This is a genomic window from Brachyspira suanatina, assembly GCF_001049755.1.
Classification (GTDB): Bacteria; Spirochaetota; Brachyspiria; order Brachyspirales; family Brachyspiraceae; genus Brachyspira; species Brachyspira suanatina.
This window is the reverse complement of record NZ_CVLB01000003.1, coordinates 230686-287256: the sequence shown is the minus strand read 5'-3', so window position 1 is coordinate 287256 and position 56571 is coordinate 230686. Positions and strand designations below refer to the sequence as shown.

Sequence of the window (56571 nt, the reverse complement as noted above, 5' to 3'; positions counted from 1 at the left end):
TCAGCGGAAAAAATATTTCTGATATACTTGATGAAGTAGAAGAAAATTTATCTGATACTTGGTGCTGGGGAGTAGATTTTAACGGATATTTTTATTTTAAAGAATTTTCTGATATACCTACTAAAAAATTGAATTGGCATAATAATGATTTTTCAGATAGTGAATATGAAGAGGATTCTGCAGATTTAGTTAGCCGTTATATTATTAAAATGAAAGATACTCTTACAGATGATGAAGGCAATGAAGAAGAAGTATACAGGACACTTCCAAAAATAGTTGGTGCCGATAAACTATATCCTCAAATACCATTAGAAAAAGAGATTGGAATAAAAACTGATATATTTGAAATAGAATATAAATTAGAAAATTATGATTTAGCTTATAAGTTCGCTTATCAATTTTTAACTAATCAGACTAAAAAAGAAATTGTTAAAATAAAAACTCTTAACAGCAAAAATTATGATTTAAATATTAATGAATGTATAGAATGCATATTAAAGCCAACTAACAATTTTTATCAGATTATAGATTTTAATGATTTCACAGAAACAGAAAGCAGATTAAATAAAGTTTATTCATCGGATATAATAGACATTGATGCAAGTATAGAATATAGAAAATATCCAAATTATAAACAGCAGCAGTCAGTTACGCTTACAGATATAGACAGATATTATAAACAGATTTGCAATCAAAGTTATAACATTACAAAGATAGTAATATTTTTTTCTGATGGTATTCAAGATGAAGAAAAAAATAAAAATGTTTCAGCAGTATTTCAAATTGAAGACAAAGAGCATTTTCAAAGAAAGTATTTTACTAATGGATTTGGTGTATTTGATGTTAGAGGTTATGATAAAAGAAATATTATAATAACTTCAGAAAGAGGCAATATTTTATATGATAAATTCATTTGCTTTTTTGATATAGGTTCAAGAGTTGTTGATATGAATGTGCGTACTATAGATTATAAATTTGAAAAGAATTCTCTTAATATAGATTTGGAACTTGCGAAGATGAATGTCAATCTTACTAATTATTTATATAATCAGGAAGAGCGAAGAAAAAATCTTGAGAGAATATTAAACAGCAGCGGTTTTTAATTATAGTTATTTACAGAAAGTTAATAAAAGAGGTTTATAAATATGAATAACAATCTAAACAAAAATATTTCCGATACCAATAAAGAATTGCAAAATATAGAAAATAGTATAAAAAAAATAAATTCATCATTTGAATCTTCTTTGTTTTTTAATGATTCAGCAAATAAATTTAATGACTTTACAATCTCAGCAGAAGAAGCAAATAAAGCAATAGATAATACATCATCATCTATAAACTATCTTGATGAAAGCATTAAAAGTATTAATATAAAAAATTTCACTGACGGCATAAAAGATTCTATTTCAAGCGTATCAAGTATATATAAAGATTTAAGTGCAAGTTTTTCTGACTTTTTTCATTATGATTTAAGTTCTTATGATAATGCAATCAAAGAAGCTAAAAATAAACTTCAAGAGTTCGATGATTATCAAAGAGAATTAAAAGAAAATAAAAAATCAGAAGATGATGAAGATTATGAGAACTATTTGGCAAGGCTCGATGAAGAATTAGAATTAGCAATTGAAAATAAAGATGCTATGAGTGCCGAAGCTATACGAATAAAAAAAGAAGAGTTAAAGAAAAAACAGGATAAAGAAAAAGAAGATTTACAAAAAGAAAAAGAAATACAAAATCAAAGAGAATTATTAGAAAAAAAATTAGCACAAGCAAAGTACAATAAATCCTATGCTGAGTGGGATAATAATGTAAAACTTGCAGAGATGGAAAAATCTAAAGCAATAGCGGATGCCGTTTTAATACCTTCTCTTGCCATAGCTCAATCAGCTTTGGGAGTTGCTGCTTCATTTGCACAAGGAGGTCCTGCAGGATTTGCAGCTGGGCTTATAATATCAGCAACTGCAATATCATCAGCAATTTCTGCCGCTTCAGGTATAGTATCATCAGCCAATGCATTAGATGCAATAAAATCTAATCCTCCTCAAGCCCCTCAATTTGCATTCGGTACAACAGGATACACTATTCCAGACGGAGGCTCTGCTATAGTTGGGGAAATGGGTGCTGAACTTGTAAGCAATAAATCAGGAAGAATCACCGTTCAAAGTAATGCTCAACTTCAGGAGCAAAATTTTTCTAAAGGCGATATTTGGAATGTTACTATCAATGTAGAACAGGCTTTGAATCCTGATGAGGTTTACAGGCTTATGAATAGCTACAAAGCAAGAAACAGTCAAATGTATTCAAGATAATTTTTTATATATTTTTATAATTAATTATCTGAGAGGGGCTTCTGATATGCTCACCTTTATATCATCCAATTTATTCATCTCTGTATTTTTTGAGTGAAGTACCTTTCTTATATATTCTGCAACTGCTTCATTATTTTCTACTTTAGAGCCTATTATTATTTCTTTTATATAATTATTATTTTCATCAAAAAGTTTTATATAATCAATATAAAGTTTTTTATTATCATTATCAATTGATATCTCATCTGATTTATAATCATTTGTTACAAGCATTCTAAGTTCCTGTTCTTCAAAGAATGCTTCATGTTTTATTATGTATTTTATATTTTCAAATAAATAGCTGTATAATTGATTTTTAATATTTTTATAAATTTCACTTCCTTCTATCTGTTTTTTAATCTCTTTTGTATAATGAAATATTTTTGCAAATGCATATTTAATCATATCTTCTTTTTTATCATCTTCTTTTAACTCTGCTTTATAATTAGGACTATTCAAATCATTTAAATCAATAATATTGCTTGCATATTTAGATTTTTCTTTATTATAAATAAGCTGATTTTCTTTCTCATTATAATAAAGCACCCAATATAAATTTCTTTTTTGTATAAATACTATTTCTTCATTATCAATATCATTAATAGTTTTATTTTCATCAACTTTTATGCTGCTTCTTAATTCTTTAATAATTTCATAATTTATTTTTGATTCATATTCATAAGAATAAGGAGAAGTATATGAATTATTAAAATATTTGTTATCTAAAACTAAACATATCCCTGTAGCTTCTTTATTTTCTTTTTTACCATAAAGTCTAAACATTGTAAGAGAATCTTTATTTCTTGAATATGATGTTTGTAATGTTAAAGCTTTTTCATCATTTCCTATTTTTATATTTATATTATTTTTATTTAAAATTCTTTCTAAAACTTTTCCTTCTTTAGGGTCATTAGCAGTTGTTATATTATTTATTCTTATATTTCCGCTTTCTTTTGTATTTCCTTTAACATTTAATAATAATGGCAGAATATCTAAAGAAGTGTAATGTGATATTTCTATATTATCTTCTTCTTCAGTATCAAAAGTTAAAATTTTAAGTAAAAAATATTCGTATAATAAAAGATATTTTATATTTTCTTTAAGCTTATCATCAAATTTTTTACTCTCATCAAATCGAGAAATTAAATTTGTTATTGGTTCATTTTCCCATAAATTATTATTATTAATATCAGTTAATAATATAAATAATTTATCTACATTATAATATTTTTCTAATGCTTGAAATATTAATATTATACATGGTATTTTTAAATGTCTTTTATCTAATTGTATAAAATTATTTATAGCATTTATAGCTTCATTATATTCATATAAATTTATTTTAGATAGAAATCTTAAATAGTACCAATATCTATTATTATTTAATTCTATGGCTTTATCAATATAATTTATTGATTCTATATATTTTTTCAAATTAATTTGAGCAAAAACTATTAATAAATAAGCATATTCATTTTTATTATTTAATTCTATAACTTGATCAAAATCATTTATAGCTTTTTCATACATTTTTAAATTTAATTTAGAAAGTCCTCTGTTAAAATATCCTTTTTCATCTTTATGATTTAGCTCTATAACTTTATTGAAATCTTTTATGGACTCTTCATATAATTTTAGATTTGATTTTAATACTCCTATATTAAGATATGCACTTTGTTCTTCTGGATTTAATTCTATAACTTTATTAAAATCTTTTATGGCTTCTTCATACATTTTTAAATTTAATTTTGAAAACCCTCTGCTAATGAAGGCTATTTCATTATTTGAATTTAATTCTATAGATTTATTATAATCTTCTATAGATTCTTCATACATTTTTAAATTTGATTTTATAAAACCTCTGCTAATGTATCCATTTTCATTATTTGGATTTAGTTCTATAGATTTACTATAGTTCTCAATAGATTTTTCATATTTTTTCAAAATAGAATAAAAAAAGCCTTTACTAAAATAAGCATTTCCATTATTAGGGTTTAAATCTGTTACCTTATTCAAATTTTCTATTGCAATATCATAATCTTCTAATTCAAAATAACAATTTGATTTTAGAAAGTATGCATACTCATCTTTATCATCTTTTTCAATGGCTTCATCGCATAGTTTTATTGCTTCTTCAAAATGTTTTTCTTCTATTAGGTTTTGTATTTTTGTTTTTAATTCTTTAGTCATAAAATAATCCAAAATATTTTTTTACATTAAAATATACTTAATTATAAAGCATTATAAAAATATTAAAACAATATATAGTTTATTGGTGTTTTAAAATTGAACTCTTGTATAATGTTACTAATAGGTATTGTATAATAAAAATGAAATTATAGAGTTCTATAATAAAATGGTATTGATTATAAAAAATGATTTAGAATTCTATACATATTCTATAATAATTAATTTTAATATAGAAAATTGCAGTCTTTTTGCTTCTTTGTGACAACAAAAGAAGTGGGGGTGTGGGGGATAGTCCCCACAAATAATAAAAATTAAAAAACTTAAAAATTGTTGTATATCATATATAAAATAATCAATTAATAATAACATCTTGTAAATACCATTATGATAAATGATTGTTTCATACTATAAAATTATCAACATAGCATTATTATGAATAGAAATTTCTAATCAAATTCGCTTGAAATTCTTAAAAAATATTAATATAATAGCCCTTGTGTGTTTTATAGAAATTTTTTATTTTTACAAAAATTTTCATAAAATATCTATTTTTTAATAATAGAATAAGGAGTTAAAAATGGCTTCAGTAATTATTGTAGGCACTCAATGGGGTGATGAAGGTAAGGGAAAAATAGTTGATTATCTTGCTGAAAATTGCGAATATGTTGTTCGTTCTCAAGGAGGCAGCAATGCCGGTCATACCGTTGTTGTGGATAATGTTAAATATAAATTAAGACTTTTACCTTCCGGTATACTTCATAAAAATAAAGTTTGTGTAATTGGTAATGGTGTGGTTATAGAGCCCAAAGTTTTTCTAAGTGAAATAGATTCATTAATAGAAAAAAAAGTTGATATATCAAATCTTAAAATATCAGACAGAGCCCATGTTCTTATGCCTTATCATAAAATTTTAGATGAGCTTCAGGAAGAAGACCTTGGAGAAAATAAACTAGGCACTACTAAAAACGGTATAGGTCCTTGCTATATGGATAAATCAAGCCGTTTGGGTATAAGAATAGTTGATCTTATGAATAAAGAGACATTCGCTAAAAAATTAAAGTTTAATGTTGAGCTAAAAAATAAATTACTCAAAAAACTTTATAATCATGAAGGCGTTAATTATGATGAATTACTAAAAGAGTATTTAGAATATGCTGATAGATTAAGACCTTATGTTGCTGACACTACTACTATATTAAATAAAGCTATAAAAGAAAAGAAAAATATATTATTTGAAGGTGCTCAGGCTACTATGCTTGATTTGGATCATGGTACTTATCCTTTTGTAACTTCATCTTATCCTGCTGCCGGCGGAGCTTGTACAGGTTCAGGAGTTGGCCCTAGAAAAATTGATAATGTTATTGGTGTAGTTAAGGCTTATGCTACAAGGGTTGGAGAAGGTCCTTTCCCTTCAGAGCTTTTTGATGATGTGGGTCAGTTCATAAGAGATAAAGGCGGTGAATATGGTACTGTTACAGGAAGAGCAAGAAGATGCGGATGGCTTGATGCTTGCGTTGTTAAATATGCTTCTTATGTTAATGGGCTTGATTCTATTGCCATAACTAGACTTGATATATTAGATGAATTGGATAAATTAAAAATATGTGTTGCCTATAAATATAATGGTGAAATATTGGAAGGATATCCTGCAGATTTAGATATACTTTCAAAAGTTGAGCCTGTTTATGAAGAGTTTGAAGGCTGGAAAACTAGTACAAGATACATAAGAGAATATGATAAACTTCCGGAAAATGCTAAAAAATATCTTAAGAGATTGAGCGAAGTTATTGAAACAGATATATCTATTGTTTCAGTAGGTGCTGGAAGAGATGAAACTATAATAGTTAAGAAGATTTTTTAATTTATATTTATAATATAAGAATTACTAAGCCTGTGTTTGTGTGAATCAAATGCAGGCTTTTTAATTTATTCTAATTACCAATACTTTTTTCTTTAATATTTTACTATAAAAGTTTAATTCATTTTATCTTTCTGCCTACTTAGAAATTACAGTACTCATCGTGCGTACTTCCAGAATGGTATTGCCTTTCTTTATTCAAAGTACAATGTACGTTCGGCAGATTGCATTTTATTATACAAATAATCTAGGTTCAGCAATAAATTTAAAAAAGATCTTGGGGGGATGTCATAACAGCAGTAAAGGCTAAACAGAAGCGTAATACAGAAATAACTATACGCATTTTAAACCTAAAGGGCGGGAAATGTAATGGAGTTTAAAACTTTAATAAAGTTATTTAATAAATAATAAAAAATGCGGTAAAGTATACACTCTGCCGCATTTATTTCTAATATTTATAATATACTATTAAATTATAATTTTTCTAAAACTTTTTTAGCGAATACAGCTCCAAAACCTATAACAGCTACAACAACTGCTAATTGGAAAATACCTTCTATAATATCATCTAAATTATATAGCATATAATGCATTCCAAAGAACCTTGAAGAGAATATGAATAATGCTATCAATGCTAATACAGCAATTACAGCCATAGATATGATTAGACCTTTAGCAGATTTATTATTTTTTTCTTTAACAACTATAAGATCTTTTTTTTCATTATTGTTAGATTCAGCTTCATTTGCTTTTGATTCTTTATTATCTTTTGAATCTATTTTTCTAAATAAAACAATAGCAAACATTACCATTACAGCGAAAACTGCTATCTTTAATAATGCCTCTAAGAACTCATCAAAATCATGCATCAAATAAAACATATAATACTGCAAACCTAAAAATCTTATTGCCGCTATAAATAATGCAGCTGCAGCTATTGAAGCAGAAATAATTATAAACTTTCTTGATTTTACAACAGACATTATATTATTTTTCATGATTCCTCCTTTATAATAAATAAATTATCTTATTCTTTTTTTATCATCTTTTAATTTATACTCAGGTTTTAATTCATAAACTTTTTCGTATCTTGGATCATTTTCTCTGCTGTCTATATTGCTTTTTATATTATTTGGAAGTCTTCTCTCTCTTCTGTCATAATCTCTCATATCATATTCATATTGTATATCATCTTCTTTTATTCTTTCTCTTCTGTTAGTTCTTTCATTTCTATAATCATCTTCATAATCATCATAATGCCTATCATTTCTTACTCTGCTATCATAATCATCATCATAGTCATCATAATAATCATCTCTTCTTCTGACTTTTCTTCTTCTGCTTGGTCTTCTGTAATCATCATCCCTATCACTCTTTCTTATCTTTCCTGAAGTATTATCATCTTTCAAAACTTTTTTTATAAAGTATATCACGGCTAGTATTACAACAACCATGAGTATAAGCTTTATTATATCTTCAATAAAATCATCTACATCATCTATTAAATCGAAACAGTATAGATTTGCAGCCATAATCAAATTGAAAATAAAAGCTTTTAATCCTAATTTTTTCATTACTTACTTTCTCCCATTATTTTTTATTATCTGTCATCAGAATTATTATCTTTTTTAACATATTTTTTGAATACATATACTCCCGCTGCTATTATTACTACAATACCAATTATTTTTGCTAAATCATCAAAAATAAAGTCAAAAGTATCTTCTATTAAATCAAAAGAGTATAAATTGGCAGTCATAATAAAGGCAGATACTAAAGCCATTAAACTTAACTTTTTCATATTATTACCTCCTTATTAATCCCTTATAATTAAAGTATAGCACATTAAATAAGTTTTGTAAAGGTAAATTTAAATAAATTTTACAAAAAATATAGTATTGTAAATTAATTGTAAATTAACATATAATACAAATCATACATTTTTGAAGAAATTTAAAATAATTTCTTATATATAAAGTATAAAATTTATGAGTAGATTAATTATTTTAGATAAATATGTTTAAATGTAAAAAAAATCATTGATTAATAGTTAATATAAAATATAATACTTTTAAATAAAAAATATATAGGATAACAGCTATGAAAAAGATTCTAATTATGATTTTATCTGTAAGCATGATGCTATTATTTATATCATGCGGCGGAAAGAAAAATGAAGAAGGAGCTATATATATTAATGTGGGACCTGAGCCTAAAACTATAGATCCTGCTTTAAATTCTACTGTAGATGCTAATATCTATATTCAGCATGTTTTTGAGGGACTTGCTACAAGAGATAAGGATAATAAAATAGTACCAGGCGTTGCTGAAAGCTGGGATATAAGTGAAGACGGACTTACTTATACATTCCATATAAGAGATAATGCTAAATGGTCTGACGGTGAAAAGATTACAGCAGAGGATTTTGTTTATGCTTGGCAGAGGGTGGTTGATCCTGTTACTGCAAGCGAATATGCTTATCAGTTTGAACCTGTATTAAATGCTATGGACATTAATTCTGGCAAGAAGCCAGTTTCTGAATTAGGTATTAAAGCTATAGATGAAAAAACTTTGGAAGTAAAATTGAATGCCCCTACGGCTTATTTTTTAGAGCTAGTTGCTTTTTATACATTCTATCCTGTTAGAAAAGATATGATAGAAGAAAATGGAGATAATTGGACACTCTCTCCTGATACTTATATAGGAAACGGACCTTTTATAATGACAGAAAGAAGAACAGATGACAGAATAGTAGTTGTAAAAAATACTAATTATTGGAATGTTAATAATATAGTTCCTGAAAAATTGGTATTTATACTTATGCAAAATGGTACTGCTGCTGTTGCTGGTATAAAAGAAGGTTCTTTGCATTTTGCTAATAATCCTCCGCTTCAGGATATTGAAAATTTAAAAAGCGAAGGTTTAATGCATATTTCTCCTTACTTGGGTACATATTATTATTGTTTGAATATCACTAATGAAATATTAAAAGATGCTAGAGTTCGTAAGGCTTTAACTTTAGCTATAGATAGAAATTATCTAGTAGAACAAGTAACAAGAGCCGGACAGCTTCCTGCAAGTGCCTGGGTTCCTAGCGGAGTAAATGATGTTGAAGGAGCTGATGGAGATTTTAGAAAGGTAGGCGGTGATTATTACAGTATAAAACCTGAAGATCATCAAAAGAATTTAGAAGAGGCAAAACAACTTCTAGCAGATGCCGGTTATCCTAATGGTGAAAATTTCCCTGTTATAGAGTTCAAATCAAATTCAGGAGAGCATATACAAATATTTGAAGCAGTTCAGCAGATGTGGAAAGAGGGTCTTGGTATAGACTCTACTATAGCTCAGGAAGAATGGGCTACTTTCCAAACTACAAGACAAGAAAAAAACTATGTTATAGCACGTCATGGCTGGATAGCTGATTATAATGATCCTATGAGTTTTTTAGGCGTATTCTTAAGCTATAGCATACAAAATAATGGAGGCTACTCTAATAAAGCTTATGATGATAAATTGAAGCTTGCCATGTCAACAATAGATCAGGATATAAGAATGAAAGCTATGCATGAGGCAGAAGATATACTTATGGAAGATATGGGATTGATACCTCTTTATTTCTACACTGACCCTATTATGATTAGTAAAAAGTTATCTGATGTTATTTTTGATCCTCTTGGAGCCCATAAATTCTATTATGCGAAATTAGCTGAATAATAAAATTAATTGATTTTATAATATTAAAGGCGGATTTTCTAATATTTTAGAAAAATCCGTCTTTATTTATGTAATTTACAATATTAGACACTTTTTTAAATTTGTCTTTTTTCATAAAAAATGTTATTATATTTATATAAAAATTATTCGGGGATTATATTATGTTATTAAAAGATAGAAAAGGCCTTTACAGAGGCAATGCAACAATAAAAAATTTTCTTAGTTTCGATATAGATATAGAAGCTTTAATAGACGAAAAAGGCGAAATAAAAGTAAGCACTATAGCACCTATAGTTGGTAAAATAAGTCATAGTATATCTTTGGGTTCTGATTATGACAAAGATAATTATGATATGAAATTTGGAGAAGATATTTTTCATATAAAATTTAATTCTAATAATTCTATAGAAATAGAATTACCTGAAAAGATTAGCGGCAGTTTAATAGTTACAAGAAATGTAACTTTAAATAGAGCATAAAAAAATCAGTCACTTAAAATAATTAAGAAAACTGATTTTTTTATATTTATAATAGAAAAAAGTTTTATTTATAAAAAAAATCTTATTTGCTAAATAAGCCAGGTTAAAATAAAAGCCTGTAATGTGTAAATATGATAAATGATGTTTTTTAGGGTATTGGGCCAGCAGGGACTTGAACCCCGGACCCGATGATTATGAGTCATCTGCTCTAACCGACTGAGCTACTGGCCCCTAAATCTCAAGAAAATTATTCTTTAGATTTAATTATTATATAATAATTAAAAAAAAAGTCAATACTTAAATGAATATTTTTTTATTTTATATGTAAATATGATATTAAATACTTTTTTATCTATTTGCTATTGACTTACTCAAATAAATTTACATAATAAATTATTATATAGTAAAAAATACATGAAGGGAGTATGTTTATTATGAAAGTTGACAAAGTTTATTCAATATATTATAGTGCCACAGGTACTACTCAAAAGATAGTTTCTTATATAGGCGAAAATATAGCTAAGAAACTTAATGTTGAATTTGAAAAGTATAATTTTACTTTACCAAAGAAAAGAGAAGGTATATTGGAGTTCAAAGAAAATGATTTGGTAATATGCGGAACTCCTACTTATGCCGGAAGAATACCTAATGTAATGCTTCCATACTACAAGAATAATATCAAGGCTAATGGAGCTTTAGCTATTCCGGTTGTATTATATGGAAACAGAAATTTCGATGATTCTTTAATTGAGCTTAGAAATACTATGCAGGAAAATGGTTTTTATACTATAGCAGGTGCTGGATTTATAGGAGAACATGCTTTCTCTTATGTGCTTGGTGCTGGAAGACCTGATGATAAAGATATGGCTATTGCCGCTGAATTCGTTGATAAAGTTGTTGAAAAAATCAAAAATATGACTGATATTCCTAAAGAACCTATTAAGGTTAGAGGAAATGACCCTATTCGTCCTTATTATATGCCTAAAGACAAGAATGAACATGCTATAGATATATTAAAGGTTAAACCTAAAGTAGATACTTCAAAATGTACTAATTGCAAAACTTGCGCTCATGTATGTCCTTTGGCTTCAATTGATTTCGAAGATATTACAAAATATGTAGGTAAATGTATAAAATGCGGTGCTTGTATTAAGAAATGTCCTGAGCATTGCAGATATTATGATGATGAAGGTTTCTTATACCATCAGCATGATTTGGAAGATGAGTTTAAAAGAAGAGCTGAGCCTGAATTATTCTATTAATATTTAATTTACTATAAAAAATAAGCCCTGAAATTATTTCAGGGCTTTTTATTATCTTATAACTTAAAAATTACAAAATTATTCCTCTTCTGAAGGATCTCCGTCATCTTCTTCTGTATTTCCAGAAGCTTCTCTTAGAACTTGTTTTATAGCATCAAATATTTCTCTTGCTTTTACTTTAGTTACATCTGATGTTTTAGTTTTTTTAGTAATAGATGCCTTCTTCAATATCATATCACCATATACATTACCTATTCCGCTCAATATTAATGGGTTTTTTATAAGTTTTTCTACTGTTGTATCATTATCCGCTAATAATTGACAAAATAAATTGTAATTGAATTGTTTAGTAAGAGGATCATACCCTATTTGAGGCATAGTAGTAGAATCTTTCCAAATAGGTATTATTTTAGTAATTTCATTCTTATCTTTACCATCATCTACAACGAAGAAATTACCATGATCTGTTTCTAATTTTAATATACTGTTTTCATAATCATCATCTTCAGTTAATACAAAAGAGCCGTTTGGCCCTAAATCTACAAGCATAGCATCTTGAGAAAACTGAAAATGCATATATCCTCCGTATCTGAGTACATCTATTATTTTCTGTCCTTCTATATCTTCCATTTCTTTGTATTGTTTATCTATGGCTACTATTTTATTTATATAAGAATAGCAAATTTCACTTTTGATTGAGTTTATTAATGTAATTAAATTTGGCAGTTCTTTCATAGCTTTTAATCTTCCTGTATATTATGTTTACTTTATATTTTAGCATGAAAGAAAAAAAAATCAAATTTTATGATATAACTATAGGGGTATATTATAAATCTAATGAAAGCTTGTGCGGGTGTTAATATTTATAAATAGATATTAGGTAAAGCAAAATTAAAATTTCATAGTAAAATACCAAAGAATAAAGGGCGGGGTATGTAAATTAAGTTTTAAAATTTAATTACATTTGCCCACCCTTTAGGTCTATTATTAAAATATAAAATTTTTACTTTTTATTATTTATTACGTAAATTAGATTTTTTTAATCCCACCCTAGCTGTATTTAAATTTATTATTTACACAACGCATAAAATATACGCCAATTAATAATTATAATTTAAATAGTATATGAAATTCTACTCACCGTGCGTTAGTAAGTTTAAAAATTAAAATAATACTTACCATTATCCATAGTATTATTTTAATATTAAATTTATATTTAGATAATATTATTTAATTAAAATTTTTAATAATCAAAAGCATCTTCATCTATATCCATATAATTTCCAGAATAATAATTAGCTTTTTCTTTTATCAGCATTAACTTTTTAGGTATTTCCATTAAGAATGAAGAAGGAATCTGCTCCATTATACCAGTGCTTACCCTTCGTTTTTTTGAGTATGTGAGATAAAGTTTTCTCCTTGCCCTTGTTATGCCTACATAGCAAAGCCTTCTCTCTTCATCAATACCATTTTCTTCTTCAAGCGAAAAATAATGAGGAAAAACTCCCTGCTCCATTCCAGTCATAAATACAACATCAAATTCCAAACCCTTAGCATTATGAATAGTCATCAATATTACATAATCTTCTTTATCATCATTAGTAGTTAAATCTCTGTACAAAGTATTTTCCTCTAAGAATGTTATGAGTGTAGCATTAGGCTCCATTGATTTATAATCATAAAAACCTCTGAAAAGTTCTTTAATATTCTCTTCTGCTGTTATTACTCTCTCATTACCATCGCCTTTAAATATTGAAAAATAATCTATATCTTTTAAAAACTCAAAGAATAATAATTCTATATGAATACCTTCTTCATTTATGATATCTTCTTTTATTTTCACAGCATATTCTTCTATAATATTTTTGTATGCCTTTATATTCAAAATAGCTTTTTTAGAAAGCCCTGATTCATCAATATAATCAATAGCATTATAAAGGGTTAATTTTCTGCTATTTGCAAAAGTTTCAAAATTGCTGAAGCTCTTCTCCCCTATTCCTCTAGGCGGAACATTTATAGTACGCCTTACACTGAAATTATCTCCGAAACCAGTCATAAGTCTTAAAAAAGAAATTGAATCTTTTATCTCAATACGTTCAAAGAATCCAACTCCTCCAACTATTTTATAATTTATAGAATGAAGCCTTAACTCCTTTTCATAAGCTCTAGACTGGCTGTTTGTCCTAAATAATACAACAATATCCCTTGCTTCAAATCCATTATCAAATAAAGATTCTATTTCATTAACTACACTTCTAGCCTCTTCTAAATCACTATAGCAAATCCAATTTTCTATTTTAAACTCATTAGGCTTATTAGAAAATACATTCTTTTCATGACGATTACTATTATTTTTTATAACACTCAAAGCAGCTTCTACAATATCCTTAGGACATCTGTAATTCTCTTCAAGACGAACTATCTTTGTATTAGGATAATCTTTTTCAAAATCAAGTATGTTCAAAACGTCCGCACCTCTGAATGCATATATACTCTGATCATCATCGCCTACAACCGTTAAATCATTATCTGCATCTTGAGTTAATAATTTTATTAATTTATACTGCTGAGGATTAGTGTCCTGAAACTCATCTACTAATATATATTTAAATCTGTTTCTATAATAATTCAAAACTTTATTTTCTTGTTCAAATAATTTTATAGTATTTAAAATTAAATCATCAAAATCCATTACATTTTCATTAAATTCATACTCTGTATATTTTTTATAAACATTTTCAAAAATATCTCTGTCGAAAACTATACCGTCATCCATTCCATTTTTTACATTAGATATAAATCTTGTTATAAGTTTCTGTCCTATACTTTTTGGCACTTCTTCTTCCTTCATTATTCTTTTAATGACAGAAGCCTTATCTCCTTCATCTAAAATTAGAAAATTAGATTTATATCCCAAAAAATGTGCATTCTCTTTCAATATTCTTAAACATGCAGAGTGAAAAGTTCTTATAAATAATCTGCTTGGCTTTATATCTGGAAGCAGACTGCATACTCTCTCTTTCATTTCATGTGCTGCTTTGTTGGTAAAAGTTACAGCCATTATATTTTCAGGAGCGACCTCAAGTTCATTAATAAGATAAGCTATTTTTCTGGTAATAACTAAAGTTTTACCGCTTCCTGCACCAGCTAAGAGAAGAAGCGGACTTCCGGTATGCAATATTCCTTCTCTTTGAACTTCGCTCACATTTTCAAGTATATCCATATATGCACCTTAATATAAAAATAGATACTAATTATATTTTATATTCTTTAATATTCAAGTTTTTATTATCGTTATATTGAAAAACATTTATAAATTTACTATAATGTATGAAACACTATTGATTAAAAAACTTTAAAAATTATCTCAATTTTTTATTAAAATGATAATCGTATAGAGAAGTTTAATATATCAATAAAAATATTTTTCGGAGTTATATAATGAAATTCATATCTTTTGTTGAATGGAATAATACGGAGTCTGTAGGTATATTAAGCAAGGATGGAAATAAAGTTATTGCTATAAGTGAAATAATATCTGATTTCAAATGCAATAATAACCCTATGATACAATTAATAAACATGATCAATGAAAACAGCGACATTTTAAATAAATTGAAATATGCTGAAGAAAATTTTGAGAGAGCATACTCTATAGAAAATGTTAAAATATTATCTCCTATAAGAAAGCCAATTCATGATATTATATGCGTAGGTGTGAATTATAGTGATCATTTAGGTGAAATAAAAAAGGATATGAAAGATTTTAAGGAAGTTAAAGCACCTGTATACTTTTCTAAAAGGGCCATAGAAATAATTGGTTTCGGCGATAAAATAAAAGCAAGATTCGATTTAGATGAATGCCTTGACTATGAGGTTGAATTAGCTGTAATTATAGGAAAAACTGCAAAAGATATAAAACCTGAAGAAGTTAATGATTATATATTTGGATACAGCATATTCAACGATATATCTTCTAGAAATATACAAAAAGAACATTCTCAGTGGTATAAAGGAAAAAGTTTGGATTCATACAGTGCTATGGGACCTTGCATAGTTCATAAAGATGATTTTAAATTACCTCTAGAACTAAATATAAAAAGTATTCTAAGTGATGAAGTAAGACAATCTTCAAATACTAAATATATGATTCATGATATAAATTATTTAGTGTCTGATATATCAAAAGGTATGACTTTAGAAGCAGGAGATATAATTGCCACAGGAACCCCTGGAGGTGTTGGAATGTCTTTTAATCCTCCTAAATACATGAAAAAAGGAGATAAGATAATTTGCTCTATAGAAAATATTGGCGAGCTTATAAATTTCGCCGAGTAATTTTTTATTATTTATTTTATCTTAAAAACGCACGGTAAGCAGGATTTATATATAATTTAGATTGCAATTATTAATAAGCATATATCTAAATTTTACCTCGCGTGCGGTGTGTAATATTCTAAATTTAAATAACGCTTGGGTGTGTGCTAATAAATTCTAATTTAGTAATAATAAAAAATAATAATTTTAACGAATTTCAAAAGAATATGGAAAGCGGTACAGGTTTCAAAATCTTCGTTCATAATAAAAATCGACACAATAAAAAATCTAGTATGCGTAAAAAACATACTAGATTTTAAACAAAATCAATTTTTAAAAATCTCGAAAATAAAAGCAAATAAAAAGTTTTTTTATAACTTTTTTAATATAAATATGAGCATATCTTTTAACTATCCATCAGTTAAAAAAATAACAAATCAATGCAATACAAATTTATTTAAATCATTTGAAAACAAATCAAAAAAATATTTATGCGGAGCAGTATAATGACTACAGAAACACCAGAAGTAAAAAGCGAATACTTAATATCAACGTATGGCGATGCTATGCTTGATAGAGGTTTTACCTCTATACCGAACACATTAATTTATTACAGAAAAAGACTAGGACTTACTGCAAGCGAGTTTGAGTTTATAATCGCTGTAATGAGTTTGAGCTGGAGAGAAGAAAAAGAAATCAGAGATAAAGAAATCAATCCGACGACTCAGCATTATTGCAGACAAAGACAGAGTTTATATGCAAAAGGCTATTTAACTTTTTCAAGTAGGAATATATATAAAAATAATATATTCAGGGGAAAAGGAACAGTATATAATTTCTCAGGATTAAAAAAAGCTATAGAGATGCTTGTTGAAGAAGACAGAGCAATACAAAATATGGATGCACCTGTAGAGCAGAAATACGATGAGCCTAGCTTGTTTAATGATGATGTAAACACAGAACCTTTACAGCCTCCGAAATTAATCAAAGAAGAAAAAGAAAAAAGCGAAGAAGAAAAAACTCCTGAGGAAAAAGAAGAGGATAAAAAGCAGGAAGAGTTTTTAGAAAAATATAATGAGCTTCATAAAGAATTAATAGGCGTTAAAATCAATCATAAATATCATAAAATATATACTAGCTTTTTAATTGATATATTCAAAAAACGTGTGCATGATAATTTTGATGAAGCATTATCTATAGTAAAGTTTAATTTCTTAAAATTACCACTAAATAAAAGATATTCATTAAAACTTCAAGACTTATTAAGAATGGCTTTATGTCAAAAAAATGAAAATCATCAAAATAATACCAATAAAGAAAATAAAACACAGGAAGATAACAAAAAATACTCAATACCTCGAGGGCTTGATAAATTAGATTTCTTATTAAATGAATTAGAAAAAGGAGGAAACATAAATGAAGCGTATGCTAAAATTGCAAATTGCGGATAGCAGTTATTGCCTTCTTAGCTATAAAAAACATTTGGAAGAATTGAAAAAAACGGCAAGAGAAGGCAAAGACCCTCACTGCACAAAATGCGATGAGTTTGGATTTGTTATAGGCAGCAATCCTGATACATCTTCTAAAAAAAATCTACTTCCTATTATATGTCATTGCGTGAGCGATGAAAAGAGTAAGCTGGAAAGGAAAATAGAAGAGCTGGAAACAACAATAAAAAAATACAATATGGCATTTAGTCAATTGGACAATGATATGACATTAAATATTTTTGCAGAAAGATTTAATCAAACGGATTTAATCAATTCTATAAAAAAATATTTAGACTTAGGAAGTATGAACTCTCTATATATTGAAGGAGAAAGCGGAACAGGTAAAACTACAATGCTTAAAATGTTATGGCAGATATATGCTATTAATGATATCAAGCCATTGTATATGAGAGCATCTATTTTTGAAGATATGCATAAAAATTTATTCAATAAAAATGCTCAGGACAGAGATTTGAAATCAAGTATAGATGCCAAAATAGATAATATAAAATTTGCAGATATTATTATGATAGATGATATTGACAGCGTAGGTTTTCATTATGCGGCTGAAGGCTATTATAAACTATTTGATAAAATCAGAGAATTAGAAAAAACAGTGATACTAACATCAAATAAAAGCTACAGCAACTTAATGAACAGTCTAAATATTAAAACAAGAAAAGATAATATTGATGAAATCAAAGGCAGGCTTACAAGCAGATTAAAGAACTTGAATATTATAGAACTTGAAATGCAAAAGTCTAAGGAGCTTATAACAGCATAGCAATAAATATAAGTGAGCCGAGTAGGTGCCTAACTGCAAGACTGTAAACAGGCTCGGGAATTAGAAAGCGACCGAGTAGGCACCCTTACGGGTGGGCGAACATAACAACAATAAAGCGAAAAAAAGCCCGCTGGCTTATTTATAAGCTAGCGGATTATAGGCTTTTTTGAGCATAGCAATAATTGTTTATAAGTTGTCAACAATGTTGATAACTTGTAAATAAGATGTTCAAAAGTAAAGAGTGTTTATAATGCGAAGTAATGAAAAAGCATATAAAAGATATAAAAGTAAAAAATGGCGTGCATTGAGAGAAAGTTTTTTAAATAAAAATCCGCTTTGTAAAAACTTTCCTGAATGCCATAACTTTGCTGAACATGTGGACCATATAAAAAGAATAGAAAGCGAAGATGATCCATTATTTTATGATGAGAGCAACTTGCAGGCTTTGTGCAAAAGATGCCATTCCAGAAAAACAGCAAAAGAAGATGGAGCTTTTGGAAATAAAAAGAAAGATTATTAATGAGGTGAGTTATGGAAACAGATGATAGAGAATATATACATTTGGAAAAAGATGCATCAGAAGAAAAGTTATTAATTGAAGTAAAAAATGTAAACGGGGAAGATATTTTATATTTATTATCTGAGTTTATATATTTTGTAAGTAAAAAAGAAAATATATCTCCAAATATATTCTTAATGATGATAGGTCAAGCAATAATTAAAAAAGAAGAATTAGAAAATAAAAGAGGAAATAAAGAATGAGAGAGCTAAACTTTATAGAAGATAACGGACTTTTTGGTATAACATTCAAATCTGATGATAAAGAAGAAGCCAATACAGTTATGAATGCTATACAGAGGTTTATATCAAAAGTTAGTAAAAAAGAAACAAAAGAAAATATTGATAATAACTGTGAATATCCTGAAAAAGACTATTCAAGATATCCTCTGGATGGACCTAGTAAAAATGTATATTTAAATTTATTCAGTGATAACAAATTAATTGAGTTGTATAATAGTGAAGAGTTAGAGCAAGGGTATAAAGATTATATAAAAAAAGAATTAAATAGAAGAGGTATTTTTGATTTAAGTATGACTAAATCAAAAAAGAAAAGTAGCAATAATAACAATACTAAAAATGCGGAAAAATCAAACACAATAATAGAAAATATAAAAGAGCATGAACTTAATAATAAAATAGAAAATATAAAAAATGGAAGAGATATGACACAGCTTTCTAATGAGGAATTAGAAGAAATATCTTTATTAGAAAGTGAAATAAAAAATATAGATAATAATTACAATGAAACGGCAAAACATATTTTACAAGGCAGGAAGTTTAATCATAGCCGTGAACTTGAAAATAAAATAACACAAGGAAGAAGGTTATCAGAACTTACTCTTGAAGAATTAGAAGAATTAAAAAAAGTAACAATGCTTGATAATTATAAAGAAGATATACAAGAAGAAATTAATAAAAGAAAAAATAAATCTTTTGAAGACACATTAAAAGAAAACAATGAGATAATATCTTTCGGAGAAGATGAAGATGATTCAAATTATAGAATAGATGAGGAGAATGAAGAAGATCCATTAAGTTCAGGTGTAGATGAAGATAATATAAACAGATGGGACTTTGATGCAGATGGTGATAAAGTGGATAGTGAAGGCAATAAAATGCTTTTTGCTGATTAGGGTTTATAAATGAAAGATACATTTATATTGTTTGATAATACAAAAGAAAATGAAACTATTGGAAAAATAAAAGGTAGTTATGATGATATATTAATAGGATATACAACTCTTATATATCAAACTGCTATAAAAAATAATAAAAAACCAGAAGATGTTGTTTTGGATATATTATATAAAGTTAAAGATAATAAAGAAACTTTATTTAAATACATAAAAAAGAATAAAAGGAATAAAAAATGATTTGCTGTATATGTGGATTAAGAAAAAAGGAAACTGATAATGCTTTAATTCCATGTAAAATTACAATGAAAGTTAAAGATAAAAAATGCAAAACTAGATATAGAAAAGTTTTAAAAAATATATGCAGAAAATGTCTAAGTAAAGCATTCTTCAGAGGTATTCCAATAATTATTGATTTAGAAGAGGAAGATAATGAAGAATAAAGAAAAAAGAATAATATCACAAATATTCACTAGATTATTTTTCACTTATAAAAAAGATATAGTTGTGATGGAGAATATAAAAGAACAGTCTGTATCTTTTTATTTCTCTATAAAAAACTTTTATGCCAATGGTAAAAGCAGAGATTTTTGTTTGATATATGAAAAGAAAACAAAAAGATTTATTTTATATAGCAAAAGCAGTAAAAAATTATATTCAAGTAATTATTTAAATGAAGTTTTACATTATATAAAGATGTTACAATTTCATAAATATATTAAAGAGATAAAAACTGATGATTAAAGCTATTATTAATTATAATGATGTAGATGATGAGTTTAGAAGAATGAATGACATTTTAGGAGTGTTAAAGCATCAATATGAAAATATTGATATAAGCTATAACAAAATAATACCAAGGGTATGCCGAAACGGAAATAAAAATGAATTATTTGTAACTATTAATAATGAAAAATTAGACTGTAATCATAGTTTAGGTTTTTATATGCAGGCAGTAGAAAAATATATTAAATAAGGTTTGAAAATGCTTAATAAAGAAATAATAATTTTAAGAGAAAAAGTAAAAAGTATATTAAAAAATATGCTTCCGTTTAATGAATTAGACTTTAAGATTCATTTTGATAAAGATTACAAACAATTAAAATATATAGATTTATATATGCATCATGAATATATAAGGATAAAAAAAGGAACTAAAGTTGAAAATATATCTGATATGAACAATAAAATAAGAAAATGTTTAAAAGATATATATAAAGAGTTTGAAGAAGAAATACAGAACTTATTTGATAAGGAATTATTATGACTTTAAAGAATAAAGCTAATAAATATAAAGCTATTTATAAAAGAATAAAAAGGCGTATTAGATATGTTTGGCATAATTGGTAAAAAATATCAATGCTTATTATTTAAGAGAGTTTCAAAACTTCCTAGAAAATTAGCACTATCATATAAAAATTATTATAGTCAGGTAGAGGTATATAAATGATGTGTTATTTATTTTTTTATGCTTGGCATATAGTTGGATTTATATGTATATTTTTTAGCATAACAAATAAAAATCCTATTGGCAAAGCATTTTATTTACTTTGTTTCTTTTTATCGGACATAATCGGTATGCTTTTTTTAATAGCAGAAAAATTGAGTTAAGGAGTTATTATGACAGATCATAATGGTGTAACATTAATAGGAAGATTGACTGCTGATCCTCAGAGAAAGTATAGCCAAGGCGGAAAAGAAATTTCCGAGTTCTCTATAGCAAATAATTATTATATAAGTACAAAAAATACTACAGAAGTAAATTATTTCGATATAGTGGCATTTGATAAACTTGCAGAAACGGCAAATAAATATCTTACAAAAGGAAAGCAGGTTTGTATAAGCGGAACACTAAGGCAGGAAAGGTGGCAGGATAAAAACACAAACACTACTAGATCTAAGGTGAGAATTATTATGCAGTCAATGCAGATGCTTGCTGATAAAAAAGATTCTAATAATACAGCAGAAAATAATAGTCAGGAAGATGATGAAGAGGTACCGTTTTAATGAATATAACTAAATTAATTGATAATGATGAATTAAAGAAAGATATTGAAGAGTTTACCAATAAATTAAAAAAACAAGGCTGTATTCATGTTATAGGAATAGTGCCAAAAAATAAAAAAGGTATATTTATTCAAAGTTATAAAACTTCAAGAGATACAGCTATGATATTAAATGCTATATTATTAAATATTGATGATAAAGTAGTAAGTGTAATAAAAGAACTTTATAATTACTTTAAAGGTGAAAAATGACATTACAAGAAAAAAAACAATATGATTTTAATATAATTAAAGAATGGAAAAAGATAACTAATGAAGAAGAAAGTATAATAATGCGAAATAAAATATTGATTAATTTGAAATTGTTAGTGTATAAAGTAGTTAATAGTTTATATTATATAAAATCTTTTGAAAAAGAAGAGTTAATTAACATTGGTTTTATGGGACTTATAAAAGGTTTGAATTATATAAAACATAGTACAAAACCTATTATAGCAGAAACTTATACAAAGATTTTATTTTATACTATAAAATATTTTATTTTTAGAGAATTAGACAGATTTTTACATGGCAGAAGAAAACATATAAATTATAGATTAGGTACTAAATCGCTTTATGAAAAAGTATGCGATTATAAATATAAAGATGATGATAAAAAAGAAAAATATTTAATTGATACAATATCAGACAATAAAAAGTATGAGCCTGAATATATATTTTTTCATTATAAATATTCTGATATAGTTTTATCTAATTGTTATAAATCAATAAATAATGATTTAGACAGAATTATATTTAATATGTATTACTATCAGCATTTAAGTATTTATTCAATAGCTAAAAAATTAAATATAAGTAAATCTAATGTACATAGACGAGTACAAAAATATGATAGTTATTTAAAAGATAATGAAGTATCTACTAATAGACTATGTACATCTGGAGTAATTAGAGTATTCAATAATAGACAATTATCAAAAATGAAGTAGGCATTTTTAATCTTATAATTGTAAAGGAGGGAATTCTCAAAGTCAGATTTTGAGGAAACTAATTCCAAGTTTTAACAGATTAACACTTATCTTCGTAACATCACTATGATACTGTAAAAATATCACCTACTAATATTTTTACGGTATTGATTGAAAATAATATAATATAAAAGTTTAAAAATAAATAATAGCTATGTATATTTAAAAAGTTATAAAAGTTTATATTCTTTTCATTAAATGAAGGCTTTTGTCTTTAATTTAATGAAAAGGTATAAACATGGCTTCTAAAAAATATAAAGAATTAATATTACAAAATAATAATATAATAAGCCAAGAGCAAGCAGAACTTCTTTACAAACAAGCTAACTACTTGAATATACTTGACTATATGAAAGAAGAGCAGCTTATTAAACAGATAGATTATGAAACAGAAAAAGAAAACTTTTTTAAGCAATGTTCAAAAACAAAAAGCAATCACACAAAAAGACAGTATAAAAACGGACTTAATAAACTAGAGGAATACTGCAAAATGAATAATAAAAATATTTTATTTATTAAAGCAAGAGAAGCTGATGATTTTATAACAGAAGTTAATTCTAGTGAGCTTTCTAATTTAAGTATACGTGCATTAGTTTCTTCCTGCTCTTCTTTCTTTTCATTTTTAGAAAGAAGATATCCATTTATGAAAAATCCTTTTCGAGGTACAAAAACTCGTCCGCCTGTAAAAAATAAGAAACGTTTGGAAGTGCCAACTAAAAAAGAAATTGAATTAATAATTAAAGATATATCTGATCCTCTCATAAAAGTGGCCATCATTTTTATAATGGAATGCGGTGTGCGTGTTGGTGCTTTACCTAAACTAGAAATAAGAAATAACAAATATTATTCATATTCAAAAGGCAAGGAAATAAGCTGGAAAGTTACTGACAAAGTTATTAAATTATTAAAACAGAATAATCTTTCTTTTAATAATCCTTTCAGAAATAAAAGCTCTGAAGTAATAAGAAACATTTTTTATAGAAGTTCAAAGCGTTTGTATAATCAAGGTAAAATAAAAGCCGCCTACTCTATACATGATATAAGGCATTATTTTGCTGTTACCCTATACAAACAAACCAAAGATATAGAACTTATTAGACAGGCATTAAATCATAGCAGTATAGCTATAACAGGCATATACTTAAAAAGTTTGGAGGTAGAATAATGAAAAAACAATTAATAGTTTGCAGATTCAAATCTAAAGAATATAAGCTATTAAAAAGATTAGCTAAAGAAAAGAACATGAGTGTACGTAAGTATATTAAAAAACTTATTTTAGAATATAGTAATTAATATTGTTGCGATAATTTATGTTATCGCAACTATAGTTCAATTTAATATGATATCTAATACAATTAATAATTCTTCAATATTATTATATTGCTTTATATGATGTTTCCCTGTCAATTCATCTGTCCAGCTACATCTAAGCTCATCATCTATTATTAGACATTTTAAAAGATTAGAATTAAATAATAAAACAATATCATTATATCTTACAATAATATTTTTTATATTATTACTTTCTTTATATCTATCTTTTATAATATTTTCTAATTCTTTTATTTTATATCTTTTTATATTCATATTATCTAGTTATTATTAATGTATTCTTTATGTATCATAGCTATATACTGACTAGCTGATAAATTAAGTTCGGCAGCCTTTTCTACTATACTGTTCCATATATCATCATGCATAGTTATATTATGTCTATTCATTTTACCTTTGTTAATATCTCTGACAGGTCTTCCAGCACCTTCTCTTTTACCGCCTCTATTTTCTATTACTTTTTTTTCCATAACTTATTCCTTGATTTATATTGACTTATTATTATATATATATATAATAATAGTTATATGGAAGCTACGGCTGGAGCTTGTCGGAGCCCCAACCGCTTTCTACTGCTTATTAATAGCTTATTTTCTTATGCTATTAACTAATGATATAATTGCGGCTAACAAGTATATCACTGCAGTTATGAAAGTTATAGCTTCCATATTTTTATATCCTCCTTTCGTTGAATATATACATATTATATACGCATTTAATCAAAAAGTCAATAGTAATTTAATAAAAAAATAATTTTTTTTTAACTTTTATTCATTAAATAAAATTATAACTGATTTATATTTGTTTGGTGGGGGTGGGTAAAATCTCTACAGGCTTTCAATCGGTGCAACGAGTGGGGAGTCTTTTATGCATGGCGATAACTTTTTTATTAGGGGGTATCAATGTCATTTTTCTAATTCTTTAATTTTATTTTCTAATTCATCAATTCTTTTTACAGTTTCTTCTAATTCTTCTACTCTTTTTTTTAATTTCTGCATTTCACTGCCTTTTTCTTCGTATTCTTTTTTAGCTTTTGCAACACAAGCCTGCACAAAACCTCCAAATGTGGCATTAGAATAATTGAAAGGATCTGCTTTATTATTTTTTACCATCTTAACAATCCATCTGTACAAATCCTAATTAAAATTAATTGATATACTATTTCTTGAATCCATAATATCTCCTCTAAATTATTATTATAATTATTGTATTTATAAATAATAAAAATTATCTTTACACACAATTTAATATTTTGGGTGTAAAAAATAGGACTTTTTCGCATAAAAGAACTTGCTATCTTTTGGAACAGAGTTATTGTCACACCATAATAAATAATTAAAGAAGAGGTAATTAAAAATGAATAAAGAAGTAATAAAAAATGTAGAGTTTATATTAAATCAATTATTTGATACAGATCATTTAACAATAGAAGTTCTTAGTAATCAAATAAAAATATTTGCATACGGAAAACATATTGCCGATTTTACATTCTGCTATGGAAAGTTTTATACGTTAAACTACCACATTCCAAGTCAAAATTGCATAGGTGATGTTGATATAACAGATAGAGATGTCTATGGAGATTTATTGTTGTTAATGTCTAAAATGGTAAGAACAAAAAATCATGGTAATATAATGAAAATATTAGAAACCATTATGATTAAATAAATGGAGGTTATATATGCAGGATAAAATAAGAACATTAGAAGATGCCAAAAAAAGATTAGGTAATAATTTATTAATATTAGAAAATAAAAACAGTATTATAGTATTTGATAGAGAAAAATATGCTTTACATAAAAAAAATGTGAACTGTATAGTTTTTACTAAAGAAGGGAAATTTAAATATTATTCAAGTATGACTAATGATTTAAGATTATATAAAAGATTATATAATCAACTGTCAAAGAAAAGATAAAGAAAAATAATTTTTTGTAGGGCTGCCAAAGACAGTCCTATTTTTTGCCTTAATTTTAATAAATAAGTGAGAAAAAAATAACTTTTTTGGGAAAAGAACTTGCTATCTTTTGTAACAGAGTTATTGTCATCACATAAATAATTAAAAATAAGAGGTAATTAAAAATGGTTAATTTTAGTTTGAATGATATAAAAGAAGGATTAAAAGAATACTACTCAGAAAAAGCAGCTGAATTATTAGCAGAACATTTCGTAATAAAAGAGCAAGGATCAAGTTTACCAATTTTAGCTTCATTAAATAAAAATAATGAATATGAAGTATCTATAGCCTATGATATTATAAGAGATAATTATAAAGAGTTTGATACAGAGGGTTTTATTAAATATTTAGAAGGAAAGAAAAAAGTATATGGAGATGAAATATTAACTAGTGATGATGATTTAATAATATGCTGTATGAAACAATAATATAATTATTATATTAAATGAGGGGCATTAAGCCCCTTATTTTTTTGCCTTAATTTTAATAAATAAGTGAGAAAAAATAACTTTTTTACGGAAAAGAACTTGCTATCTTTCGCAACAGAGTTATTGTCATCACATAAATAATTAAAAAAGAGGTAAATAAAATGACAACTTTTACATTAGATAGTATTACTAAAAAAATATTAGAAAACACTAATTTTTCTAAAACTTCATCTGAGGCTATAGCTAAATTTATAATAAAAGATGCTAGCTTTTCACTTGAAGGAGGTTTTTTTTCAAGGAGATATGATAAAGAAAAAAAAGAACTTATAATTGATCTTAATATAAAAGTAATAGTAAATCTATTTAAAGAGTTCACTACTAAGGAATTGGTAGATTTTATTAAAAATAAAAATTATCTATTTTTCAAAGAAAAAATAATGGCAAAAGGTCCTAATTATATATTGTATAGAATGTAATTTTATAAAAAATGAGGGGCATTAAAGCCCCTTATTTTTTGCCTTAATTTTTAATAAATAAGTGAGAAAAAATAACTTTTTTGCGGAAAAGAACTTGCTATCTTTTGGAACAGAGTTATTGTCACACCATAATAAATAATTAAAAAAGAGGTAATTAAAAATGATTAAATTAAGAATGTTTTTTATAATTTATGAAAAGGCTTTAGATTTAGTAGAAAAAAAAGAATATGATGGTGCTGCAGATCAATTTGAATATTTACTTGAAATGCTAGAAAATAATAAAAATGTTATAGAAGATTATGAAGAATTAAAAGAAAGCATTAATAATAATATAGCAGGATGTAAGCTATTTATGAAAGGACTTTAATAGTAAAAATAAGGGGAAAATTAAAAATGATTGACTTAAAAGAACTTTTTACTTTGTATAAAAAAGCATTTAAAGCATTTGAAGATAAGAATTATAATGAAGCTTCATTCCAATATAAAGTATTATTAACATTACTAGAAGATCATAAAGAATATATAAATAATTATGATGATTTAAAATTAACTATAGAAAACAATATAGATTTGTGCAATAAGCTAGAAAACTTTTTTTAATTAACAAAAAAAGAGGTGGTGCATACCACCTATTTTTTTACCTTAATTTTAATAAATAAGTGAGAAAAAATAACTTTTTTGCGGAAAAGAACTTGCTATCTTTTGGAACAGAGTTATTGTCACACCATAATAAATAATTAAAAAAGAGGTATTTAAAAATGATTAAATTAAGAATGTTTTTTATAATTTATGAAAAGGCTTTAGATTTAGTAGAAAAAAAAGAATATGATGGTGCTGCAGATCAATTTGAATATTTACTTGAAATGCTAGAAAATAATAAAAATGTTATAGAAGATTATGAAGAGTTAAAAGAAAGCATTAATAATAATATAGCAGGATGTAAGCTATTTATGAAAGGACTTTAATAGTAAAAATAAGGGGTATTAAAGCCCCTTATTTTTTGCCTTAATTTTAATAAATAAGTGAGAAAAAATAACTTTTTTGCGGAAAAGAACTTGCTATCTTTCGCAACAGAGTTATTGTCATCACATAAATAATTAAAAAAGAGGTAATTAAAAATGATTCAATTAGAGAGATATTTTAGAATATACGGTGAGGCAACTAAGGCATTAAGAGAATGCAGATATGAAAACGCTAGCTATTTATTTAATTTGTTATTATCTTTTTTTGAAGAAGATAAAGAATCTATAAAAGATTATGAACATTTAATAGAAGTATTAAAAAAGAATATAGAGGCATGTGACATATTAAATAATAATAATATTTAATTATGATATTGAAAAATAATGGGCTTAAAAGCCCATTATTTTTTGCCTTAATTTTAATAAATAAGTGAGAAAAAAATAACTTTTTTTGGGAAAAGAACTTGCTATCTTTCCAAACAGAGTTATTGTCATCACATAAATAATTAAAAAAGAGGTAATTAAAAATGAATAAACAATTAAAAAAAGAATTAGCAATAATAAAAAACAATAATAAAGAGGCTACAAAAGCAATAAGGGAATTATTAAGTAATGATAAATTAGATGTTGATTTGAATAGATATAATGCAGAAGTTAATTTTAATAATGAGGAGATAGTAAGAACTGATAAAGATAGAGATGGAAAAATAATATCTTCTTTCAGAGTATATAGCATGAGAGTAGATACTAATACAAGCGATGATATTATAAATAATTATGCAGATTTTTTAGAATTATCATCAAGAATGATGAGAAAAGAAATGCAAACAAAAATAAATGAATTATTAGGTTATTATATAACAAAAACAGAGGCAGAAATAAATAATTTAAATATTGCTTAAGATAACAATGAATATACAGCTTTATTATATATAAAGCTGTATATAAAAAATATAACTTTTTAGAGAAAATGACTTGCTATCTTTCGACAAAGAGTTATTGTCACACCATAAATCATTAATTAAAAAGAGGTAATTAAAAATGAATAAAAAATCAAAAAATCATAAGCAATTAGAAGCATTAGAAAAAAATAATAATAATGAAGCTACAATAGAAATAAGAAAATTATTAAATAATAATAATTTATTTGCAGACATACGAGAATATGATGCGGCAGTATATATAGAATATTATATAAATGGAAAAAGAAGATACGATGAAGTTATAGGAGCTCACATTAAAGATAATAAAACTGTATGCAATTATCCAGTTTACTCTACTTATATAAGTGATGAAACAAACAAAGAGTTTATGGCACATTATGCAGTATTATTAAAGTTATCATCTAAAATATTAGAAAAAGATACAATTAGAAATAAAATTAACAAAATATTAACTAGATATATGAATAAAATAAAATATGAAATAGACAATTTGAAAGTACTGTAAACCTTTTTTTAATTATTTAAATGGATACTTTATATATAATAATATATAAAGTATCCAGATTATAAGGTAAATACACCTTCGCTTTCATAAATACTTGTCGTATCTTCAAAATGATTTTTAATCACTCTATGAAGAGCCATAATAGAGGCTACAACACCATCTATTCTTTTATATGATCTTCTTCTGTCAGGTTTTACAGGAAGATAATTATCTCTACCATCTGTTTTTACTTCACAGCAGCTTATCATCCAATTAAGAACTGCATTATTACCATGTAAAAGTTTTCGTTCATCTATAGTTTTTTCAAATAAAGAAGTTCCTTCAGATAAACCTCCAACAGCAAAAGACTGCCTAACCTGTTCCATTTTGAAGCCTTCGCTTTCTAAGTGTGTTACTATTTCAATAGCTTTCCAAGGGTCATAAGCTATTTCTATAATTTCAAAATATGCAGCATCATTTAAGATTGAAGATTCTATAACATCAAAATCTATTATATCACCGCTTGTTAAAGTAATTAAACCTTGAGAAGCCCATAATTCATAAGGTACTCTGTCCTCTTTAGAACGCTGCCTGATATTTTCTTGAGGCATAAAGAATCGTGGCAGAAGTATATATGGACCATTATCAATAGAATCAAAACATAAAACATAAGCCGCTATATCTCTTGTCGTTGCCAAATCTAAACCAATACATGCCTTCCTGCCTTTTAATTCATTTATATTTATATTTTGATGTGAATAAGATTTAAGCCACCTGTCAGAAGAAATCCAAACCTCGCTTGCCTGTGTCCAAACATTCAAGTTCTTTGTAAGAATATCTGTTCTTTGAATAGGTTTATCTAGTCCTTCTAAAAGCCTAGATTTTAGGTAACTGTCTTTTACAGAAACATTTATATTAGGATTAGCTTGAAAAATAATTTTATTTATTAATTCTTCCTGCTTTGAAACATCTTCATTTTTATTTAACTTTTCTTTATATTCAGACATAAATACCCAAATATCATTGATGTTATCAGGCTCGTATATTATAGTAAAATACTCATCATTATTTAATGAACCTTGTAATACTTGCTTTGCATATTCATATTCAGAAAAACATACTGAAGATTTATCAAATCCAGCCGTAGTAATTATAAATATAAGAGGCTGCCTTCTAGCTCCCATTCCAGATTCAAGAACATTTAATAATTCATTATCAGGATGAGCATGGTATTCATCTACTATAACTAAATGCGGATTTAATCCGTCTTCAGTATTGCTGTCCTGTCCAAGCGGTTTGGATTTTGAGGCAGTATCTTTTTTCTTTGTAATTGTAGAAGTTTGTTTATATGTAATCGCTTCTTTATTAAGAGCTTTTGCTTTTCTTATTTGCCTTTCGCTTTCACTCCATGCAATTTTCGCTTGATCTTTTTTAGTAGCTATATAGTATATTTCAACTCCAGCCTCTGCAGGACTGTCGCAGAAAAAACAATAATTACCAATGCCAGATGCAAAAGTAGTTTTTCCATTCTTCCTGCTCACTTGAACATATGCTTTTTTGTAACGTCTGAGTTTATTTTCCTTTCTTCTCCATCCGAATATACTTGCTATTATAAACTGTTCCCAAGGCTCTAGTATAATATTATGATTTGCCCATTCTCCTTTCGTATGTACTAAAGATTGAATAAAAGTAATAGGACGTTTAGCTTCGTTCTCATCAAAATAAAAAGGATAATCATTATTTTTTGATTTTTCTATATCGTCCAAATGCCTTTTCACAGATAAAAAAGCAGCTTGACAGACTGGTAATTCTTTATTTATAACTTTATTGATATATTCTTCATAAGTATACATCATATTTAACCATTTATCATTTTTTCAAGCGGATCATCCTCTTCTATAGTGTCAGGTGCAGGAACTTTCTTTTTAGAAGCAGGAGTTAAACCGAACTCGGTAAGCATTTTAGTATATGCTGTTATAGCTTTATGATATGCTAAATATTCGCCCATTGTTTGAGAGTTTTTACCTGCTAAATATCCAGCTATAGAACCGCCTTCATTAATCATAGCTTCATAAAGATTCATAGCATCACCATAATGCAGACATAAAAGTTCAAATGCTGATAAATCGGCATCTCCAAGCATATTTTTTTCAGCAAAAATAGGAGCAAGTTCTTTCCATTTTTTTAAAGAATACCCACAAAAATATTCTGGTGCCGTAGGCATGCTTTTAGCAGGATTTGGTATTTTAACGGCTTTTTTTGGCTTATTTTGGGCATTTTTTGGGGCTTTTTTGGCTTTATCGGGCATTTATACTCCTGAGATTATAATTTAGTTAAAAATCTACATTAATAATAAGTAATATAATATTTTATAACTAGACAAATGTCCGCCTATGGCGTAAAAAAAATAATTCAGGAGCTTTTTCGATATAGGCAGACAGTCGTCTGGTTAGGAAAGTTGTTATTGGAAATTATTTCTTGAAATTATTGATAAAACTTAATAATATATTTTCAAATTCATTTATTTTATATAATGATTTTTTAGATTTTGTAAGTTTATAAGAAGCATTTGCTCCTTTTTCCATACTAACTAAATTACCTGCCTTACCTGTTAAAATATCAGACTTAGACCATATATTAAAATATAAATCATCTGGAGAGACACCTAAACAAATTATAGCCTCATATTTTCTATGATATCTTATATGGTTAAATTGAAAATTAAAATTTGTATCTTCAGTTGCAGTTTTTATCTCAAAATCAATATTTTCTATTTCTATATCATATGCATTTTTATCTCTTACATCTGTAGACTTTTTAGAAAGTTTAGAATTGATATTTAATTTATTACATAATTCATGAATAAAATCCTGACCAACACTTCCTACACCTGTATTAGAAAGTGTTTTTATTTTTTTAAATTCGGCATTATCCCATTTAGAATGATTATGATATTTTTCTAAAATATGTAAAAATAATTCACTATAAATACTATCAGGCATTAACAATTCCCCTATCTATTAAGGCTTTTTCTATATGATACATACTTATATGTCTGCAATTATGCGTTGCCAAATTACTGTAATCATTCCAATTTATACTGTTTAATATATTTTCAACTTTTTTTTTAGATTTTTTTATTATAATACCATATCCGCATACATATTTTACTTCTGAAAAATCTTTTACTAATTTAGGCTGTTGTGTATAATATGTTCTTTGAAGAAAAAAATCAGCATTATTCATTTTTTCTATTCCGCAAGTTCTTTCTTTTCTAGTATCAACAGTAAATATATCTACCCAATCATCACAAGACTTCTTTTCTTCTAAATCACTATTCCCTTTTTTCCATATTTGCCATAAAGCATTCACAGTAATTTTTTTATTATCTAATCTATAAAAACTATCATTTGGAAGTATTTCAGAATGTACTAACTTCATATTGTTTACTCTATTTTTTGGAGAACCTTTTCCATCACTCTGAAATGACATAGGCAATATAAATCCTATATAATCAGCATATTGTGCTGCTGAGTTCATAAAAGCTAAAGCAAGCCAAGCCCTGTAACCAAATGGAGGATTACCTATAAATATATACTTTTTAGTCAAATCATCAGGCGACCATAGTAAAAAATCTTGTTCCAATATACCATCAGATAAAGGCATTAAATCTAATCCTATTTTATTTTTTGAATCTAATAAATTAAAAAAAGCACCATTACCAGCTGAAGGTTCAACAAAAGTATAGTTTGATATATCTATTTTTTCTTTGTCTAAAAAAGATAATAGATTATTGTAGCAATATTTAGCAGTATCTTCTTTTGTAAAAAATTGCTCCAAATCTATTTCTTCTGGATTTATCCATTTAGGAAATATTCTATTTTTAATCCATATTTTATTTCTTTTAGCAATAATATTATTCTTACTCTCTTCAAAATCTTTATATAACATTAGATTTTTACCCTCTACATATCGACATATATTATATTCTATCTTAAAAAGATAAAAAATCAATAATAAAAAACTAAAAATACAGTATATACAAATACCGTAATAAGTAAAAATAAAGGCACACAGTGGGACTTTAAGTTCTTGTAATAAAATAACAATATAAAACTTATATTTCCTTATATTTTTTTATATATTATATGTCTGTAATAAAAAATATAAGGAATTATATAAAAAAATGGCTATTTCCTGATTTTAGCCATATAGATGGAAGTAATTTTTTATCAATTCAAAATGATAAAACTCTATCAGCAGTCAATCCTAATACTGCTTTAACTTTCTCTACAGTATTTGCATGCGTGAGAGTTATAGCAGAAACAATAGCAACTTTACCTCTTTTTGTATATAAAATAAATGGAAATAATAAAGTAAAAGCTAAAGATCATTCTTTATATAAATTATTGCATGACTCTCCTAATGAAGAATGCACATCCGTATCATTTATAGAGAGTCTAATCACCCAAATACTTCTTCAAGGCAACGGTTTTGTAGAAGTAGTAAGAGATAATTTTAACAGAGTAACAGAACTTTATTTAATAGATTCTAATAAAATTAAAGTATATAGAGATTCAAATGGTGATAAAATGTTTGAATACTCTGATGATGGAGGAATAATCACTTTATCTCCAGCACAAGTTATGCATATAGCAGGACTTGGATGGAACGGAGTGATAGGATACAGTCCAATAGCTATGATGCGTAAGCAAATAACTACAGGACTTTATCAAGATAATTTTGCATTAGATTTCTTTTCTAATGGCGTTAAAAAAGTTCCAATTATTTCACATCCGCAAAAATTAAGTTCAGATGCTAAAAAAAACTTAAAAGAAAGCTTCAGAGAGGCTTGGGAAAAAGGTATAGTTGTTCTTGAAGAAGGAATGAAAATAGAGCCTGTGACAATGAATTTGTCAGATGCTCAGTTTTTAGAAAGCAGAAGATTTTCAGTAGAAGAAATATGCCGAGTGTTCCGTGTACCTCCTCATTTAATCGGTGATTTAAGCAGAAGTACAAATAATAATATAGAACATCAAAGTATAGAGTTTGTTACTCATACCATAAGACCTTGGTGTGTTCGTATAGAAAAAGCATTAAACGGCTATTTATTAAGCGAATCAGAAAGAAAAAAATATAATATAGAGTTTAATTTGGACGGACTTTTGAGAGGCGATACTCTTACAAGACAGCAAGCGAATCAAATCAAATTGAATAATGGTGTTCTTACTAGAAATGAATGGAGAAGACAAGAAAACCTTAATGAAGTAGATGATGAATATGGAGATGAGTATTTCGTTTCTCAACAAATAAGACCAATAAAAACAGTTTATGAAGAACCTAAAGAAACTGAAGACAATCAAAACTTTAATATAAATAATAATGATAAAAATAAAAAATTAGAAGAGGAAGATAAAAATGCCAGTGAATAATAATGAAATTAGAAGTATAGATATTGATATCCAAAAAAGCACAGACACCGAAGGTGAACCTCTTAAATTAAGAGGCTATGCTATTGTATATAATTCTTTAAGTGAGCCTCTTTATGGTGATTTATTTAGAGAGCGTATAAACAGAGGTGCTTTCACTAAATCATTATTAGAAAATGATCAAGTATGTCTTTGGGGACATGACACAAGATATGTACTTGGCAGAAAAAGTGCTGGCACACTAATTTTAAGAGAAGATGATAAGGGCTTATATTTTGAAGTTTCTTTACCAAATACTACTTGGGCAAGAGATTTAAAAGAAAGCGTAGACAGAGGCGATATAAAGCAAATGTCTTTCGGCTTCAAAGTAGTAAGAGAAAATTGGCTTGATAATAAAGAAACATTAAAAGAATATGGAATGCCTATTCGTGAAGTAGAAGAAATTACTTTGCATGAAATATCATTAGTAACATTTCCTGCTTATACAGAAACAAATGTTAGAGATCAAAATAATGATGCATATATTCCAAAACCACCTGATAAATCTATACCTATAGAGAATGATGGCTTTGAAGATAGAAGTAAGGAATATAAGCGAAAAATACAATATCTAAAAATAAAAAATAAATAACAACAAGGAGTATCAAATTATGAAACCAGAAGAATTAAGAGCTTTAATAGAAAAACTAAAAAATGAAAATGCTTTAGCTTTAACAACTCTTGATGAACTTATGCAAAAAAGAAATGCATATTCTTCTATGAGTATAGAAGAGAGAAACATTAAAAAAGATGATATATCAAAATTAGATAATGATATAGATACTTTAATGCAGGTTATAGAAAACAGAAATAAAGAGATAGAAAGATATGATAAACTTCTATCGCTTCAAACTAATTCTTCTATGAATAAAAGAAATACAGCTGATAATTTAGATACTTCCGATGCTGATAATGAAGCTGAATTAAGATCTAAAGTAGATAGATGGTTTAGAACAGGCAATGATAAAGAGATAAGGGAAACACTTCAGGCAGGAGTTGCTGAAGGTGGCGGTAATACTATCGCACCTCAGTATCTTGTAAAAGATATTATAAAAGAACTTGATAAAACTGTACGAATAAGAACAAGAGCAAATATAATTCCTGCTATGAACGGATATTCTAATATAGGAATACCAACGCTAGAAAGTGATTTAAATAATCTTGAATGGACATCAGAAATAGGTGAAGTTCAAGAAGATGCTAATATGGCTTTCGGTAAAAGAGAAATGAAAGCAAATCAATTAACTAAATTGGTAAAAATTAGTAAGAGATTAATAAAGCAGAGCAATATAGATATTCAAGCTTTTGTACAGCAAAGAATAGCATTCAAATTAGCAGCTACATTGGAATATAATTATTTATATGGCAATGGAACAGATAAGCCTTTAGGAATATTCGCACAGACTTCAGATAATACAGCCGCTATTCCAACTGATAGAGATATCAAAGTAGGAACTGCAAATGCTGCTATAACTTATGATGGTTTAGTAGATGCCGTAAGCGGTTTAGAAGGCGGATACCAAAATGGTGCGGTGTGGATGCTCAATAAGAAAGCTATTGCGGCATTAAGAAAATTAAAAGATAAGCAGGACCGCCCTATTTGGCAGGAAAGTTTAGTAGCAGGACAGCCTAGTGTTTTACTTGGAATACCTGTTATACAGAATGACTTTATAGAAGATAAGCTGGAATCTACAAAATACTTCGGTTTTTTAGGAAACTTAAATTATTATTGGATCATGGACAGTTTATCAATGGAGTTGCAGGTTCTATATGAATTATACAGCAAAACAAATCAGGTAGGTTTCCAAGTAGGATATTGGGGAGACGGTGCTCCTATACAAAAATCAGCATTTGTAAGATTATTAGCAAATGATCAAGCGTATGCAGCTTAATAATTTTTAATAAGGCTTTTATATGAGTAGCAATCCTAAAAGTATTGATAACACTATAGATATTGATGTTTCTAATGTAATCGACAAAGGCGTGCTTTCGCAAGAGGCAGAAGATGATGACAAACGTAGTTACTTTGACTGAGTTTAAAAAGTTTCTAAACTTAGAAGGCATTGATTATGATGATGATATACTGCAATTGGCTTTAGATAGTGCAATCAGCTATTGTAATAAAGTTAATGAAACAGAATACAAAAGAATTGATTGTCCTCCTGAAGTTAAGTATGCAATTCTTGGACTTGCTACTCATTATTTTGAAAGCAAAACAGGAGAAGCCAGTCAAAGTGAAAAAGTAGCTTTGGAAGGTGTGCATAGATTATTGGCTATAGCTAGGGAAAAGTTTACTTTATGAAAGTGGCTAAACTGATACATTCTATAACTTTTTATATATCTGAATATGTAGATAATAAAAATGGAACAGGAAAAACTCAATTAAAAGAATTAAGAAAAGTTAAATGTTCTATTGAAGATATAACATTTAAAGATATACAGCAAGGTAAAAGAAAAGATTTAGAAAGAACTTTAAAAGTACATACTCATTATTTCAAAGAGTTTGATACTAAAGGAATGATGGCCAAAATAAATAATGAAGATGATATTTATGAAGTAATTTATAGAGAAAATGTTTCATATAAAAATATAGAATGTATATTTACAATAAAAAAATTGATAAATAATAAAAGCGGATAATATGTCAGGTGTTATCAGAAAAACTTCTATAAGTATAAAAGGACTTGATGAGTTCAGAAAGACTTTAGAAGAACTAGGCGGCGATTTCAAGAAAGCTATAAAAGCAGGAGCTAGAAAAGCAGGAAATGAAATTGCAAAAGAAGCCAATGCTGAGGCAAAAAGTAGAGGCTGGAGTGAAAATAAATACTATGATGTAAAAGAAAGAAAATCATCAAAAGGAAGCGACACTTCAGTAGCTATAAAAGTTGGAACATTAGAAAAAAAAGGCGGCGGAGTTCCATCTAAGAACAAAATAAAATGGTATAAAGAACAGGGAGATAGATATTATGTACGCTTCCCTGAATATGGGACAGTTTCTCAGCCTCCTCAGCCTCTTTTAATTCCTATTTTTGAAAGTAAAAAAGATGTTATAGAAGAATATATAAAACAAAAATTACAGCAAGCAATAGACAAAGCAAACAAAAAGAATAAATAGCGAATGCGAGGCACAAAGCAAATTTATTTGCTTTGTATTTATAGCCGAGCAGGAGTATAACAATAATGATTGAGAATGCTATATATACAATACTTAAAGAATTAACAAAAAGAGAAGCGGACGGAGTTTATTTAGATTTCGTTTCTGATTCTCAAATAGATAAAAATAAAACATATATAGTTTATTCTTTAACAAGCAGCACACCGCATTATGAATTTGAATATGGCAGGAATGTTTATCAAATAGCAGTATATTCTAATGATTTGAGTAAAGCATTGAATATACAAAAAGCAATAGGCAAATATTTTACCAATTTAACAGCTATTATTGATGATACAGAAATATGCGGATGCAGCGTTTCAAATGAAACACATAACTATACTGAAGATTTTTATCAAGCTGTAAGCATAGTAAATATATTATATAAATATTAATTATAAGGATATTTTATGAGTCAAACACAAGTTCAAGAAAAAAGTACAATAAGATACGGAAGTGCAAAAGTTTTAATTGGAGATAGATTTGATAAACTTGTAGACATAGGGGCAGGACGCAATGTTAGTTTAAAAGAAACTATGTCTACAGCAGATATAGAAAGTGACAATGCAGGAACTATAGCTACTCTACAGACAGAGCATAAAATTGAGGTTTCACTTGATAGTTTAGAAATTAATTTCAAAAACTATGCTATGGCAAGAGGCGGTATTGATAATATAAACGAATATGATGGTAAAACAGAAGTTACAAAACAGTATGTGGTAGAATCAGATACATATAAAAGAGGTGAAGAAATAAAAGTTCCATTTAAGAATGCAGATGGAAGCGAAGTCACAATAACTAAAGTAGAAAAGAAAAACTCTATGGGAAATATTCTCATAGAAGAATCAAGCTACGAAAAAATAGGAACTAATGGAATAAAAATTACAGATAGTAAAATATCTCCTAGTACAGATACTTTAATTATAACATATACTAGAATAATGCCTAAAATGGTAAGAATGACAACAGGCGGAAAAAGTTCTAAAATAAAACCTAAATGCATAATGATAGTTAATACTAATGCTGAAGGTAAAGAATTTAGAATATATTTACCACAAGCTTCAATAGCAGGAGGCTTAGAGTTTACATTCCCTTCAGATAAAGCACAGGATGTATTAGTAGGGAAATTGAGTTTTACAGCAACTACATCAGGCAGTCAGCAAAGCGGAGAACAGCTTGCATGGTATGAAGATGAACAAGCAGTCAGCGATGATGAAAAAGATGAAGTTATAAAAGAGGAACTTACTTTAGAAGCAAACAAGGAAAGTTTAGATTTGAAAGTTGGTGAAGCACCGAATGTAAATCTTACAAGCAATGCTGATACTATAGATTATAGCTTAGAACCTACTGAGCAAGATTATTTTGATGCAGAATATAATGACACTGATAAGATATTTACTATAACAGGAAAAAAAGCAGGCAAGGCTGTATTAAAAATTATAGCTAAAAAAGCTGGATGTGAAGATAAAATAATAAGCATACCAATTACTGTAGCAGAAGTTCTTACTTTGGAAGCTAACAAGCAAAGTTTAGGCTTAAAAGTCGGAGAAAAACCTACTATAGATCTTATAAGCAACGCTGATACTATAGATTATAGCTTAGAACCTACTGAGCAAGATTATTTTGATGCTGAATATACGGATAAAGTGTTCACTATAACAGGAAAAAAAGCAGGAAATGCTGTATTGAAAGTAGTAGGTAAAAAAGCAGGCAATGAAGATATAACACTCAGCATACCAATTACTGTGGCAGAAGTTCTTACTTTGGAAGCTAACAAGCAAAGTTTAGACTTAAGAGTCGGAGAAAAACCTACAATAAATATTACAAGCAATGCTGATGAAATAACATATTTAATAGAGCCAGAAGAACAAGGCTTTATTGATGTTGAATACAATGATGCTGATAAAGTATTCACTATTACAGGTAAGGCAGCAGGCAGTGTAACATTGAAGATAACAGCTAAGAAAGCAGGCAATGAAGATAAACAATTAGACATTGTTATTAATGTTGCAGCTTAATAAAAAATTAGGAGGAAGTAAAGCTTCCCTATGATCTTTTTTTTGGGGAAAGTTTGAATAAGAATTATGGAAATAGTAATTACAGATTTAGAAGAGTTTAGTAAAAAGAAAGCAGTTTATGCTAAACTTGGAGATTATAACATTAATGTTAATGATCTATCTCTTAAAATAGCTCTTAAAGTAAATAATCACTTTAAGAGCATTCAGAACAATGAAGATTTTAATATAGAGTTATTGATTGATGAGATAGTAATTCCTCTTATAGAAAGACAAAATGCAAATGTAGATAGAGAAAAAATATTGGAAGAGTTTAATTATGATCAATTATTAAAATTACTGAATATGATATTTGAATCTTATCTTCATGCAGGAACTGATTCAAAAGAAACAAAAGAGGTTAATACAAAAAATAAAAAAAAAGAAAACTAATAAAAATAGAACTAATAAAATTGTTGGCACATCTAGCTCATAGTTATGGCTGGACAGAAGACTGTATGATGGAGATGAGTTTGCAAAGACTTCTGCTCTATTATACAGCTTCTTTAAATTTGCCTTATATAATCGAAGTTCAAGAAGAAACAAAGTCAGATAATAATGTAACAGAAACAAAGCAGGGAAATAAAACTATAAGAAGAGAAAAGCAAGGGCTTTGGGAAATAGAAACAATAATAACGGATAATTAAATAAATGAGTAACTTAAATGTCAGTATATATGCAGATGCTTCCCAAGCTATTGAAGCATTTGGAAAACTTAAAGATAAAACAACCGACTTAGAAAGAGGTTTTGATAAAATAGGAAAATCTTTTGATAAGTTCGGTTCTTTAGCTACTAAAAGTTTAACTGTTCCAATAGCTGCAGGAACAACAGCTTTTGCATTAGCAACTAAAAAAGCTACTGATTTTGATAATGGAATGCGTGAGGTTCTTACGCTTCTTCCTAAATTAGGGAGTGAAGGTTTTGAATCTTTAAAGCAGGAAACTTTGGCTTTTTCTAAAGAAATCGGAAAAGTACCTGAAGAAGTAGTACCTGCTTTATATCAATCACTTTCTGCAGGAGTTCCTAGAGAAAATGTATTTGACTTCTTAAAAACAGCAGCTGAAGCTTCAGTTGCAGGTGTTGCTGAATTAGAAACGTCAGTAGACGGACTTACTTCAGTGACAAATGCTTATGGAACAGAAGTTCTTAATGTTAATAGAGCTTCGGACATAATGTTTCAAACTGTAAAGCTAGGAAAAACTGATTTTACTCAGTTATCAAAATCTTTATTTAATGTCATTCCTACCGCTTCAGCATTAGGTGTTCAGTTTGAAGATATAGGAGCTGCTATTGCTGTAATGACTGCACAGGGTACGCCTACTTCTGTGGCTACAACGCAGATTAGGCAAGCTTTAGTAGAGCTTAATAAAGAAGGCAGCACCACAGATAAAGCGTTTAGAGAAATAGCAGGAACTAGCTTTAAAGAGTTTATCGAACAAGGCGGTACTCTTCAGGAAGCTCTGCAAATGCTTGCTGAAAAAGCTGCTAAAAGCGGAAAAGATGTTTCTAGTATGTTCAGCAGCGTTGAGGCAGGAAATGCTGCTTTGGCATTATCTGGAAAGAATGCTAGTAAGTTCAAAGATGCTTTAGATCAAATGAATAATTCAGCAGGTGCTACAGCTGAGGCATTCAAAAAAATAGATGATGGTCCAGCAAGACAGTTTGAAAAAATAAAAGCAGAACTTAGTGCTTTAGTAATAGAGCTTGGAAACAGCCTTCTTCCTGTTGTTAATGAAGATTTACTTCCTGTTATAAGAGATAAAGCAGTTCCTCTCGCTGAAAAAATGATTCTTACTATAATATCATTAATAAAAACATTCAGCGATTTGCCTGCACCTTTGCAAGCGGCAAGTGTAGGATTTGTTGCTTTAGCAGCAGGCTTCGGTCCTGCATTAAAAGGTATAGTAGGACTTGGAAAAGGATTAACAGAAGCTAAGAAAACTATATCAGATTTTAAAAATGCAGTATCTACATTAAAAACATCCGCTAGTTCTATTCAAGGATTAAGCACAGCTTGGAAAGCATTAAATACTGTTATGTTTGCAAGTCCTGTTGGAGTTATAACAGCTTTAACTGTAGGGCTTGGTGCTTTAGCAGTAAAAGCATATAAATTAAATCAGGAATATAAAGCATTAATAGAGACTTCAAACCAATTAGCTAATAGCACAAAAGAATTAAATGATAATGCTTTTAAAGATGTAGGTTTATTTGAAGAGTATCAAAAACTAGCTAGTGCCAAAGAGTTAGATGCAGCAGCTACTGAAAGATTAAGACAAGTAACTGATAAACTTACTAGACTATATCCTAATTTAAAAACTGTAGTTTTAGATGGAATAACCTATATAGATTCTGCTACTATGAAGTTAGAAGATTATAGAACGGCAGAAGAAAGTATACAAATACAAACTATAGAAACAAAAATAAAAGAATTAGAAGAAAAGCGAAAGATATATAATGCTGCTGTTGAAAATCTAAAAACTTTCTTATATTCAGCTGGTATGAGCGAAGGCCAAGCTAATGATGAAATATTAAAAAGGTCTGATTATAAAAAATTATCAGAAGTAGAAAATACATTAAATACATTAGAAAAACAAAGAAATGACTTAAATCAAAGTATGCATTTAAGACAGTCTCTAACTAGAGATGGAATAGATTTAGAGACTAAGGAAAAAGAAGCTAATGAAAAGAGCATTAATGCAATAAAAGGAAAATCTGATGCTGTAAAGACAAGCGGAAAAACTTATGAAGATTATTTAGCTCTATTGAAACAAGCGGAGGAAGAAGAAAAAAGAAGAGTCAGCAACCTTCGTAATATGGGTGCTGAAATAAGTGATGCTGAAGCTCTTGAAGCTAAAAAAGATAAAGTAGGTGCTATACTCACAGAAATGAGTACAGCATTAAACTTGAATACTAATCAGATAAAGTATTTAAGTGATAATTACGGATACGCATTAGACAGCATAAAAACTGATAGATTTTCAGAATTAGTAAAAGAAATAGAAAATAGTATATCCGCTTATGAAAGAGGTGTGGCAGTTGCTGAGGAGTTCGGTGATAAAGTAAGTGAAGCCGAACAGCAAGGACAGAAAAGCGAAATAGTAAGAAGCGGCATAGAGAGCATAACAAACGAATTAGAACTTACAACTGAACAAGTAGAAATATTAAAAGAGAAGTTTGGAGAGCTTTGGAAAACTCCAACTCAAAGCCTTGCAAGTTATTTTAGTGCCAATTGGCTTCAAATGCTTAATGACACAATCGGCTATACAAGTGATTTTTATTCTGCTGTGCAGGAAATGCAAATACAGGCTATAGAGTTTGAAATAGAAAAAAATGAGGAAAGAAAAGAAGCGGCATTAGAAGCGATAGAAGAAGAAAAGAAAGCAAGACTTGAAGCTATAGGAATAATGGAAAACTCTCAAAAGCAGAGTTTATTAAAAGAAATAAAGCAATTACAAAATAGACAAAAAGTTGCTCTAGGACTTTATGAGCAGGAGAGAATAAAAGCTGAACTTGAAGAGAAACAAAAAGAACTAGCTAAAATACAAATAGAAGAAGAAGCTAAAGCCAAACAAATGGAAGTAGAAAAAAACTACAATAATGAAAAGATGAGGCTTGAATATAATTCTCAAATGGAAAGTTGGAAAATGTCTTTGGCTCAGGCAACAGCTTCTTTAGCCCAGGCAGCAATAAACGCTCTAGCCTCAGCAATGGCAGTCCCTTTCCCTGCTAATTTACTTGCTTATGCTACTTTACTTGGAATTGTAGGAAGCGGTGCTATTAATTTGGTAACAATGAACCAAGCTAAACCGCAAGAGCCTAAATACTTAGCAAAAGGCGGACTTGTTGAAAGAAGAAACGGAGGAATTAATGCTGTAATTGGAGAGGGAGCAAGCGATGAAGCGGTTATACCTCTTGAAGATAGAATACTTTCAAAAATAGGAAGTCAAATTTTTGAAGCAAGTAAAGCTGAAGATGGCAGTTATTCTGTTGATACAAAAACATCAGAAACTGTATTCAATCAGCCTGTTTATTTAATGCTTGATGGAAAGATAGTGGCAAGTACTATGCTCAATTTAAGCAAACGAGGTGTAAAAGTTGTCAGCCAGAGAGGTATATTATGAGATTATTATGTAATAACATATTTAATCTATTTCCGTATACTATATCTGGAGGCGAAGATGATTTTTTTCCTATAGAAAATATGTTTAATTATCAAACTCTGGAAGTTGGAAGATTCAAAAGCGAAGAAGAGGCAAGTTTATTTTTAGATGGGAAAGGTACTATAAACTGTTTTGCTATTTTTAATACAAATATTAAAAATATAAATATAGAAATAGAAGATATATACGGCAATTTTATTTATTATAATGTTTATATAAAAAACAATTATGGAGTTTATAATATAGCTCCTGTTGAGTTTACAAGAATAAAAATAATTTTTAATAAAAAAGCAGACGGCAATATTATAGAATGCGGATATTTTATTATAGGAGAGGCAGTAGATTTCCCTCCTCATGATAAAACCAAAACGCATACTGTAAATTATACACATGAACAGTATTTTTCTCAAAGCGGTCATTATTTTTGCAGGAGGCTTCCTGTTAAAAGCTATGATACTTGGAAAGTATCTTTTCCATATTTAACAAATGCTGATAGAGATAAAATAATTAACTTTTTTAATGAAAATAATTTTGAACCTTTTGTTCTTCAAGTGTGGATTGAAGAAACTATAATGCCAAATACGGAAAGAGAACTTGGTATATATAATTATAGTAAATATGGAAAAGCTGTATACGGAAGTAGAACAAAAATTAATTATCCTAAATACTATATGAAATCAGGACTTTATGTATGTACTAATGATAAAATAGATTTTAAGAAAGGAAAGAATGATTTATATCAATATTCTACAGAATTAACATTTAGGGAAATTAAATAATATGTTTGAGTTAATATATGAACCTTCATGCATACCGCTTACAATTGAGGAAGGATATAAAAAACAAAATATTTTATTAAATAAAACTAGATTTTTATATACAGCTTTTGAAGGAATTAAACTTAATCATTTTTTAGATATAGAACCTCCTGTTTTAATGAAAGGTTCTATTTGTTTATTTTGTAATTCTATATATGAAAGTAAAGAGGACATAAAGCTTGTTGACAATAGCAGAGAAGAAGGCAACAGATATATAAGATTGAAGCTATCTAATAATGGTAAAAACTTAATTGCAGAATTAGTTACAAATCTTGATTGTTTTTATAATGAAGAACTTGGCGGATTTTATAAAGAAATCAATGGAGAGCTATATAAATATATAGCCTATTATATGTATTATGATGGTAATAGATACAATGGATATTATTTAGACAATTATAATAATGAGGTATATTAATGTTTAGAGTAATTAAAGAACCAACAGAAAATCCAAGCAATTTATTAGATAGCTATAGACAGCAGAATATCATTATGCAAAAAATGCGTATGCTTCATACTGCCTTTGATGGTATAAAATTAAATCATTGGAGTGATACAGACAGAGAACTTCCTGATATTTTAGCAGGCAGTATTTGTGAGTTCGAAGGAAGATTATTGGAAACAAATCAAACCATAAAATTGACTGATAATATTAGCAGCGGCGGTACAATTAAACAAGATTTAAGATTTATAAAACTTGTTATAGTAAGAGATTCTAATAATAAAGATAATGATTATTTAAGAGCTGAAATAGCAGGCGGATATAGTGAAACAGTTGGCAATGGATTTCCAACTTACGATTATGAGAATAGAGGTTTTTATAATTTAGATTCTAATGGAAAAGCAATAGAGAAATATTTAAGAATCTCAATGAAATATGACTCTAATTTAGGCGGATATGTAGAAAAGAAATATTGGAACATTAATGATATAAATAGAAAAGGTCAAACATTAAAAAGAAAAACAGTAAACTTTGGTGTTGGTACTCATGAGTTTAATTTCCCAAGTGATGTTAATAGTATTACAGTTCATATAACTTCAGGCGGTGGTGGCGGATGTGTTTATAGTTCTGAAGGAGCTTCAGGAGGTAATTCCCAAATATTAATAAATGATAAAGTTATAACAACTTGCGGAGCAGGCGGCGGTGGTAAATCAGGAAATATAGATGGAAAACTTGGCGAGAGAGCAGGAAGCGGAGGAGTAGCTACAGGAAGCGGAAAATTAATTCAAGGGGTACAGGGTGAAGCTCTAAATAGATTAAGTACTAACAGAATAGCAAAAGGCGGAAAATTAAATAATATAACATTGGCTAGCGGAGGTAATGGAGGGGATGGAGGAGTAGTAACAGGAGCATACACTGGTACAGCAGGTGGAGGAAGTGGAAGTGCTGCTATAGTGGATATTACAAGATCAATGCTAGGTACTTCACAGAAAATAAAACTTGTAATAGGTGGTGGTGGTGCTGCTGGTGTTACAGCAGGATATAAAGATTCAAAAAATGGAGAAAATGGATCAGCAGTTATAGAGTATATGCAAAAATAGGTTATATGAATGCTTAAGAGTTTTGCTAATATTATAGAACTTGATATTTCTAGTCCTGATACTAGATTAATATTTGCACCTTCTGGAGGCGTATGGATTGCAAGTATTAATGAAATATATTCATTATACAGAGATTCTTATTTTAATGAATTATTTAATATAGAAGAAAATGAATTATATAATTTATTTAATATAGGTTCTATCAGTGTTGACAATGACAGAGGATATATAGAAGTATTTTCTTTAGAAGCTCTTTATAAACAAAATAAATCTTATTATCAATATAAAAAAGATAATATTAATTATATAGCTATACATTTTAATAACTTTGAAACTCCTTACAGCAAAAAGAATATTATTATAAATATTAAAAGATTATTCTCCACACGTGAATGGCTTGATAGTAATAATAATTTAATTACTGAATTAAATAATATGTATATAGAGCCTCGTGTTGAAGAGATAGATACAGCAGACATTGAAGGTGATTCACTTTCTTTTGATACTATTCAAACAAATGAAATGTCTGTTACATTAAGAAATGATGATGGACTTTTTGATGATTTTATTAATTTATACGGCAATAGATTTTTAGTTAGGCAGGTATTTGATAGCAGTAATTTTGAAGATTCAAAAATTATATTCTCTGGTTTTATTCAAAAACCTGAGTATGCTTTTTTAGAAAGTGTAACAATAACAGCATCGGATATAAGAGCTTCTTTTTCTACTGAACTCCCTAAAAATGTTTTCAGTGAAAAAGAATATCCAGATTTAAAAAACTTCCCAGAGAATGTACAAAATGGAGAAGACATTGTTGATACCTGCAGAACCTTTGCGGCAGGACATGGCATTATAGTAAAATTAAAGCCTATAAAATATTATACTCCTGATATATTAAATCCTGATTTAATACCGGAGGTAGTTTTTGAAATATGCGACACATCAAGACATTTAATAGAAAGTATTGTTAATAGAAATGATCCTCTTGATGAAAATAAATTGAAGCCTCATATATATTTTATAGAAACACCAGAGAGCGAAAATGAAATAATAGAACGTGAAGGAACTGTAATAAGCGGAGAATTAGAAATATTTATTCCTGAGTTCAAGGATTACAATGACGGAAAAGGAAGCCAAAGAGTATGGACATTAGATAAAGAAAAAGGTCAGTTAATTTTTAGGGGACATAAACAGGTACATTCTATAACAGATACTAATGATAATTTATATGAAATATATGCGGAAATAAACATTCCGCCTTATAAATCTTTAACTTTAATGAGGGAGATTTTAGAAGATTATGAAAACATAGCATACATTAAAGAAAATTATAACATAGAAAATTGGCAGCTTGAAGAAGAACGTTCAAGGGAAATAGCTGTTCTTCTTGATAATGATAATAAAAAGACTACACTTGATTTAATAGGAGAACTTTCCTTTTTAGAACAAGGAAGATTAGAAATATACAATAATAAAATAGACTTTATTAGTACAAGATTTCGCAGCAATGAAGCTAAGTATAAAATAAAGCAATACTGTATGGGTAGAGTTGATAAAACAGTAGAAGAAGGTGAATATTTATCAAGCTGCAGTATTAAATATGATTTATTAAAGTCCACATATAAAAATACTGACTTTGAAGAAGAAGCTAAAAAAAGACATAGAATAAATACTCATGAAGAGTTTGAAACTTTATTAAAAAGAAAAGAAGATGCTATCAGTTTATCTAATGAAATAATGAGAAGCAGATACTTGTTAAAAGAGTATTATACATTTGAATATTATGAAACTTTAGATTTTCTAAAGTTATTTGATTTAGTAGAAATAGAATATAGAAGAGAAGATGGAAGTTATTATATAAAACCATGTCTTTGTGAAATTATCAAATTAAATATTTTTGATAATGTAATTAAGCTAAGACAAATATAAAAACTAGGAGTTTGTATAATGACAGCATTAGGTGTACAAAAAATTGCAGAAATGCCAACTGAGGATTTAGCATACAGGAAAGATCCCTATAATAGTATAGAGTTAAAAATAGATGTAGAATTAGCGGCAAAAGCTCTTGGTATAAAAAAACCATTTTCTATGAATGATGCTCAAAGAATAGCTAATTATATGAATGATATGGAGGATTAACAATATGGGTGATTTAACATGCAATACTTGTGATAAAAGAAATTCTTGCAAACAATTGTGTAAGTCTATGGAAAATATTTTAAATAATAATATAAGCACAAATAAAGTACACTCAGATAGCACTTTTAATTCATATAATCAGCGTTTAGATAATATGGACAATATTGTATATACACATGGGCTTTCCGATGTTGAATCCAGAGATGTGAAACGCATAATAATAGCAATATTAACAAAAGATCAAATAGAACTATTGAAATTATATTCGGAAGGTTATACTCAAAAAGAAATAGGCGAAAAATTAAATGTAACGCAAAGCAGCATATCTCAAAAATTAGAAGCGATAAAGAGAGAATTAAGAAACTCAGTCGTCCAGATACTGCCTTATGTTGTTTAAATGAATTATCCTTATATTTTTTATTATATGTATAAATAAAGATATAAGGATAAATTATGTCAAACAATGATGTAAAAGAACTTACAAAAAAAGAAACTTCAATAATAGAAAAATATATCAAATAAAAAGCTGAAGAGAAAAAGAATAAAGAAAATATTGAAGATCTTAAAGATGATGTTCTTAAAATATTAAAAAAACATGAAGGTAAAATCGTGCATAACGGATATAATATATCAATGCATGAGAGTACAACATATCAATATAGTGAATCCATACAGAATATAGAAACAGAGATTAAAGTATTAAAACAAAGAGAAGTAACACTCCAAATAGCAAAAGAGAAACAAAAAACTGAATATATAAAAGTATATGAATTACAAAACAAAAATAAAGAGGCTTAATCTATGCTAAATGAAAATATATTAAATGAAATAGGTATAAATAAGAAATGGCTTTTACCATTAAATAATGCTTTTCAAAAACATAACATTACAGATACAAAAGAAGCTGCTATGTTTTTGGCACAAACAACACATGAAAGCAATAATTATAAAAAACTTGAAGAGAGTTTTAGATACACACCTCAGAGGCTTTTTGAAGTATTCAAAAAAAGAGTTGGAAGTTTAGAAAATGCTAAAAAACTATGTCTTCAAGGAGCTGAGTCTATTGCTAATTTTGTTTATGGCGGTCGTTTAGGTAATACTGAAAATGAAGGCTATAAATATAGAGGCAGAGGAATAATACAGCTTACTGGAAAAAATAATTATAAGAAATATGGTAAAAAAATACATGCTGATTTAGTTAATAATCCAGAACTTGCCAAAGAACCTAACAATGCTATAGAGATTGCATTATTATTTTGGCAGGAAAAAGGATGTGGTTTGCTTGCACGTCAAGGAGATGTGAAAGGTGTTACTAAACTTATTAACGGCGGCTTTAATGGACTTGAAGACAGAGAAGAAAGGTATAATAATATTTTAAAAATATTGAATGCTGAAAACTAAAAATATAAAGTAAAAAAATAAAAACGACGCACGCAGATTGTTTATTGTAAAATAAACAATCTAATTTTAAGCGTGCGGAGTGTTAACAACAATAAGGAAATTAAATGGCAGCAAGTAAAGAAAGTAAAACTGCTCTATTGGAAAAAATAGAAAAAAGATTGAGCCGTTTAGAGCTTCAAGTAGGATATAATGAAGACGGTACAAAAAACGGAAATGGTATTATTCATAAAGTAGAAGAAGTAAGAGAAGAAATTAAAAATCTTAGAAATGATATTAAAAGCTATGATACATATCTAGATAATTTATCGGAAGATTTTATTAAAATAGATTTAAGAATAGAAAAGCTTGAAAATCATGTGACAGATTTTATAGCTGAAATACAGGAATATAAAACTAAAAGAGATGAAGAATTAAAAGAAATAAAGAAAAGTTTAGAAGGCAATATTACTGTTGATACTTTGCATAAGTTTCAAAAAGCTGTAGTTGGTATATCTGGATTTATTGCAGCAATGGGTACTATAATCGGAGCTGTTCTTTATTTCACTAAATAACACAATAAAAATATAGCAACAATAGGAGTATATATGATTCCAATAATAACAGGATTTTTATCCAAAATAAATAAAAAAATAATTATAGCAGTCATAATGGTTTTAATAGTTTCTATTTTTATAGTATTAATAGCTGCTAAAGACAGTGAAATACATAAAAAAGAAAAAGAAATTGCTCAGTATCAGGAAGATATTAAGGGCTTAGAACTTCAAACTGAAACGCTTCAAAATGAAATACAATTTATGCATGAAAATAAAAAGCTTCAAAATAGTTTTAGTAATTCAGAAGCTATGATAAAAAATATAGACAAAGAATTACTAACAAGGAAAGAGCATGAAACATTTAATAATATATCTAATAATTTTTATAAGTATTTTAATGATATTAACTTCATGTCAGGCTCAGGTAAAATATGTAAAAATACCTCTATCCACACCTCCAAAAATATTTATTATAAAACCTGTTACAAACAGACAAGATTTAATGAAAAGATATCAAGAAAGTATTATAAAAATTGGAGAGTGGCAGCTCTGGTATAATGTGCAAGTTTCTAGTAATTACTATTTGTATAAATAAAATCTTAAAAGCAGGAGCTTTATTATGTCTTTAGAAAAACCTGAAAACTATAAAGAAGTGCCAGCCCTGCAGGATGGTGAAATTGTATTTGCTGAGGATCATAATCAGACAATAGCAAATATAGAAAAGTTAAAAGGCGGAAAACCTAATGAAGCTCCTGTATCTAATATCAAAGAATTAAAAGATATATTAGATAAAATAATAACAAATAATTCTCTTAATGCATCTAGTATATACTTTGATAATCAAAATGCTCAGCTTAAATATATAAAATATAATTTTCCGAAGTTTAAATTAGATATAAGCGAAAAATATTATATAAGATTTTTTGATGAAAAAGGAAGTCAAGAACATTCTGCAGTTATAGAAAAACAATACGATGGAACATATAGATTTAAATCTACATCCACATTATCTAATTATTATTGTAACACGGCATTTGCAGGGATAGTTTCATCTATTAATGGATTTCGTACTTTAGCAGGAATGTACTCCGTACTTTCTCAATTCTTTACTATTGATAATATAACAACTTCTAATCTGCATAAAGAAGAGTTTATAATATCTCAGATTGGAGAAAAAGATTTTGAATTATATCTTACTATTTACAATAACTCATTGATGTTTATTGTAATGCCTAAAGAATATCCTGCTCCTGATAACCCAAGTAAAATAATTCAAGAAGGTAATTATAATATTTATTTTAATATAAAAAATAGGGTATTCAATAGGTTAGACAGAAATATATTTTTTAGCAATAATTTTCAAAACCCTTTCCTTAGACTAGAATTAATAAGATATGAAAATAAAATAAAATTTGTTGGGGCATATAGATACATCAATAATGCTTCATTAATATGCTACAGTCCAATATTAGAAAATTATTTTAATATCATAGGCAGCAGGGATGAGCTAATCAATACTGACGGTATTACTTCAAGTTCAGGAAAGCCTAAAAAGTTTGGATTTATTAGATATAATAATGAATCTACTACCTACTATTTAAAGATATCAAATCAGGATGGTTCAGCTATAGGAGAAAATGAAATAATAACTTTCGATTTGACTCCTGACAAAAATGCAGAAGTAGAAGTAAAAGAAAAAGTAATAGAAACTGTGCAGGATGCTATAGAAGCGTTAAGCGATTCATATAACGGAGATTTTGATTCAGAATTTACAGAGCCTACTGAACCAGAAATACCAACAGAACCAGAAGAAAAACCTATTTATGATTTTCCAAAGTTTAAAGTAGAAATACCTGAAACCATAGATTTTATAGCAGGTGAAAAACAAACAATAGCTATAAAAAAAATAGATGATAATTATTTTATTATTTTTAAATCAGTTCTTTCTTTTCAATCAGATGTACTTTTATATCTATATCAAAAAGATACTAATTTATATAAACTTTATAGTATCATTAATCAATTTTTTAAAACGGTATCTGATACTGAAGAAACTTATTATGATTCATTAGAAGGTGAAATAGTTTGGGAATCCATAACTAATCTAAAAGAATTGCAAGAAAATCCTCCAATTGATAAAGAAGGTAATATTAATTTTGATTTAATAGAAACGAAACCATTACAAATTAAATCTAGATTTAGAATAACTAATGGTATCAATTCTATGAATACTTTAGTTATAAAAAATGAGACTTTAGAAGATATTGCTCCAGATACTATATGCCTATTAACTCTTAATATAAAAAATAGAGTATTAAAAAATCAGGATACTAATATATTTGCAAGTTCTTATGGTTTTATGAATATTCAAAAGAAAATCAATTTTTATCACCTTAGATTAGAACAGGAAAATAATACAGTAAAATTAAAAGGGCAATATATTAGAAAAGAGGGAGATGTAGGTTATCTAATAGCTTTCTACAGTCCCATTATAGAAAATTACTTTAATTTATCAAATATATCTTATTTTGATTTAAAAAATACAGATGGTATAACTTCAAGTTCAGGAAAGCCATTAAAATTTGCTTTTGTAAAAACAGATTCAGATAAATTAGAAGCTCCTTCTTATCTTCTATTTATAAGATATCAAGATGATACAGATATAGAGTTAGGAGAAACAATAACTTTTAATCTTACACCTGATAAAAACTATACCCTTGATGTTATGAATTGATTTTTTATAGTTAATAGCTATAAAAAATCAATTATTGCATAAAATTAATAATAAACTAAAAGGAGACATAAAAAATATGTTTAAGTTAATATTAATATTTTTAATAGGTGCTATGGTGTTTTTCACTTTCATTGAAATAGTAAAATACTATAACAAGTTTATGAATGAGAAAGAAGGAACATTTAAAGAGAGATTAAAAGCTCTCATTAAAGAAAAAACATCAATATATTATTTCATTAAATTAACTTATGGCTGCGTTATGTTTTTTATAGCTGTAATTGCATAGGACTGATTATGAAGGCATTAAAAGATTTAATATCTTGTTCCAAGACTGGCCATCTTTCTAGTATGCGTTTAATAAGTTTATTAGGTTCAGCGGTCATGCTTGTTTGTATAGCTTTCTTAGTTTTTTCTAAAGATGTTAGGCTTGGAGAAGCTCTTCCATTTTTAATGGGAGGTTTGCTTGGACTTGCTGGATTTAAAAGTTATCAGTCAAAGTTTGAAGGGGATAAATAATTAATAATCTCTAATATTTTTTATTATATATATAAATAAAAAGCCATAATAAGAATATTTATATTGAAATAGCATTTCTTTTTAGTAAGATAAAGTTTTTTATTTATTTTGTACTGAATGGATGCTTGTCAAAAGGCTGGAACTAGAAAGGTTTCAGCCTCCTTTTTTTATTTTATATTGTAAATATATAATTTATGTATATATCCTATATATTCTCCAATTCGCATTTTATATTTTTTAGCATAATTCCTAATATCATCAAAATTATTTTTTTCTACTAAAATCACCCAACTAATTTTTTCTGTATTTTCTTCCATTTTTAATTTAGATATATTTTTTATATTTTTGCATGTATTATGTATCTCCTCTATATATTCTCCTAATGACATCTTATATTTATTGGCATATTCTTTCATTTCCTCAATAATATTTTTATAATAATAAAATCCTAATGACACTTTTTTACTTTTATTATGTGGTAATATTAATTCCATTATATCTTTAGTTTTATTTTTCTTTATTTCTTCCATTTTTTATTCCTTATTTATTTTTTTGTCTATACTTTATAAAAAATAAATAAGTTAATATAAAATAAATAAAAAAGGTGTAACCGTATGTTACACCAAAGACAATAGAATATATAGAAAAAATACAAAGTTACCGTTTATAAGTTTATAATAAAAAATATTATTTTCAATAACTAAATAACTATTATAATTTTTTATTTTCTATACTTTCTAAATATCTTTTATGAATAGCCTCTATATATTCGCCTAAAGACATATTGTACCTTCTTGCATAGTCTTTCATTTCATTAATACACTCTTCTGGGGCTGTAAAAGCCCAGTGTAATTTTTTTGGTGCTTTTTTTAACTCTTCTTTTTTTTCTAATTCATTAGTCATATACAACTCCTTGATATTATTTATTTTAATATTATAATTTTTAGTATCAGACATACCCTAATATGCCTGATACTTTTAAGGATTTTTTATCCTTTGAAGATTTCGTATAAGGCAATTACGGCGTTCGCAATAACTGTGATTGCCTTTAATATTTTATAAATATTCATGATCCCTCCTTTTTTTATTTAGCAAAAATATTTTTTTATCAGATTAAAAAAATATTTTTTATTCTATACCATATATACAAAATATAAGGAAATATCGATGGAAGGATAAAATGAAATATAAATAATATTTAATGAAAAATTATTTAAGCCGATAATATTATTGCTCAGAAAAAATATTAAAAACAGTTTAAAAAACTTTTTATTTGAAAAGCCTGTCTCTCAAAGACAGGCTTTATCTAAATAATAAAGGAGCTGTTTTTATGAAAACGCTAGACTATCTAAAATTATATGATAACAATAATTCTAATTTAATAATCAATTATCTTGAATATATAAAACTTTATAAGTCAAAATCTACAGTAAATACTTATGCAAACAGCATCAAAAACTTTTATAATTTTCTTTATAATTATTACAGTATCGGACAGTATAATATCGTACAGTCTGAAAAAATACTTAATAGTAATAATATCAGACTGTCTAAAGATATACTATTATACAATACTACGGTATTGTATAATAAAGTAAACAGAAAATGCATTGAAGACTATATCTCTTATCAAGTTAATAAAAATCTCGGCGCCGACATCATTCACTGCAGAGTTATGGCTGTAAAAAGTTATTTTAAGTATTTAGTGAAATTAAAAAAAATAAGTACCGAAACTTTTTTTGATATTTTTGATGAGCTTAAAACTCCAAAAATAATTGTAAAAAATCAGCTATTAATAAAAGCAGATGAAACTTTATCTATTACAAAAAAGATAAAAGAAAAATCAGAAAGTTTTGCAGATGAGAGAAATATATTCATGCTTTTGCTGATGTCTAACACAGGCATACGCCGTAAGGAGCTTGCCTGCATAGACATTGACAATATTCACTTTGATAATAATACCATAGCTATTTATAAAAGCAAGGGAGATAAACCAAGAATTATTTCTTTTTCTAGTTCTATAAAATCTAAGCTATTTGAATATTTAAAATTAAGAAAATCTATATTAAAGCAAAGAAATAAAATACATAATATGCTATTTATTAAAACAAACGGCGAGCCTTTGAATATAAATACTATAAGCACAATAATGCATTTCATTTCTAAAAAGACAAATACAAAAGTTACATGTCATTCATTAAGAAGAGGCTTTGCAACCGACATGGCAGAAAACGGAACTGACATTTATGTTATATCAAAAATGCTCGGTCATCAAAATATTAATACAACAGTGTCAAG

General features: G+C 27.4%; 71 protein-coding genes, 1 tRNA gene and 1 pseudogene (2 of these 73 cut by a window edge). 57 read left to right on the top strand and 16 right to left on the bottom strand.

The features are described 5' to 3' along the window. Together BRSU_RS13090 and BRSU_RS13085 are read left to right on the top strand one after the other, a co-directional pair. On the top strand, positions 1 to 1103 hold the 3' portion of the coding sequence (locus tag BRSU_RS13090; RefSeq protein WP_048596036.1) for a hypothetical protein. Its footprint begins 490 nt before the window's first position; 1103 of the gene's 1593 nt are visible here — the last part of the coding sequence; the start codon falls outside the window, past its left edge; it ends in the stop codon at positions 1101 to 1103. Positions 1104 to 1145: 42 nt separating this feature from the next. After that, positions 1146 to 2309: a hypothetical protein gene (locus BRSU_RS13085; protein WP_048596035.1), complete on the top strand. Its 1164-nt coding sequence runs from the start codon at positions 1146 to 1148 to the stop codon at positions 2307 to 2309. 24 nt (positions 2310 to 2333) lie between these two features. Here the strand turns inward: BRSU_RS13085 and BRSU_RS13080 are convergent, their stop codons facing one another. After that, the gene (locus tag BRSU_RS13080; protein WP_048596034.1) at positions 2334 to 4538 is read right to left on the bottom strand and encodes a tetratricopeptide repeat protein; all 2205 of its coding nucleotides are present in this window, start codon (positions 4536 to 4538) and stop codon (positions 2334 to 2336) included. A gap of 577 nt (positions 4539 to 5115) precedes the next feature. Here BRSU_RS13080 and BRSU_RS13075 point away from each other — a divergent pair. Further along, positions 5116 to 6399: an adenylosuccinate synthase gene (locus BRSU_RS13075; RefSeq protein ID WP_048596033.1), complete on the top strand. Its 1284-nt coding sequence runs from the start codon at positions 5116 to 5118 to the stop codon at positions 6397 to 6399. 470 nt (positions 6400 to 6869) lie between these two features. Here BRSU_RS13075 and BRSU_RS13070 read toward each other — a convergent pair whose 3' ends face one another. Genes BRSU_RS13070 through BRSU_RS13060 form a run of 3 tightly spaced genes read right to left on the bottom strand, consistent with a single transcriptional unit; the run spans position 6870 to position 8197 of the window. Continuing rightward, complete coding sequence (locus BRSU_RS13070; protein ID WP_048596032.1) at positions 6870 to 7394, bottom strand: hypothetical protein; 525 nt, start codon at positions 7392 to 7394, stop codon at positions 6870 to 6872. Between the two features lie 24 nt (positions 7395 to 7418). Next, a complete protein-coding gene (locus BRSU_RS13065) occupies positions 7419 to 7970 on the bottom strand; it encodes a hypothetical protein (protein WP_048596031.1) in 552 nt (183 codons plus the stop codon). Positions 7971 to 7996: 26 nt separating this feature from the next. Further along, entirely contained in the window at positions 7997 to 8197 is a 201-nt protein-coding gene (locus BRSU_RS13060; protein ID WP_044555349.1) for a hypothetical protein, read from the bottom strand. Positions 8198 to 8496: 299 nt separating this feature from the next. On the opposite strand from BRSU_RS13060, the gene BRSU_RS13055 reads away from it, so the two are divergent. Both BRSU_RS13055 and BRSU_RS13050 read left to right on the top strand, forming a co-directional pair. After that, complete coding sequence (locus BRSU_RS13055) at positions 8497 to 10110, top strand: peptide ABC transporter substrate-binding protein (RefSeq protein WP_048596030.1); 1614 nt, start codon at positions 8497 to 8499, stop codon at positions 10108 to 10110. A 161-nt stretch (positions 10111 to 10271) separates the two neighbouring features. Beyond that, on the top strand, positions 10272 to 10589 hold the full coding sequence (locus BRSU_RS13050; RefSeq protein ID WP_048596029.1) for a hypothetical protein: 318 nt from the start codon (positions 10272 to 10274) through the stop codon (positions 10587 to 10589). Positions 10590 to 10746: 157 nt separating this feature from the next. Here BRSU_RS13050 and BRSU_RS13045 read toward each other — a convergent pair. After that, positions 10747 to 10820, bottom strand: a tRNA-Ile gene (locus tag BRSU_RS13045). Positions 10821 to 11023: 203 nt separating this feature from the next. Between BRSU_RS13045 and BRSU_RS13040 the strand changes: the two genes are divergently transcribed. After that, entirely contained in the window at positions 11024 to 11851 is an 828-nt protein-coding gene (locus BRSU_RS13040; RefSeq protein ID WP_048596028.1) for an EFR1 family ferrodoxin, read from the top strand. A 78-nt stretch (positions 11852 to 11929) separates the two neighbouring features. Here BRSU_RS13040 and BRSU_RS13035 read toward each other — a convergent pair whose 3' ends face one another. Continuing rightward, positions 11930 to 12586 (bottom strand): DNA-formamidopyrimidine glycosylase family protein, encoded by a 657-nt coding sequence (locus tag BRSU_RS13035; RefSeq protein WP_048596027.1) that lies wholly within the window; start codon positions 12584 to 12586, stop codon positions 11930 to 11932. Between the two features lie 508 nt (positions 12587 to 13094). After that, positions 13095 to 15074 (bottom strand): ATP-dependent helicase, encoded by a 1980-nt coding sequence (locus BRSU_RS13030; protein ID WP_048596026.1) that lies wholly within the window; start codon positions 15072 to 15074, stop codon positions 13095 to 13097. A gap of 218 nt (positions 15075 to 15292) precedes the next feature. On the opposite strand from BRSU_RS13030, the gene BRSU_RS13025 reads away from it, so the two are divergent. From BRSU_RS13025 to BRSU_RS15035, 16 genes are all read left to right on the top strand, one after another. Further along, positions 15293 to 16189 carry a fumarylacetoacetate hydrolase family protein gene (locus tag BRSU_RS13025; RefSeq protein ID WP_048596025.1) on the top strand — a complete coding sequence of 299 codons (897 nt, stop codon included), beginning with the start codon at positions 15293 to 15295 and terminating at the stop codon, positions 16187 to 16189. A gap of 485 nt (positions 16190 to 16674) precedes the next feature. Next, on the top strand, positions 16675 to 17619 hold the full coding sequence (locus BRSU_RS13020) for a hypothetical protein (RefSeq protein WP_048596024.1): 945 nt from the start codon (positions 16675 to 16677) through the stop codon (positions 17617 to 17619). After that, positions 17585 to 18442, top strand: a complete 858-nt coding sequence (locus BRSU_RS13015; protein ID WP_048596023.1) for a DnaA ATPase domain-containing protein — start codon at positions 17585 to 17587, stop codon at positions 18440 to 18442. Before BRSU_RS13020 ends, BRSU_RS13015 begins: the two co-directional genes overlap by 35 nt. Before the next feature lie 250 nt (positions 18443 to 18692). After that, positions 18693 to 18962: an HNH endonuclease gene (locus BRSU_RS13010; RefSeq protein WP_048596022.1), complete on the top strand. Its 270-nt coding sequence runs from the start codon at positions 18693 to 18695 to the stop codon at positions 18960 to 18962. Between the two features lie 11 nt (positions 18963 to 18973). Next, positions 18974 to 19204 (top strand): hypothetical protein, encoded by a 231-nt coding sequence (locus BRSU_RS13005; RefSeq protein WP_048596021.1) that lies wholly within the window; start codon positions 18974 to 18976, stop codon positions 19202 to 19204. Continuing rightward, positions 19201 to 20136 (top strand): hypothetical protein, encoded by a 936-nt coding sequence (locus tag BRSU_RS13000; protein ID WP_048596020.1) that lies wholly within the window; start codon positions 19201 to 19203, stop codon positions 20134 to 20136. Before BRSU_RS13005 ends, BRSU_RS13000 begins: the two co-directional genes overlap by 4 nt. 9 nt (positions 20137 to 20145) lie before the next feature. Continuing rightward, positions 20146 to 20376: a hypothetical protein gene (locus BRSU_RS12995; protein ID WP_048596019.1), complete on the top strand. Its 231-nt coding sequence runs from the start codon at positions 20146 to 20148 to the stop codon at positions 20374 to 20376. Continuing rightward, positions 20373 to 20579: a hypothetical protein gene (locus tag BRSU_RS12990; protein WP_048596018.1), complete on the top strand. Its 207-nt coding sequence runs from the start codon at positions 20373 to 20375 to the stop codon at positions 20577 to 20579. The genes BRSU_RS12995 and BRSU_RS12990 overlap by 4 nt, the downstream gene beginning before the upstream one ends. Further along, a complete protein-coding gene (locus BRSU_RS12985; protein WP_048596017.1) occupies positions 20569 to 20880 on the top strand; it encodes a hypothetical protein in 312 nt (103 codons plus the stop codon). Before BRSU_RS12990 ends, BRSU_RS12985 begins: the two co-directional genes overlap by 11 nt. After that, the gene (locus BRSU_RS12980; RefSeq protein ID WP_048596016.1) at positions 20873 to 21112 is read left to right on the top strand and encodes a hypothetical protein; all 240 of its coding nucleotides are present in this window, start codon (positions 20873 to 20875) and stop codon (positions 21110 to 21112) included. The genes BRSU_RS12985 and BRSU_RS12980 overlap by 8 nt, the downstream gene beginning before the upstream one ends. Positions 21113 to 21121: 9 nt before the next feature. After that, a complete protein-coding gene (locus BRSU_RS12975; RefSeq protein WP_048596015.1) occupies positions 21122 to 21403 on the top strand; it encodes a hypothetical protein in 282 nt (93 codons plus the stop codon). Between the two features lie 353 nt (positions 21404 to 21756). Then, entirely contained in the window at positions 21757 to 22143 is a 387-nt protein-coding gene (locus BRSU_RS12960; RefSeq protein WP_047104444.1) for a single-stranded DNA-binding protein, read from the top strand. Beyond that, complete coding sequence (locus BRSU_RS12955; protein WP_047104446.1) at positions 22143 to 22394, top strand: hypothetical protein; 252 nt, start codon at positions 22143 to 22145, stop codon at positions 22392 to 22394. Before BRSU_RS12960 ends, BRSU_RS12955 begins: the two co-directional genes overlap by 1 nt. Continuing rightward, positions 22391 to 23131, top strand: coding sequence for a sigma-70 family RNA polymerase sigma factor (locus BRSU_RS12950; RefSeq protein WP_047104447.1), 741 nt, complete (start codon positions 22391 to 22393; stop codon positions 23129 to 23131). Before BRSU_RS12955 ends, BRSU_RS12950 begins: the two co-directional genes overlap by 4 nt. A gap of 277 nt (positions 23132 to 23408) precedes the next feature. Further along, positions 23409 to 24335, top strand: coding sequence for a tyrosine-type recombinase/integrase (locus tag BRSU_RS12945; RefSeq protein WP_048596014.1), 927 nt, complete (start codon positions 23409 to 23411; stop codon positions 24333 to 24335). Next, entirely contained in the window at positions 24335 to 24463 is a 129-nt protein-coding gene (locus BRSU_RS15035; protein WP_260849058.1) for a hypothetical protein, read from the top strand. Before BRSU_RS12945 ends, BRSU_RS15035 begins: the two co-directional genes overlap by 1 nt. A 36-nt stretch (positions 24464 to 24499) precedes the next feature. On the opposite strand, the gene BRSU_RS12940 is transcribed toward BRSU_RS15035, so the two are convergent. The 3 genes from BRSU_RS12940 to BRSU_RS12930 form a co-directional block, all read right to left on the bottom strand. Then, the gene (locus BRSU_RS12940) at positions 24500 to 24757 is read right to left on the bottom strand and encodes a hypothetical protein (RefSeq protein ID WP_048596013.1); all 258 of its coding nucleotides are present in this window, start codon (positions 24755 to 24757) and stop codon (positions 24500 to 24502) included. Positions 24758 to 24762: 5 nt separating this feature from the next. Next, positions 24763 to 24972: a hypothetical protein gene (locus BRSU_RS12935; RefSeq protein ID WP_048596012.1), complete on the bottom strand. Its 210-nt coding sequence runs from the start codon at positions 24970 to 24972 to the stop codon at positions 24763 to 24765. Positions 24973 to 25407: 435 nt separating this feature from the next. Further along, positions 25408 to 25614: a hypothetical protein gene (locus BRSU_RS12930; protein WP_048596011.1), complete on the bottom strand. Its 207-nt coding sequence runs from the start codon at positions 25612 to 25614 to the stop codon at positions 25408 to 25410. Positions 25615 to 25858: 244 nt separating this feature from the next. On the opposite strand from BRSU_RS12930, the gene BRSU_RS12925 reads away from it, so the two are divergent. The 10 genes from BRSU_RS12925 to BRSU_RS12880 all read left to right on the top strand — a co-directional run bounded on the left by BRSU_RS12925 (position 25859) and on the right by BRSU_RS12880 (position 29774). After that, positions 25859 to 26170 (top strand): hypothetical protein, encoded by a 312-nt coding sequence (locus BRSU_RS12925; RefSeq protein WP_048596010.1) that lies wholly within the window; start codon positions 25859 to 25861, stop codon positions 26168 to 26170. 13 nt (positions 26171 to 26183) lie between these two features. Then, positions 26184 to 26420: a hypothetical protein gene (locus BRSU_RS12920; RefSeq protein WP_048596009.1), complete on the top strand. Its 237-nt coding sequence runs from the start codon at positions 26184 to 26186 to the stop codon at positions 26418 to 26420. A 164-nt stretch (positions 26421 to 26584) separates the two neighbouring features. After that, positions 26585 to 26887: a hypothetical protein gene (locus BRSU_RS12915; RefSeq protein ID WP_048596008.1), complete on the top strand. Its 303-nt coding sequence runs from the start codon at positions 26585 to 26587 to the stop codon at positions 26885 to 26887. 161 nt (positions 26888 to 27048) lie between these two features. Then, entirely contained in the window at positions 27049 to 27363 is a 315-nt protein-coding gene (locus tag BRSU_RS12910; RefSeq protein WP_048596007.1) for a hypothetical protein, read from the top strand. 160 nt (positions 27364 to 27523) lie between these two features. Next, positions 27524 to 27730 (top strand): hypothetical protein, encoded by a 207-nt coding sequence (locus BRSU_RS12905; RefSeq protein WP_048596005.1) that lies wholly within the window; start codon positions 27524 to 27526, stop codon positions 27728 to 27730. A gap of 26 nt (positions 27731 to 27756) precedes the next feature. After that, positions 27757 to 27963, top strand: a complete 207-nt coding sequence (locus BRSU_RS12900; protein ID WP_048596006.1) for a hypothetical protein — start codon at positions 27757 to 27759, stop codon at positions 27961 to 27963. A 158-nt stretch (positions 27964 to 28121) separates the two neighbouring features. Next, complete coding sequence (locus BRSU_RS12895; RefSeq protein ID WP_048596005.1) at positions 28122 to 28328, top strand: hypothetical protein; 207 nt, start codon at positions 28122 to 28124, stop codon at positions 28326 to 28328. A gap of 153 nt (positions 28329 to 28481) precedes the next feature. Further along, complete coding sequence (locus BRSU_RS12890; protein WP_048596004.1) at positions 28482 to 28691, top strand: hypothetical protein; 210 nt, start codon at positions 28482 to 28484, stop codon at positions 28689 to 28691. Positions 28692 to 28852: 161 nt separating this feature from the next. Further along, positions 28853 to 29227 (top strand): hypothetical protein, encoded by a 375-nt coding sequence (locus BRSU_RS12885; RefSeq protein WP_047104460.1) that lies wholly within the window; start codon positions 28853 to 28855, stop codon positions 29225 to 29227. A 139-nt stretch (positions 29228 to 29366) separates the two neighbouring features. Continuing rightward, positions 29367 to 29774 (top strand): hypothetical protein, encoded by a 408-nt coding sequence (locus tag BRSU_RS12880; RefSeq protein WP_047104462.1) that lies wholly within the window; start codon positions 29367 to 29369, stop codon positions 29772 to 29774. Between the two features lie 59 nt (positions 29775 to 29833). On the opposite strand, the gene BRSU_RS12875 is transcribed toward BRSU_RS12880, so the two are convergent. The 4 genes from BRSU_RS12875 to BRSU_RS12860 all read right to left on the bottom strand — a co-directional run bounded on the left by BRSU_RS12875 (position 29834) and on the right by BRSU_RS12860 (position 33704). Then, entirely contained in the window at positions 29834 to 31606 is a 1773-nt protein-coding gene (locus BRSU_RS12875) for a terminase TerL endonuclease subunit (RefSeq protein WP_048596151.1), read from the bottom strand. A gap of 5 nt (positions 31607 to 31611) precedes the next feature. Then, entirely contained in the window at positions 31612 to 32061 is a 450-nt protein-coding gene (locus BRSU_RS12870; RefSeq protein ID WP_048596003.1) for a P27 family phage terminase small subunit, read from the bottom strand. 163 nt (positions 32062 to 32224) lie between these two features. After that, positions 32225 to 32755, bottom strand: a complete 531-nt coding sequence (locus BRSU_RS12865) for a hypothetical protein (protein ID WP_047104467.1) — start codon at positions 32753 to 32755, stop codon at positions 32225 to 32227. Next, on the bottom strand, positions 32748 to 33704 hold the full coding sequence (locus tag BRSU_RS12860) for a hypothetical protein (protein WP_048596002.1): 957 nt from the start codon (positions 33702 to 33704) through the stop codon (positions 32748 to 32750). Before BRSU_RS12860 ends, BRSU_RS12865 begins: the two co-directional genes overlap by 8 nt. A 197-nt stretch (positions 33705 to 33901) precedes the next feature. On the opposite strand from BRSU_RS12860, the gene BRSU_RS12855 reads away from it, so the two are divergent. The 24 genes and pseudogenes from BRSU_RS12855 to BRSU_RS12740 all read left to right on the top strand — a co-directional run bounded on the left by BRSU_RS12855 (position 33902) and on the right by BRSU_RS12740 (position 54273). Continuing rightward, positions 33902 to 35185, top strand: a complete 1284-nt coding sequence (locus tag BRSU_RS12855) for a phage portal protein (RefSeq protein ID WP_048596001.1) — start codon at positions 33902 to 33904, stop codon at positions 35183 to 35185. Beyond that, positions 35172 to 35813, top strand: coding sequence for an HK97 family phage prohead protease (locus BRSU_RS12850; RefSeq protein WP_048596000.1), 642 nt, complete (start codon positions 35172 to 35174; stop codon positions 35811 to 35813). Before BRSU_RS12855 ends, BRSU_RS12850 begins: the two co-directional genes overlap by 14 nt. A gap of 19 nt (positions 35814 to 35832) precedes the next feature. Continuing rightward, entirely contained in the window at positions 35833 to 37113 is a 1281-nt protein-coding gene (locus BRSU_RS12845; protein ID WP_048595999.1) for a phage major capsid protein, read from the top strand. A gap of 22 nt (positions 37114 to 37135) precedes the next feature. After that, positions 37136 to 37523 (top strand): annotated as a pseudogene (locus BRSU_RS12840) (head-tail connector protein). Next, on the top strand, positions 37520 to 37861 hold the full coding sequence (locus tag BRSU_RS12835) for a phage head completion protein (RefSeq protein WP_048595998.1): 342 nt from the start codon (positions 37520 to 37522) through the stop codon (positions 37859 to 37861). Before BRSU_RS12840 ends, BRSU_RS12835 begins: the two are co-directional and overlap by 4 nt. 1 nt (position 37862) lies before the next feature. Next, entirely contained in the window at positions 37863 to 38336 is a 474-nt protein-coding gene (locus BRSU_RS12830; protein WP_048595997.1) for an HK97-gp10 family putative phage morphogenesis protein, read from the top strand. A gap of 65 nt (positions 38337 to 38401) precedes the next feature. Next, on the top strand, positions 38402 to 38770 hold the full coding sequence (locus BRSU_RS12825; RefSeq protein ID WP_048595996.1) for a hypothetical protein: 369 nt from the start codon (positions 38402 to 38404) through the stop codon (positions 38768 to 38770). Positions 38771 to 38785: 15 nt separating this feature from the next. After that, positions 38786 to 40393 (top strand): hypothetical protein, encoded by a 1608-nt coding sequence (locus BRSU_RS12820; protein ID WP_245158114.1) that lies wholly within the window; start codon positions 38786 to 38788, stop codon positions 40391 to 40393. A gap of 66 nt (positions 40394 to 40459) precedes the next feature. Further along, a complete protein-coding gene (locus BRSU_RS12815; RefSeq protein ID WP_048595995.1) occupies positions 40460 to 40822 on the top strand; it encodes a hypothetical protein in 363 nt (120 codons plus the stop codon). 23 nt (positions 40823 to 40845) lie between these two features. Beyond that, complete coding sequence (locus tag BRSU_RS12810) at positions 40846 to 41076, top strand: hypothetical protein (RefSeq protein WP_245158113.1); 231 nt, start codon at positions 40846 to 40848, stop codon at positions 41074 to 41076. A 4-nt stretch (positions 41077 to 41080) separates the two neighbouring features. Then, positions 41081 to 44551: a phage tail tape measure protein gene (locus BRSU_RS12805; RefSeq protein ID WP_048595993.1), complete on the top strand. Its 3471-nt coding sequence runs from the start codon at positions 41081 to 41083 to the stop codon at positions 44549 to 44551. Next, the gene (locus BRSU_RS12800; RefSeq protein WP_048595992.1) at positions 44548 to 45369 is read left to right on the top strand and encodes a hypothetical protein; all 822 of its coding nucleotides are present in this window, start codon (positions 44548 to 44550) and stop codon (positions 45367 to 45369) included. Before BRSU_RS12805 ends, BRSU_RS12800 begins: the two co-directional genes overlap by 4 nt. Position 45370: 1 nt before the next feature. Then, positions 45371 to 45826 (top strand): hypothetical protein, encoded by a 456-nt coding sequence (locus tag BRSU_RS12795; RefSeq protein WP_048595991.1) that lies wholly within the window; start codon positions 45371 to 45373, stop codon positions 45824 to 45826. Beyond that, positions 45826 to 46950 (top strand): hypothetical protein, encoded by a 1125-nt coding sequence (locus tag BRSU_RS12790; RefSeq protein ID WP_048595990.1) that lies wholly within the window; start codon positions 45826 to 45828, stop codon positions 46948 to 46950. Before BRSU_RS12795 ends, BRSU_RS12790 begins: the two co-directional genes overlap by 1 nt. A gap of 9 nt (positions 46951 to 46959) precedes the next feature. Continuing rightward, a complete protein-coding gene (locus BRSU_RS12785; protein WP_048595989.1) occupies positions 46960 to 48879 on the top strand; it encodes a hypothetical protein in 1920 nt (639 codons plus the stop codon). Positions 48880 to 48897: 18 nt separating this feature from the next. Next, positions 48898 to 49089 carry a hypothetical protein gene (locus BRSU_RS12780; RefSeq protein ID WP_048595988.1) on the top strand — a complete coding sequence of 64 codons (192 nt, stop codon included), beginning with the start codon at positions 48898 to 48900 and terminating at the stop codon, positions 49087 to 49089. 4 nt (positions 49090 to 49093) lie between these two features. Next, positions 49094 to 49486 (top strand): sigma factor-like helix-turn-helix DNA-binding protein, encoded by a 393-nt coding sequence (locus tag BRSU_RS12775; RefSeq protein WP_048595987.1) that lies wholly within the window; start codon positions 49094 to 49096, stop codon positions 49484 to 49486. Between the two features lie 236 nt (positions 49487 to 49722). Further along, a complete protein-coding gene (locus BRSU_RS14930) occupies positions 49723 to 49887 on the top strand; it encodes a hypothetical protein (protein WP_245158112.1) in 165 nt (54 codons plus the stop codon). A 3-nt stretch (positions 49888 to 49890) separates the two neighbouring features. Further along, positions 49891 to 50490 carry a glycoside hydrolase family 19 protein gene (locus BRSU_RS12765; protein ID WP_048595986.1) on the top strand — a complete coding sequence of 200 codons (600 nt, stop codon included), beginning with the start codon at positions 49891 to 49893 and terminating at the stop codon, positions 50488 to 50490. A gap of 104 nt (positions 50491 to 50594) precedes the next feature. Continuing rightward, the gene (locus BRSU_RS12760) at positions 50595 to 51041 is read left to right on the top strand and encodes a hypothetical protein (protein WP_048595985.1); all 447 of its coding nucleotides are present in this window, start codon (positions 50595 to 50597) and stop codon (positions 51039 to 51041) included. A 33-nt stretch (positions 51042 to 51074) separates the two neighbouring features. After that, positions 51075 to 51581: a hypothetical protein gene (locus BRSU_RS12755; RefSeq protein WP_209435156.1), complete on the top strand. Its 507-nt coding sequence runs from the start codon at positions 51075 to 51077 to the stop codon at positions 51579 to 51581. A gap of 61 nt (positions 51582 to 51642) precedes the next feature. Then, positions 51643 to 53757, top strand: a complete 2115-nt coding sequence (locus tag BRSU_RS14250; protein ID WP_053082772.1) for a hypothetical protein — start codon at positions 51643 to 51645, stop codon at positions 53755 to 53757. A gap of 76 nt (positions 53758 to 53833) precedes the next feature. Continuing rightward, the gene (locus BRSU_RS12745) at positions 53834 to 54043 is read left to right on the top strand and encodes a hypothetical protein (RefSeq protein WP_048595984.1); all 210 of its coding nucleotides are present in this window, start codon (positions 53834 to 53836) and stop codon (positions 54041 to 54043) included. Positions 54044 to 54051: 8 nt separating this feature from the next. Continuing rightward, positions 54052 to 54273, top strand: a complete 222-nt coding sequence (locus BRSU_RS12740; RefSeq protein ID WP_048595983.1) for a hypothetical protein — start codon at positions 54052 to 54054, stop codon at positions 54271 to 54273. A 167-nt stretch (positions 54274 to 54440) separates the two neighbouring features. On the opposite strand, the gene BRSU_RS12735 is transcribed toward BRSU_RS12740, so the two are convergent. Continuing rightward, positions 54441 to 54803: a hypothetical protein gene (locus BRSU_RS12735; RefSeq protein WP_048595982.1), complete on the bottom strand. Its 363-nt coding sequence runs from the start codon at positions 54801 to 54803 to the stop codon at positions 54441 to 54443. 181 nt (positions 54804 to 54984) lie between these two features. Next, positions 54985 to 55176 carry a hypothetical protein gene (locus BRSU_RS12730; protein WP_047104507.1) on the bottom strand — a complete coding sequence of 64 codons (192 nt, stop codon included), beginning with the start codon at positions 55174 to 55176 and terminating at the stop codon, positions 54985 to 54987. A 427-nt stretch (positions 55177 to 55603) separates the two neighbouring features. Here BRSU_RS12730 and BRSU_RS12725 point away from each other — a divergent pair, with 427 nt between their 5' ends. Then, positions 55604 to 56571, top strand: the 5' portion of a protein-coding gene (locus BRSU_RS12725) for a tyrosine-type recombinase/integrase (protein WP_048595981.1). Its footprint extends 202 nt past the window's final position; only the first 968 of its 1170 coding nucleotides appear in the window; its start codon is at positions 55604 to 55606; its stop codon lies off the right edge, out of view.

Excerpts from the sequence above, each read along its gene's own strand:
- BRSU_RS12780 (WP_048595988.1), top strand. The coding sequence starts at position 48,898 with ATGACAGCATTAGGTGTACAAAAAATTGCAGAAATGCCAACTGAGGAT.
- BRSU_RS12860 (WP_048596002.1), bottom strand. The coding sequence starts at position 33,704 with ATGTTATATAAAGATTTTGAAGAGAGTAAGAATAATATTATTGCTAAA.
- BRSU_RS12945 (WP_048596014.1), top strand. The coding sequence starts at position 23,409 with ATGGCTTCTAAAAAATATAAAGAATTAATATTACAAAATAATAATATA.
- BRSU_RS12980 (WP_048596016.1), top strand. The coding sequence starts at position 20,873 with ATGATTAAAGCTATTATTAATTATAATGATGTAGATGATGAGTTTAGA.
- BRSU_RS13005 (WP_048596021.1), top strand. The coding sequence starts at position 18,974 with ATGGAAACAGATGATAGAGAATATATACATTTGGAAAAAGATGCATCA.
- BRSU_RS13060 (WP_044555349.1), bottom strand. The coding sequence starts at position 8,197 with ATGAAAAAGTTAAGTTTAATGGCTTTAGTATCTGCCTTTATTATGACT.
- BRSU_RS12900 (WP_048596006.1), top strand. The coding sequence starts at position 27,757 with ATGATTGACTTAAAAGAACTTTTTACTTTGTATAAAAAAGCATTTAAA.
- BRSU_RS12990 (WP_048596018.1), top strand. The coding sequence starts at position 20,373 with ATGATTTGCTGTATATGTGGATTAAGAAAAAAGGAAACTGATAATGCT.
- BRSU_RS12835 (WP_048595998.1), top strand. The coding sequence starts at position 37,520 with ATGAAAGTGGCTAAACTGATACATTCTATAACTTTTTATATATCTGAA.
- BRSU_RS12920 (WP_048596009.1), top strand. The coding sequence starts at position 26,184 with ATGCAGGATAAAATAAGAACATTAGAAGATGCCAAAAAAAGATTAGGT.
- BRSU_RS12760 (WP_048595985.1), top strand. The coding sequence starts at position 50,595 with ATGGCAGCAAGTAAAGAAAGTAAAACTGCTCTATTGGAAAAAATAGAA.
- BRSU_RS12885 (WP_047104460.1), top strand. The coding sequence starts at position 28,853 with ATGAATAAACAATTAAAAAAAGAATTAGCAATAATAAAAAACAATAAT.
- BRSU_RS12730 (WP_047104507.1), bottom strand. The coding sequence starts at position 55,176 with ATGACTAATGAATTAGAAAAAAAAGAAGAGTTAAAAAAAGCACCAAAA.
- BRSU_RS12995 (WP_048596019.1), top strand. The coding sequence starts at position 20,146 with ATGAAAGATACATTTATATTGTTTGATAATACAAAAGAAAATGAAACT.
- BRSU_RS14930 (WP_245158112.1), top strand. The coding sequence starts at position 49,723 with ATGCATGAGAGTACAACATATCAATATAGTGAATCCATACAGAATATA.
- BRSU_RS15035 (WP_260849058.1), top strand. The coding sequence starts at position 24,335 with ATGAAAAAACAATTAATAGTTTGCAGATTCAAATCTAAAGAATATAAG.
- BRSU_RS13050 (WP_048596029.1), top strand. The coding sequence starts at position 10,272 with ATGTTATTAAAAGATAGAAAAGGCCTTTACAGAGGCAATGCAACAATA.
- BRSU_RS12790 (WP_048595990.1), top strand. The coding sequence starts at position 45,826 with ATGTTTAGAGTAATTAAAGAACCAACAGAAAATCCAAGCAATTTATTA.
- BRSU_RS13065 (WP_048596031.1), bottom strand. The coding sequence starts at position 7,970 with ATGAAAAAATTAGGATTAAAAGCTTTTATTTTCAATTTGATTATGGCT.
- BRSU_RS12930 (WP_048596011.1), bottom strand. The coding sequence starts at position 25,614 with ATGGTAAAAAATAATAAAGCAGATCCTTTCAATTATTCTAATGCCACA.
- BRSU_RS13070 (WP_048596032.1), bottom strand. The coding sequence starts at position 7,394 with ATGAAAAATAATATAATGTCTGTTGTAAAATCAAGAAAGTTTATAATT.
- BRSU_RS12915 (WP_048596008.1), top strand. The coding sequence starts at position 26,585 with ATGGTTAATTTTAGTTTGAATGATATAAAAGAAGGATTAAAAGAATAC.
- BRSU_RS12815 (WP_048595995.1), top strand. The coding sequence starts at position 40,460 with ATGGAAATAGTAATTACAGATTTAGAAGAGTTTAGTAAAAAGAAAGCA.
- BRSU_RS12845 (WP_048595999.1), top strand. The coding sequence starts at position 35,833 with ATGAAACCAGAAGAATTAAGAGCTTTAATAGAAAAACTAAAAAATGAA.
- BRSU_RS12950 (WP_047104447.1), top strand. The coding sequence starts at position 22,391 with ATGACATTACAAGAAAAAAAACAATATGATTTTAATATAATTAAAGAA.
- BRSU_RS13055 (WP_048596030.1), top strand. The coding sequence starts at position 8,497 with ATGAAAAAGATTCTAATTATGATTTTATCTGTAAGCATGATGCTATTA.
- BRSU_RS12805 (WP_048595993.1), top strand. The coding sequence starts at position 41,081 with ATGAGTAACTTAAATGTCAGTATATATGCAGATGCTTCCCAAGCTATT.
- BRSU_RS12775 (WP_048595987.1), top strand. The coding sequence starts at position 49,094 with ATGGGTGATTTAACATGCAATACTTGTGATAAAAGAAATTCTTGCAAA.
- BRSU_RS12870 (WP_048596003.1), bottom strand. The coding sequence starts at position 32,061 with ATGCCCGATAAAGCCAAAAAAGCCCCAAAAAATGCCCAAAATAAGCCA.
- BRSU_RS12905 (WP_048596005.1), top strand. The coding sequence starts at position 27,524 with ATGATTAAATTAAGAATGTTTTTTATAATTTATGAAAAGGCTTTAGAT.
- BRSU_RS12820 (WP_245158114.1), top strand. The coding sequence starts at position 38,786 with ATGAGTCAAACACAAGTTCAAGAAAAAAGTACAATAAGATACGGAAGT.
- BRSU_RS12960 (WP_047104444.1), top strand. The coding sequence starts at position 21,757 with ATGACAGATCATAATGGTGTAACATTAATAGGAAGATTGACTGCTGAT.
- BRSU_RS12825 (WP_048595996.1), top strand. The coding sequence starts at position 38,402 with ATGATTGAGAATGCTATATATACAATACTTAAAGAATTAACAAAAAGA.
- BRSU_RS12985 (WP_048596017.1), top strand. The coding sequence starts at position 20,569 with ATGAAGAATAAAGAAAAAAGAATAATATCACAAATATTCACTAGATTA.
- BRSU_RS13035 (WP_048596027.1), bottom strand. The coding sequence starts at position 12,586 with ATGAAAGAACTGCCAAATTTAATTACATTAATAAACTCAATCAAAAGT.
- BRSU_RS12955 (WP_047104446.1), top strand. The coding sequence starts at position 22,143 with ATGAATATAACTAAATTAATTGATAATGATGAATTAAAGAAAGATATT.
- BRSU_RS13030 (WP_048596026.1), bottom strand. The coding sequence starts at position 15,074 with ATGGATATACTTGAAAATGTGAGCGAAGTTCAAAGAGAAGGAATATTG.
- BRSU_RS12935 (WP_048596012.1), bottom strand. The coding sequence starts at position 24,972 with ATGGAAAAAAAAGTAATAGAAAATAGAGGCGGTAAAAGAGAAGGTGCT.
- BRSU_RS13015 (WP_048596023.1), top strand. The coding sequence starts at position 17,585 with ATGAAGCGTATGCTAAAATTGCAAATTGCGGATAGCAGTTATTGCCTT.
- BRSU_RS12795 (WP_048595991.1), top strand. The coding sequence starts at position 45,371 with ATGTTTGAGTTAATATATGAACCTTCATGCATACCGCTTACAATTGAG.
- BRSU_RS12745 (WP_048595984.1), top strand. The coding sequence starts at position 53,834 with ATGTTTAAGTTAATATTAATATTTTTAATAGGTGCTATGGTGTTTTTC.
- BRSU_RS12925 (WP_048596010.1), top strand. The coding sequence starts at position 25,859 with ATGAATAAAGAAGTAATAAAAAATGTAGAGTTTATATTAAATCAATTA.
- BRSU_RS12875 (WP_048596151.1), bottom strand. The coding sequence starts at position 31,606 with ATGTATACTTATGAAGAATATATCAATAAAGTTATAAATAAAGAATTA.
- BRSU_RS12940 (WP_048596013.1), bottom strand. The coding sequence starts at position 24,757 with ATGAATATAAAAAGATATAAAATAAAAGAATTAGAAAATATTATAAAA.
- BRSU_RS13080 (WP_048596034.1), bottom strand. The coding sequence starts at position 4,538 with ATGACTAAAGAATTAAAAACAAAAATACAAAACCTAATAGAAGAAAAA.
- BRSU_RS12800 (WP_048595992.1), top strand. The coding sequence starts at position 44,548 with ATGAGATTATTATGTAATAACATATTTAATCTATTTCCGTATACTATA.
- BRSU_RS12895 (WP_048596005.1), top strand. The coding sequence starts at position 28,122 with ATGATTAAATTAAGAATGTTTTTTATAATTTATGAAAAGGCTTTAGAT.
- BRSU_RS12890 (WP_048596004.1), top strand. The coding sequence starts at position 28,482 with ATGATTCAATTAGAGAGATATTTTAGAATATACGGTGAGGCAACTAAG.
- BRSU_RS13000 (WP_048596020.1), top strand. The coding sequence starts at position 19,201 with ATGAGAGAGCTAAACTTTATAGAAGATAACGGACTTTTTGGTATAACA.
- BRSU_RS12755 (WP_209435156.1), top strand. The coding sequence starts at position 51,075 with ATGATTCCAATAATAACAGGATTTTTATCCAAAATAAATAAAAAAATA.
- BRSU_RS13085 (WP_048596035.1), top strand. The coding sequence starts at position 1,146 with ATGAATAACAATCTAAACAAAAATATTTCCGATACCAATAAAGAATTG.
- BRSU_RS13020 (WP_048596024.1), top strand. The coding sequence starts at position 16,675 with ATGACTACAGAAACACCAGAAGTAAAAAGCGAATACTTAATATCAACG.
- BRSU_RS12865 (WP_047104467.1), bottom strand. The coding sequence starts at position 32,755 with ATGCCTGATAGTATTTATAGTGAATTATTTTTACATATTTTAGAAAAA.
- BRSU_RS12830 (WP_048595997.1), top strand. The coding sequence starts at position 37,863 with ATGTCAGGTGTTATCAGAAAAACTTCTATAAGTATAAAAGGACTTGAT.
- BRSU_RS12785 (WP_048595989.1), top strand. The coding sequence starts at position 46,960 with ATGCTTAAGAGTTTTGCTAATATTATAGAACTTGATATTTCTAGTCCT.
- BRSU_RS12880 (WP_047104462.1), top strand. The coding sequence starts at position 29,367 with ATGAATAAAAAATCAAAAAATCATAAGCAATTAGAAGCATTAGAAAAA.
- BRSU_RS13025 (WP_048596025.1), top strand. The coding sequence starts at position 15,293 with ATGAAATTCATATCTTTTGTTGAATGGAATAATACGGAGTCTGTAGGT.
- BRSU_RS13075 (WP_048596033.1), top strand. The coding sequence starts at position 5,116 with ATGGCTTCAGTAATTATTGTAGGCACTCAATGGGGTGATGAAGGTAAG.
- BRSU_RS12910 (WP_048596007.1), top strand. The coding sequence starts at position 27,049 with ATGACAACTTTTACATTAGATAGTATTACTAAAAAAATATTAGAAAAC.
- BRSU_RS13040 (WP_048596028.1), top strand. The coding sequence starts at position 11,024 with ATGAAAGTTGACAAAGTTTATTCAATATATTATAGTGCCACAGGTACT.
- BRSU_RS14250 (WP_053082772.1), top strand. The coding sequence starts at position 51,643 with ATGTCTTTAGAAAAACCTGAAAACTATAAAGAAGTGCCAGCCCTGCAG.
- BRSU_RS13010 (WP_048596022.1), top strand. The coding sequence starts at position 18,693 with ATGCGAAGTAATGAAAAAGCATATAAAAGATATAAAAGTAAAAAATGG.
- BRSU_RS12855 (WP_048596001.1), top strand. The coding sequence starts at position 33,902 with ATGTCTGTAATAAAAAATATAAGGAATTATATAAAAAAATGGCTATTT.
- BRSU_RS12975 (WP_048596015.1), top strand. The coding sequence starts at position 21,122 with ATGCTTAATAAAGAAATAATAATTTTAAGAGAAAAAGTAAAAAGTATA.
- BRSU_RS12765 (WP_048595986.1), top strand. The coding sequence starts at position 49,891 with ATGCTAAATGAAAATATATTAAATGAAATAGGTATAAATAAGAAATGG.
- BRSU_RS12740 (WP_048595983.1), top strand. The coding sequence starts at position 54,052 with ATGAAGGCATTAAAAGATTTAATATCTTGTTCCAAGACTGGCCATCTT.
- BRSU_RS12850 (WP_048596000.1), top strand. The coding sequence starts at position 35,172 with ATGCCAGTGAATAATAATGAAATTAGAAGTATAGATATTGATATCCAA.
- BRSU_RS12735 (WP_048595982.1), bottom strand. The coding sequence starts at position 54,803 with ATGGAAGAAATAAAGAAAAATAAAACTAAAGATATAATGGAATTAATA.